51 protein-coding genes are annotated in these 56,908 nt (G+C 71.9%); 21 read left to right on the plus strand and 30 right to left on the minus strand.

The annotated features are described in order from the left end of the window. A partial coding sequence (locus ADK57_RS31450) for a winged helix DNA-binding domain-containing protein (protein WP_053753023.1) occupies window positions 1-1,013 on the minus strand: 1,013 nt, incomplete at its 3' end. A gap of 249 nt (window positions 1,014-1,262) precedes the next feature. On the opposite strand from ADK57_RS31450, the gene ADK57_RS31455 reads away from it, so the two are divergent. Then, window positions 1,263-2,630 (plus strand): DUF2252 domain-containing protein, encoded by a 1,368-nt coding sequence (locus ADK57_RS31455; RefSeq protein ID WP_053753024.1) that lies wholly within the window; start codon window positions 1,263-1,265, stop codon window positions 2,628-2,630. Between the two features lie 33 nt (window positions 2,631-2,663). Here the strand turns inward: ADK57_RS31455 and ADK57_RS31460 are convergent, their stop codons facing one another. After that, window positions 2,664-4,298, minus strand: coding sequence for an alpha/beta fold hydrolase (locus tag ADK57_RS31460; protein WP_053753025.1), 1,635 nt, complete (start codon window positions 4,296-4,298; stop codon window positions 2,664-2,666). Between the two features lie 315 nt (window positions 4,299-4,613). Between ADK57_RS31460 and ADK57_RS31465 the strand changes: the two genes are divergently transcribed. Beyond that, the gene (locus tag ADK57_RS31465; protein ID WP_053753026.1) at window positions 4,614-4,895 is read left to right on the plus strand and encodes a hypothetical protein; all 282 of its coding nucleotides are present in this window, start codon (window positions 4,614-4,616) and stop codon (window positions 4,893-4,895) included. Window positions 4,896-4,947: 52 nt separating this feature from the next. Here the strand turns inward: ADK57_RS31465 and pspAB are convergent, their stop codons facing one another. From pspAB to glnA, 5 genes are all read right to left on the minus strand, one after another. Next, the gene (gene pspAB, locus ADK57_RS31470; protein ID WP_053753027.1) at window positions 4,948-5,532 is read right to left on the minus strand and encodes a PspA-associated protein PspAB; all 585 of its coding nucleotides are present in this window, start codon (window positions 5,530-5,532) and stop codon (window positions 4,948-4,950) included. 2 nt (window positions 5,533-5,534) lie between these two features. Next, on the minus strand, window positions 5,535-6,455 hold the full coding sequence (gene htpX / locus ADK57_RS31475; RefSeq protein WP_053753028.1) for a zinc metalloprotease HtpX: 921 nt from the start codon (window positions 6,453-6,455) through the stop codon (window positions 5,535-5,537). A 99-nt stretch (window positions 6,456-6,554) separates the two neighbouring features. Then, the gene (locus tag ADK57_RS31480; RefSeq protein WP_053753029.1) at window positions 6,555-8,030 is read right to left on the minus strand and encodes a hypothetical protein; all 1,476 of its coding nucleotides are present in this window, start codon (window positions 8,028-8,030) and stop codon (window positions 6,555-6,557) included. 2 nt (window positions 8,031-8,032) lie between these two features. Continuing rightward, window positions 8,033-8,290, minus strand: coding sequence for a hypothetical protein (locus tag ADK57_RS31485; RefSeq protein ID WP_053753030.1), 258 nt, complete (start codon window positions 8,288-8,290; stop codon window positions 8,033-8,035). Window positions 8,291-8,400: 110 nt separating this feature from the next. Next, complete coding sequence (glnA, locus tag ADK57_RS31490; protein WP_053753031.1) at window positions 8,401-9,810, minus strand: type I glutamate--ammonia ligase; 1,410 nt, start codon at window positions 9,808-9,810, stop codon at window positions 8,401-8,403. Between the two features lie 197 nt (window positions 9,811-10,007). On the opposite strand from glnA, the gene ADK57_RS31495 reads away from it, so the two are divergent. Continuing rightward, on the plus strand, window positions 10,008-10,475 hold the full coding sequence (locus ADK57_RS31495; RefSeq protein ID WP_053753032.1) for an RDD family protein: 468 nt from the start codon (window positions 10,008-10,010) through the stop codon (window positions 10,473-10,475). A 79-nt stretch (window positions 10,476-10,554) separates the two neighbouring features. Here ADK57_RS31495 and ADK57_RS31500 read toward each other — a convergent pair whose 3' ends face one another. From ADK57_RS31500 to lipB, 4 genes are all read right to left on the minus strand, one after another. Next, the gene (locus ADK57_RS31500; protein ID WP_053753033.1) at window positions 10,555-11,256 is read right to left on the minus strand and encodes a DUF4191 domain-containing protein; all 702 of its coding nucleotides are present in this window, start codon (window positions 11,254-11,256) and stop codon (window positions 10,555-10,557) included. Window positions 11,257-11,324: 68 nt separating this feature from the next. Then, entirely contained in the window at window positions 11,325-11,525 is a 201-nt protein-coding gene (locus ADK57_RS31505) for a hypothetical protein (protein ID WP_053753034.1), read from the minus strand. Window positions 11,526-11,798: 273 nt separating this feature from the next. Further along, a complete protein-coding gene (lipA, locus tag ADK57_RS31510; RefSeq protein WP_053753035.1) occupies window positions 11,799-12,764 on the minus strand; it encodes a lipoyl synthase in 966 nt (321 codons plus the stop codon). A 303-nt stretch (window positions 12,765-13,067) separates the two neighbouring features. Next, window positions 13,068-13,949 (minus strand): lipoyl(octanoyl) transferase LipB, encoded by an 882-nt coding sequence (gene lipB, locus ADK57_RS31515; RefSeq protein ID WP_078973448.1) that lies wholly within the window; start codon window positions 13,947-13,949, stop codon window positions 13,068-13,070. A gap of 187 nt (window positions 13,950-14,136) precedes the next feature. On the opposite strand from lipB, the gene ADK57_RS31520 reads away from it, so the two are divergent. Continuing rightward, window positions 14,137-15,573, plus strand: coding sequence for a hypothetical protein (locus tag ADK57_RS31520; RefSeq protein WP_053753037.1), 1,437 nt, complete (start codon window positions 14,137-14,139; stop codon window positions 15,571-15,573). Here ADK57_RS31520 and ADK57_RS31525 read toward each other — a convergent pair. Next, on the minus strand, window positions 15,570-17,333 hold the full coding sequence (locus ADK57_RS31525; protein ID WP_053753038.1) for an FAD-dependent oxidoreductase: 1,764 nt from the start codon (window positions 17,331-17,333) through the stop codon (window positions 15,570-15,572). The two genes, ADK57_RS31520 and ADK57_RS31525, sit on opposite strands and share 4 nt — an antisense overlap. A gap of 158 nt (window positions 17,334-17,491) precedes the next feature. Further along, on the minus strand, window positions 17,492-18,388 hold the full coding sequence (locus ADK57_RS31530) for a TIGR01777 family oxidoreductase (protein ID WP_053753076.1): 897 nt from the start codon (window positions 18,386-18,388) through the stop codon (window positions 17,492-17,494). 72 nt (window positions 18,389-18,460) lie between these two features. On the opposite strand from ADK57_RS31530, the gene ADK57_RS31535 reads away from it, so the two are divergent. Next, window positions 18,461-18,949 carry a GNAT family N-acetyltransferase gene (locus tag ADK57_RS31535; protein WP_053753039.1) on the plus strand — a complete coding sequence of 163 codons (489 nt, stop codon included), beginning with the start codon at window positions 18,461-18,463 and terminating at the stop codon, window positions 18,947-18,949. Here ADK57_RS31535 and ADK57_RS51540 read toward each other — a convergent pair. The 3 genes from ADK57_RS51540 to ADK57_RS31550 all read right to left on the minus strand — a co-directional run bounded on the left by ADK57_RS51540 (window position 18,930) and on the right by ADK57_RS31550 (window position 21,161). Next, window positions 18,930-19,148 carry a hypothetical protein gene (locus ADK57_RS51540; RefSeq protein ID WP_053753040.1) on the minus strand — a complete coding sequence of 73 codons (219 nt, stop codon included), beginning with the start codon at window positions 19,146-19,148 and terminating at the stop codon, window positions 18,930-18,932. The genes ADK57_RS31535 and ADK57_RS51540 overlap by 20 nt on opposite strands. A 92-nt stretch (window positions 19,149-19,240) precedes the next feature. Continuing rightward, a complete protein-coding gene (locus ADK57_RS31545; RefSeq protein WP_234390470.1) occupies window positions 19,241-19,870 on the minus strand; it encodes a TetR family transcriptional regulator in 630 nt (209 codons plus the stop codon). A gap of 106 nt (window positions 19,871-19,976) precedes the next feature. After that, entirely contained in the window at window positions 19,977-21,161 is a 1,185-nt protein-coding gene (locus tag ADK57_RS31550) for a MarP family serine protease (protein ID WP_053753042.1), read from the minus strand. Between the two features lie 188 nt (window positions 21,162-21,349). Here ADK57_RS31550 and ADK57_RS31555 point away from each other — a divergent pair, with 188 nt between their 5' ends. After that, window positions 21,350-22,150: a peptidoglycan recognition protein gene (locus tag ADK57_RS31555; RefSeq protein WP_078973444.1), complete on the plus strand. Its 801-nt coding sequence runs from the start codon at window positions 21,350-21,352 to the stop codon at window positions 22,148-22,150. Window positions 22,151-22,247: 97 nt separating this feature from the next. Next, window positions 22,248-22,478, plus strand: a complete 231-nt coding sequence (locus ADK57_RS31560) for a hypothetical protein (protein WP_053753043.1) — start codon at window positions 22,248-22,250, stop codon at window positions 22,476-22,478. Between the two features lie 3 nt (window positions 22,479-22,481). On the opposite strand, the gene ADK57_RS31565 is transcribed toward ADK57_RS31560, so the two are convergent. The 4 genes from ADK57_RS31565 to ADK57_RS31580 all read right to left on the minus strand — a co-directional run bounded on the left by ADK57_RS31565 (window position 22,482) and on the right by ADK57_RS31580 (window position 27,733). After that, window positions 22,482-23,000 carry a DUF4240 domain-containing protein gene (locus tag ADK57_RS31565; RefSeq protein WP_053753044.1) on the minus strand — a complete coding sequence of 173 codons (519 nt, stop codon included), beginning with the start codon at window positions 22,998-23,000 and terminating at the stop codon, window positions 22,482-22,484. 56 nt (window positions 23,001-23,056) lie between these two features. Beyond that, a complete protein-coding gene (locus ADK57_RS31570; protein WP_053753045.1) occupies window positions 23,057-24,034 on the minus strand; it encodes a helix-turn-helix transcriptional regulator in 978 nt (325 codons plus the stop codon). A 75-nt stretch (window positions 24,035-24,109) separates the two neighbouring features. Beyond that, the gene (gene aceE / locus ADK57_RS31575; RefSeq protein ID WP_053753046.1) at window positions 24,110-26,821 is read right to left on the minus strand and encodes a pyruvate dehydrogenase (acetyl-transferring), homodimeric type; all 2,712 of its coding nucleotides are present in this window, start codon (window positions 26,819-26,821) and stop codon (window positions 24,110-24,112) included. Between the two features lie 288 nt (window positions 26,822-27,109). Further along, entirely contained in the window at window positions 27,110-27,733 is a 624-nt protein-coding gene (locus ADK57_RS31580) for a GntR family transcriptional regulator (protein ID WP_053753047.1), read from the minus strand. A 235-nt stretch (window positions 27,734-27,968) separates the two neighbouring features. Here ADK57_RS31580 and ADK57_RS31585 point away from each other — a divergent pair, with 235 nt between their 5' ends. After that, entirely contained in the window at window positions 27,969-28,649 is a 681-nt protein-coding gene (locus ADK57_RS31585) for a hypothetical protein (RefSeq protein ID WP_053753048.1), read from the plus strand. A 58-nt stretch (window positions 28,650-28,707) separates the two neighbouring features. On the opposite strand, the gene sucB is transcribed toward ADK57_RS31585, so the two are convergent. The 3 genes from sucB to ADK57_RS31600 all read right to left on the minus strand — a co-directional run bounded on the left by sucB (window position 28,708) and on the right by ADK57_RS31600 (window position 33,731). Beyond that, window positions 28,708-30,495 carry a 2-oxoglutarate dehydrogenase, E2 component, dihydrolipoamide succinyltransferase gene (gene sucB, locus ADK57_RS31590; RefSeq protein ID WP_053753049.1) on the minus strand — a complete coding sequence of 596 codons (1,788 nt, stop codon included), beginning with the start codon at window positions 30,493-30,495 and terminating at the stop codon, window positions 28,708-28,710. Window positions 30,496-30,549: 54 nt separating this feature from the next. Further along, window positions 30,550-31,938, minus strand: a complete 1,389-nt coding sequence (gene lpdA, locus ADK57_RS31595; RefSeq protein ID WP_053753050.1) for a dihydrolipoyl dehydrogenase — start codon at window positions 31,936-31,938, stop codon at window positions 30,550-30,552. 251 nt (window positions 31,939-32,189) lie between these two features. Next, entirely contained in the window at window positions 32,190-33,731 is a 1,542-nt protein-coding gene (locus ADK57_RS31600) for a leucyl aminopeptidase (protein ID WP_053753051.1), read from the minus strand. A gap of 343 nt (window positions 33,732-34,074) precedes the next feature. Between ADK57_RS31600 and ADK57_RS31605 the strand changes: the two genes are divergently transcribed. The 5 genes from ADK57_RS31605 (at window position 34,075) to ADK57_RS31625 (ending at window position 40,729) form a co-directional block, all read left to right on the plus strand. Beyond that, window positions 34,075-36,132: a hypothetical protein gene (locus ADK57_RS31605; RefSeq protein WP_053753052.1), complete on the plus strand. Its 2,058-nt coding sequence runs from the start codon at window positions 34,075-34,077 to the stop codon at window positions 36,130-36,132. A 103-nt stretch (window positions 36,133-36,235) separates the two neighbouring features. After that, on the plus strand, window positions 36,236-37,756 hold the full coding sequence (pelF, locus tag ADK57_RS31610) for a GT4 family glycosyltransferase PelF (protein WP_053753053.1): 1,521 nt from the start codon (window positions 36,236-36,238) through the stop codon (window positions 37,754-37,756). Then, on the plus strand, window positions 37,753-39,294 hold the full coding sequence (locus ADK57_RS31615) for a hypothetical protein (protein WP_053753054.1): 1,542 nt from the start codon (window positions 37,753-37,755) through the stop codon (window positions 39,292-39,294). The genes pelF and ADK57_RS31615 overlap by 4 nt, the downstream gene beginning before the upstream one ends. Further along, complete coding sequence (locus tag ADK57_RS31620) at window positions 39,291-39,941, plus strand: spherulation-specific family 4 protein (RefSeq protein WP_053753055.1); 651 nt, start codon at window positions 39,291-39,293, stop codon at window positions 39,939-39,941. Before ADK57_RS31615 ends, ADK57_RS31620 begins: the two co-directional genes overlap by 4 nt. Next, window positions 39,938-40,729, plus strand: a complete 792-nt coding sequence (locus ADK57_RS31625; protein ID WP_053753056.1) for an endo alpha-1,4 polygalactosaminidase — start codon at window positions 39,938-39,940, stop codon at window positions 40,727-40,729. Before ADK57_RS31620 ends, ADK57_RS31625 begins: the two co-directional genes overlap by 4 nt. Window positions 40,730-40,736: 7 nt before the next feature. Here ADK57_RS31625 and ADK57_RS31630 read toward each other — a convergent pair whose 3' ends face one another. Continuing rightward, window positions 40,737-41,525 (minus strand): adenosylcobinamide-GDP ribazoletransferase, encoded by a 789-nt coding sequence (locus ADK57_RS31630; RefSeq protein WP_053753057.1) that lies wholly within the window; start codon window positions 41,523-41,525, stop codon window positions 40,737-40,739. A 60-nt stretch (window positions 41,526-41,585) separates the two neighbouring features. Here ADK57_RS31630 and ADK57_RS31635 point away from each other — a divergent pair, with 60 nt between their 5' ends. Beyond that, entirely contained in the window at window positions 41,586-42,350 is a 765-nt protein-coding gene (locus ADK57_RS31635) for a hypothetical protein (protein WP_053753058.1), read from the plus strand. Here ADK57_RS31635 and ADK57_RS50135 read toward each other — a convergent pair. The 3 genes from ADK57_RS50135 to cobT form a co-directional block, all read right to left on the minus strand. Beyond that, window positions 42,290-42,988 (minus strand): hypothetical protein, encoded by a 699-nt coding sequence (locus ADK57_RS50135; protein WP_053753059.1) that lies wholly within the window; start codon window positions 42,986-42,988, stop codon window positions 42,290-42,292. The genes ADK57_RS31635 and ADK57_RS50135 overlap by 61 nt on opposite strands. Then, complete coding sequence (locus tag ADK57_RS31645; RefSeq protein ID WP_078973445.1) at window positions 42,985-44,805, minus strand: phosphatidylglycerol lysyltransferase domain-containing protein; 1,821 nt, start codon at window positions 44,803-44,805, stop codon at window positions 42,985-42,987. The genes ADK57_RS50135 and ADK57_RS31645 overlap by 4 nt, the downstream gene beginning before the upstream one ends. Before the next feature lie 103 nt (window positions 44,806-44,908). Next, window positions 44,909-46,090 (minus strand): nicotinate-nucleotide--dimethylbenzimidazole phosphoribosyltransferase, encoded by a 1,182-nt coding sequence (gene cobT, locus ADK57_RS31650; RefSeq protein WP_053753060.1) that lies wholly within the window; start codon window positions 46,088-46,090, stop codon window positions 44,909-44,911. 137 nt (window positions 46,091-46,227) lie between these two features. Here cobT and ADK57_RS31655 point away from each other — a divergent pair, with 137 nt between their 5' ends. Beyond that, complete coding sequence (locus ADK57_RS31655; protein WP_053753061.1) at window positions 46,228-46,944, plus strand: class I SAM-dependent methyltransferase; 717 nt, start codon at window positions 46,228-46,230, stop codon at window positions 46,942-46,944. On the opposite strand, the gene ADK57_RS31660 is transcribed toward ADK57_RS31655, so the two are convergent. Then, window positions 46,933-48,135 carry a bifunctional adenosylcobinamide kinase/adenosylcobinamide-phosphate guanylyltransferase gene (locus tag ADK57_RS31660; protein ID WP_053753062.1) on the minus strand — a complete coding sequence of 401 codons (1,203 nt, stop codon included), beginning with the start codon at window positions 48,133-48,135 and terminating at the stop codon, window positions 46,933-46,935. The genes ADK57_RS31655 and ADK57_RS31660 overlap by 12 nt on opposite strands. Before the next feature lie 237 nt (window positions 48,136-48,372). Here ADK57_RS31660 and ADK57_RS31665 point away from each other — a divergent pair, with 237 nt between their 5' ends. Continuing rightward, a complete protein-coding gene (locus ADK57_RS31665; RefSeq protein ID WP_053753063.1) occupies window positions 48,373-48,585 on the plus strand; it encodes a hypothetical protein in 213 nt (70 codons plus the stop codon). Window positions 48,586-48,775: 190 nt separating this feature from the next. Here ADK57_RS31665 and ADK57_RS31670 read toward each other — a convergent pair whose 3' ends face one another. Continuing rightward, window positions 48,776-49,477: a class I SAM-dependent methyltransferase gene (locus ADK57_RS31670; RefSeq protein ID WP_053753064.1), complete on the minus strand. Its 702-nt coding sequence runs from the start codon at window positions 49,475-49,477 to the stop codon at window positions 48,776-48,778. A gap of 83 nt (window positions 49,478-49,560) precedes the next feature. Next, window positions 49,561-50,190, minus strand: a complete 630-nt coding sequence (locus tag ADK57_RS31675; RefSeq protein WP_078973446.1) for a DUF3043 domain-containing protein — start codon at window positions 50,188-50,190, stop codon at window positions 49,561-49,563. 256 nt (window positions 50,191-50,446) lie between these two features. Between ADK57_RS31675 and ADK57_RS31680 the strand changes: the two genes are divergently transcribed. The 5 genes from ADK57_RS31680 (at window position 50,447) to ADK57_RS31700 (ending at window position 56,805) form a co-directional block, all read left to right on the plus strand. Then, window positions 50,447-51,217, plus strand: coding sequence for a PspA/IM30 family protein (locus ADK57_RS31680; RefSeq protein ID WP_053753079.1), 771 nt, complete (start codon window positions 50,447-50,449; stop codon window positions 51,215-51,217). Window positions 51,218-51,240: 23 nt separating this feature from the next. Next, window positions 51,241-51,519: a PspA-associated protein PspAA gene (gene pspAA, locus ADK57_RS31685; RefSeq protein WP_053753066.1), complete on the plus strand. Its 279-nt coding sequence runs from the start codon at window positions 51,241-51,243 to the stop codon at window positions 51,517-51,519. Window positions 51,520-51,607: 88 nt separating this feature from the next. Next, window positions 51,608-52,837 (plus strand): sensor histidine kinase, encoded by a 1,230-nt coding sequence (locus ADK57_RS31690; protein ID WP_053753067.1) that lies wholly within the window; start codon window positions 51,608-51,610, stop codon window positions 52,835-52,837. Continuing rightward, window positions 52,834-53,517: a response regulator gene (locus ADK57_RS31695; RefSeq protein ID WP_053753068.1), complete on the plus strand. Its 684-nt coding sequence runs from the start codon at window positions 52,834-52,836 to the stop codon at window positions 53,515-53,517. Before ADK57_RS31690 ends, ADK57_RS31695 begins: the two co-directional genes overlap by 4 nt. A gap of 162 nt (window positions 53,518-53,679) precedes the next feature. After that, a complete protein-coding gene (locus tag ADK57_RS31700; RefSeq protein ID WP_053753069.1) occupies window positions 53,680-56,805 on the plus strand; it encodes an efflux RND transporter permease subunit in 3,126 nt (1,041 codons plus the stop codon). Window positions 56,806-56,908: the final 103 nt, after the last annotated feature.

Below are 56,908 nucleotides of genomic sequence, written 5' to 3' on the forward strand. Positions count from 1 at the left end.
CACCCGCCCACCACCCGCCCGTTCCACCACACCGTCGGCCCCACGTTGCCGCTGTAGTCGAACAACGCGGCCCGCAACTCCGGCGCCAGATACCAGTCCCGCTGCTGCCAGCCCATCGCCGTCGGATCGAGCGCCGGCAGCAGCGCGGCCCACGGCTCGGCCGGCTCCGCCACCGGGCCGACGTCGTCGTCGACGACGTACCCCACACCTTCCTCCAGGGACACCGACCGCGCCCCGATCGCCGCCAACGCCCGGCGGACGTCCGTCACTTTCCACCCGGTCCACCACTTCAGGTCGGCCTCCGTGGCCGGGCCGCACGCGGCGAGCCAGCGTCCGAGCAGGGATGCCTGGGCCTGCGCCGCGTCCAGTTCGGGATGTGCGGGGGCCACCGCCCAGCGGAACTGGCTGGACGTCCAGGAGCCGAGCGGCCGGCCCCGGACGACCTTGCCCTCGACGCCCAGCACCCTCAGCAGACGGGTCGAGACGGTGTGGACGCCCTCGTAGCTCTTCCCGGCCGCGTACACGAACTGCTCCCGCAGCCGCGGCTCGTCCTCGGCGAGCTCCGCCGCCGTCGCCTGCCCCCGCCTCGCCAGCGCGGCCAGCGCCGACTCCTCGGCCTCCTTCAGCCAGGCCGGGTCCGGCGCACCGGCCTTCGCCATGTCCCTCAGCAGCGCGGCCCGCTCCCGCGCGGCGACCGTGAGGCCGGTCGAGGCGTGCACGACCGCGGTGAGGTCCGTCGGGAACACGAAGACCGTGTGCCGCATGCCGTGCATACGGACCAGCGTGCGGTCCTCGTACAGCGCCCGGCCGGTCTCCGGCACGGTCCTCGCCGGGTCCGCGAGCCGCGCGCCCACGGCCAGGTACACCGTCGCGGGGTCCGTGCCGTGCAGGGCGACCAGGGAGTCGGCGACATCCTCGGGACTCGCCGCCCGTGCCGCCCCGGCCAGCCGGTGCCGCAGCGCGAGCCGCGCCCGCCGCTCCGCCACGCCGATGTACCGCTCCTCGTCACCCATACCGGCCTCCGCCCGTCACGTCACCGTGAGGGCATCCTCCCGGAGGCCACTGACAATCGGGCGGCACGGACCGCCGGGGGACGTCACCCGTTCGCCGTACCCGGCATGCGTACGCCCCGCCCCCGGCCTTCACTGCGATCAGGAAGCGACGGAAGCCAGGGAGCCAGGAATCCAGGAATCCAGGAATCCGGGGAGCCAGGAACCCAGGAAGCCTGGGAACCAGGGAGGCGCGATGCAGAGGTCCGGCACATGACCGCCCCCGACGACCCCTCCCACCGCGCCGACCCCGCCTGCCGCACCGCCCAGGGCAAGGCCGCCCGCAAACGCGTCCCCCGCTCCGCGCACGCCCACTGGACCCCCTCCGTCGACCGCCCCGACCCGGTCGGAGTACTGGAGCGGCAGGGCCGCGACCGCCTGCCCGAGCTGCTCCCGGTCCGGTACGGCCGCATGGCCGCCTCCCCCTTCGCCTTCCTGCGCGGTGCGGCCGCCGTCATGGCCGCCGATCTGGCCGCCCAGCCGCACACCGGCCTCACCGTGCAGCTCTGCGGCGACGCCCACCTGCTCAACTTCGGCCTGTACGCCTCCCCGGAACGCGCCCTGCTCTTCGACCTCAACGACTTCGACGAGACCTTCCCCGGCCCCTTCGAATGGGACGTCAAGCGCCTGGCTGCCAGCGTCGCCGTCGCCGCCCGCGAGAACGGGCACAGCGAGGCCCGGACCCACCGCGCGGCCCTGGAGGCCACCGCCGCCTACCGCGCCGTCATGCACCGCCTGGCCCCGAAGGGCGAACTCGACGTCTGGTACGAGCGCCTCGACGCCGACAGCCTGCTGCCCCTCCTCCGCTCCGCCCGTCACCGCCGACGCGCCGAGTCCAGCCTCACCCGCGCCCGCCGCCGCACCAGCCTCCAGGCCCTCGGCAAGCTCACGGAGATCGTCGACGGACGCCGGCGCCTCATCCACGACCCGCCGCTGCTCGAACCCGCCGGGGTCCCCGACATGGCCGCCCTGCGCAAGATCTTCAGCGACTACCGTTCCACCCTCGCCGAGGAGCGCCGCCTGCTCCTGGACCGCTACCGCTTCGTCGACGCCGCCCGCAAGGTCGTCGGCGTCGGCAGCGTCGGCATGCGCTGCTTCATCGTGCTGCTCGCCGGCCGGGATGCGGACGACCCGCTGTTCCTGCAGATCAAGGAGGCGCGGAAGTCCGTACTGGAGGAGCACCTGCCGCACGGGCCGTACGACCATGCCGGGCACCGGGTCGTCGCCGGGCAGCGGCTGCTCCAGGCCGCCGGTGACATCTTCCTGGGGTGGATGAGCGGGCCGCAGGGACGGGCGTTCTACTGGCGGCAACTGCGCGACATGAAGGGCTCCGCGGACGTCGCCGGGATGAGCCCCGCCGACCTCGTGGCGTACGCCAGGCTGTGCGGCACCGCGCTGGCCCGCGCGCACGCCCGGTCCGGCGACCGCATCGCGATCGCCGGATACCTGGGCGGCGCGGACACCTTCGAACGAGCCGTCGCCGACTTCGCCCTCGCCTACGCCGACCAGACCGCCCACGACCACGCGACCCTCGGCGCGGCCGTCGCGGCCGGCGTGGTGACCGCGGACCCGGGAGTCTGAGACGCGGTCGGACATCGGACACGGGGGGCGCGGTCAGGCGTACGCCTCCAGCAGGCCGCCCACGTACGCCTCCAACCGCCCGCCCAGCACCTGAGCCGTCAGATCCGTCCGCCCCAGCTCCCGCCAGGGACCCGCGAGCTTCGCCGCGTCGGGGGAGTAGCCGAGGGCGTCCAACAGCCGCCAGTACAGATGGTCGGGCCCGTCGGCGAGGCGGCGGCCGCCGTGCGCCTCGTAGCGCGCGCGGAAGCCGAGTCCGTACTCCGGGCCGTGCAGCAGGGCCAGGGCCGTCGAGCAGTGGGCGACGTCCAGGTCGGCGGGGCCCCACGACGTCTCGACCCAGTCGACGACTCCGCTGATCCGCAGCTCGTCGCCGCTCCCGTCGAACAGCACGTTCCCCGGGTGGAAGTCGCGGTGCAGGAAACAGCCCTCGTAGGCCGGGGGTTCGCGGCGGATCACGTCCACCGCCCGCTCCCACGGCGGCCCCGGCGGGGCGGCCACCCGCTCGGCCGACGTCCACGCCTGGTACGGGCGCGGCCGTTCGTCCGGTACGACCTCGTGGATCCGGACGAGTTGCGCAGCCAGGAGGTCCAGGCGCCGCTCCAGCTCGGCGGGGTCCTCCTCGTCGACCCGCACCCGGCCCGGGAGCAGTGACATCAACAGCGAAGGGTGGTCGCAGAGTTCGGCCGACGGGTCGACGGCGACCGGTCGTGCGGCCGGGATGCCCTCCTGTCCGGCGAGGAGCGCCAGGACGGACGCCTCGCGGGTCAGCAGCCCCGGGGCATGCAAGCGGAAGAAGGGCTTCACGAAGGTCCGCAGCACCAGCCCGGTGCCGTCGTCGAGGGTCAGGCGGCGCATCTGGGAGCTCCAACCGCCGGACAGGGGGCGGACGTCGCGGACCGAACGTCCCTCCGGGAGCTGCTTGGCCAGCCACGACCGGGTCGCCGCCCACCCCCGGGCGAGCACGGCCGACACGAACTCCCGCCGGTCCTCGGCGTGATCCCGGAGCCACATCCCCAACCGGTGGTCGGCGTCGGGCAGTTCGAAGCGGGTGAACTGCGCGCGGGCGCAGAGCGCGTCCTGCACGGCCTGAGTCACCTCCGGCGGGATCACCGCGTCCGTACCCGGCACCGCGAGCACCGCGCGGCCCTCGTACGTCCGCAGTACGTCGAGCGCGGGTGACTTCAGCCAGCTCCCCGGGGCACGGATGATCGTGCTGAAGGAACCGTCGCCCGGCCCGAACGGCACGTCCCACGCCTCGCCCGCGTACACGGCGGGCGCACACAGCGCCAGCGCCGTGACCCGGTCGCCGTAGTGCGCGGCGAGGTCCGCCACCGTGTGCCCGCTCATGCTGAACCCGACCAGGATCAGCGGCCTGCCCGCCGGGACGAACGCGTCGACGACCGCCACCGCCTGCTCGAAGCGTCGGCGCAGGCTCAACTCCCGCAGTGCGCCCGTGCTCTCGCCGTGTCCGGAGAAGTCGAAGGCGAGGCCGCGACAGCCGTGCGCCACGAACTCCGCCAGCAGCGGGAGCAGCCGCTCCTTGCTGCCGTTGCCCGCTCCGTGCAGCAGAACGACGGTGGCCCGGTCCGGACCACCGTCGTCACCGCCGTACACACCACTGAGGCGTTCACCGGCGTGCTCGTGTGTGAAGGAGATCAGCTCACTCATCTCCTCATTCACTCATGGGGCCGGGGATTCACCCATGGGGCCGGGGATTCACCCATGGGGCCCGGGCCGCCGTCCGCCGCCTCGATCGCAGACCGTGGCGCAGCACGCCTCGGAAAAAGAAGATGCACACCGAGTGATCGCCTCCCTACGCTGGACAGGCGTCGAGGAGCTGCCCACCACCGCGTCCCGCAGAACAGGCATCACCCCGCGGACTCGGGGCTACTCTCTACGCACCGACGGACGGCCGCCCACCCCCGGCGCCCCGTCGGGGCACCGATCACCGCTCGGACCAACCCACGCCCACGGAGGCCCGTCATGGGCACCATCGTCATATCCGGGACCGTCGTCCTGGTCGTTCTGGGATTCGGAAACCACATCTGGTGGCTCGCCGCCGTCGCCGTGCTCTTCCTGTACGTGCAGTACGGACGAGGCACGTCCTCGCCCCCGTCCCCGACGGGGGGATCCTCGGCGGGGCCCACGCCCGCGAGCTACCGCGCGTATCGCGACCGCCGTGACAAGCAGGCCAAGTGGGAGCGCCGCTACCGCCGCGAGCGCCCCTTCGAGTCCCGCCGTCAGGCGCGCGAGAAGAGCAAGTGAGACTGCTGGTGATCCTGGTGATCCTGGTGATCCCGGTGGCCCTCGGTCGTCGTCACAGACCGGGGGCGCCCCACACCGGGAACCAGCGGCTCAGGTCGGGCTCGATCCGCAGATCGTCACCCAGGGCCGCCTTCACCCGCAGCTCCAGTGCGTTGTCGCGCCGCTGCCCCTCACCGGGCAGCGGCGCGAACGGGTAGAAGGTGCCCCGCTTGTAGAGGTAGACCATCGCCAGGGACCGGCCCTCCGGATCCCGGAACCCGGCCAGCGAGCACAGCAGTTGCGGCCCGAAGCCGTTGACCTCCATCGAACTGTTCACCGCGTGCAGGTCGTTGACCAGGAACGACAGTTGGTCGGGAGTACGCTCCGACACCAGCCACGAATACCCGTAGCCGTCCCGCCGCAGCTCCACCGGCGGTCCGTCGCGGTCGGTGTCCGCGTCGAGCAGGGCCTGCACCTCGCGGTGCGTCTGCTCGAAGGCCGCGCCCTCCACCGTGGCGAAGCACACCGCACCCCGCCCGGTCGGGGTGAAGGAGGCGGCCGCCTCCAGCGTCACCGCCGCCGACGGCAGCGCGAAGAGCTGGTCGAGATCGGGAGCGACCGGCTTCGTACGGCCGAGCAGGATGTCCAGCAGCCCCATCCTCAGCCCGCCCTCCCCGGGGTCGCCGCCTCGCCCAGCTCACCGGAGATCCGCCCCAGCTGCTCCAACCTCTGCTCCAGACTCGGGTGGGTCGAGAAGATCCGCGCCACACCGGGCTCGGCACCCAGCGCCGGGGTGAAGTAGAAGGCGTTGAACGCCTGGGCCGTGCGCAGGTCCTTGGAGGGGATCCGGGCGATGTCGCCGGTGACCTTGGTGAGCGCGGACGCCAGCGCCGAGGGCCGGCCGGTGAGCAGTGCCGCCGCCCGGTCGGCCGCCAGCTCCCGGTACCGGGACAGGGCCCTGATCAGCAGGAAGCTGATCGCGTACACGGCTGCCGACACCCCCATCACGGCGGCGAAGACGACGGCGGTGTTCTGGTCCCGGCGCCCGCCGCCGAACAGCTGCGAGTAGAAGGCGAACCGCACGATCAGCCCCGCGATCACGCCGAGGAACGACGCGATGGTGATCACGGCGACGTCCTTGTGCGCCACGTGCGACAGCTCGTGCGCCAGCACGCCCTCCAGCTCCGCGGGGTCCAGCCGCCGCAGCAGTCCGGTGGTCACGCAGACGACGGCGTTGTCGGCGTTGCGCCCGGTCGCGAACGCGTTCGGCATGTCCATCTCCGACACGGCGACCACGGGCTTGGGCATGTCCGCGAGGGCACACAGCCGGTCGACGACGGCGTGCAGCTCGGGATACTCCTCCCGCTGAACGACCCGCCCGCGCATCGCGAACAGTGCGATCCGGTCGGAGAACCAGTACTGCGCGCCGAGCATCGCCGCCGCGACGACCACGACCAGCACCCACGACTTCAACAGCACGACCAGTGCCGCGACGAAGGCCACGTACAGCAGCCCGAGTAGAAACATCGTGACCGTCATCCGTACGGTCAACCGCCGGTCGCTCCGGAAGCGGCTCTGCATCTCGCATCACACCCCGCAGTCAGGCACTCGCCCCACAACCAGTGTGCACCCGGCCTCCCCCATGAAGCGGTCGCGATCAGCCCTAGGGGCAGCAAAGGCTCAGCCCCCGATCCCGGCCTCCAACTTCCGCCTGCTCAGCACGTACTCGCTGAACAGATGCCGCCCCCGGTCGAGCAGTGCGCCCACCTCCGCCGACCCGCTCGGCACGTCCGCCGTCGGATGCCAGCCCTGTACGGACTGCCCGGCCCAGTGCCGCAGCCGGACGTCCGGATCGTCGAGCAGAGCGACCGCCGCCCGCAGCCGCACCAGACCGCCCCGCGCGTCCAGCAGCCGGAACGCGGCCACCCGCACATGCCGGGGCCGCCCCGCCGCCAGCCGCTCCATCAACCCATCGGCGTCCAGCGACCGCGCGAAGGGCAACAGCGCCAGCGTCGCCTCCCGCACGACCCGGGGCTCAGGATCGTCGAGCAACGCCCGCAGCGGCCGTACGTCCGTCACGTCCAGCGCCCGCAACCCGGCCACCGCCCGCGCCCGCACCCCGGGCGCGGTGGGGGCGCCCCTGCTCGAGCGGAGCCGAGAGCTCGGGGGGAGGTCCAGCAGCGCCCACAGCGAATCGGCGTCCGCCCGTTCCCCGCACTCAGCCAGCCCGGCGACCGCACCGGGCGGCAGCGCCGGGTCGCCCGGCACGGCACACCGGCGCCGGTACCAGATCAGCGGATCGCCCCCTGACTGCCGTACGACATACCGCGCACAGGCCCGCACCAGCCCCGACCGGTCGGCGAGAAACCTCTCCGCCAGGTCGGGCCGCCCGGCCCGCCGCAGCGCGGTCACCCCGGCCGACCGCACGCGCGGCCCGCGCGCGGTGAGCAGCGGTTCGAGCACGTCGTCGTACCCACCGTCCTCCGATACGGCGGCCAGGGCGGCCTCGGCGCACAGGTCCTGGACGACGGGGTCGGTGTCGCGGGCGGCGGCGCGGGCCAGCTCGGCGGGGGAGAGGTGCCCCTCGTCGACGGTGAGGCGGTACGCGAACCGGCGTACGGCCCGGTCGGGGTGGGTGAGGAGCGACGCGAGGCGTTCGAGGGGCGCCCGGCGCAGGACCTCGTCGAGCAGGTCGACGCCGAAGGCGCCCCGGTCGCGGCGGCCGACGAGCAGGATCAGCGGCGCGAGTGTGACGGCGGTGTCCACGTCGTCGAGGACCGCGCGCAGCACCTCGCGGGCACGCTCGCGCACGGGAGGCACCCAGTCGGTGGTGCGGACGACGACCAGCGGCCACAGGGCGGGGTGGCCGACGGCCGGTTCGAGGGCCGTCTCGCGCACCCGGCCGTCGCGGTGGCACAGGGCCAGCGCGAGCCGGGGCTCGGCGGGTGCGCCGGTGCGCCGGAGCGCGGAGAGCCGCGCGGGTCGGCCTGCGATCTCGGCGCGGGTCGGGAGCAGATCCGGCCGGAGCCAGGATCGGGTCCCGGCGTCCAGCGCGACCCAGGCCCTCGGGTCCCCGACGTCGAGCACGTCCCGCACCGACGCTCCCTCGGCGAGCCGCCCCGCCGCAACCCCGCCGCCCCGGATGTCCTCGCGCATCCCTAGTACGGCGTCCGGAAGTCGGCGTACCCCAGCAGCAGGATGATCGCCGCCACACTGCCGAGCACGATCGCCGTCGACACCCACGACGACCGGCGCGGCCCGGCCGGATCGGGGTCGGCGCGGAACGGCTGCGGCTCGGGCGGGTTCTCCTTCCAGCGGGCGGCCAGCATCCGGGCCCGCGCGGAGGGCTCCTTGTGCTCGGCGTTGTCGGCCCACTTGAGGTCGAACTCCCGCTCGGCGTCGTCCTGTTCGGGCATCCCCGTAACCCCCGTCATCACTCTCGAACAGTTGTGCCGGACACCATACGGCGACGCCCCCGCCCTGAGAAAACAGGAGCGGGGGCGCAGCCGAAGGGCCTACGGGCCGATCACACGTCGAAGTAGAGCTCGAACTCGTGCGGGTGCGGACGCAGCTGCAGCGGCGCGATCTCGTTGGCGCGCTTGAAGTCGATCCACGTCTCGATCAGGTCCGGCGTGAAGACGTCGCCCTGGAGGAGGAACTCGTGGTCGGCCTCGAGGCGGTCGAGGACGGCCGGGAGGGAGGTCGGGACCTGCGCCACGCTCGCGTGCTCCTCGGGAGCCAGCTCGTACAGGTCCTTGTCGATCGGCTCGGCCGGCTCGATCTTGTTCTTGATGCCGTCCAGGCCCGCGAGCAGCAGGGCGGAGAACGCCAGGTACGGGTTGCCGGAGGAGTCGGGCGCACGGAACTCGACGCGCTTGGCCTTCGGGTTGGAGCCCGTGATCGGGATACGCATGGCCGCGGAGCGGTTGCGCTGCGAGTACACCAGGTTGATCGGCGCCTCGAAGCCCGGCACCAGACGGTGGTACGAGTTCACCGTCGGGTTGGTGAAGGCGAGCAGCGACGGGGCGTGCTTGAGGATGCCGCCGATGTAGAAGCGGGCGGTGTCCGACAGGCCCGCGTAACCGGCCTCGTCGTAGAACAGCGGGGAGCCGTTGGTCCACAGCGACTGGTGGACGTGCATGCCCGAGCCGTTGTCGCCGAAGATCGGCTTCGGCATGAAGGTCGCGGTCTTGCCGTTGCGCCAGGCCACGTTCTTCACGATGTACTTGAAGAGCTGCAGGTCGTCGGCCGCGGCGAGCAGCGTGTTGAACTTGTAGTTGATCTCGGCCTGGCCGGCGGTGCCCACCTCGTGGTGCTGACGCTCGACCTGGAGGCCGGAGGCGGCCAGCTCCAGGGAGATCTCCGCACGCAGGTCGGCGAAGTGGTCGACCGGCGGGGTCGGGAAGTAGCCGCCCTTGTAGCGGACCTTGTAACCACGGTTGTCCTCGAGGGCGCCGGTGTTCCAGGCGCCCGCCTCGGAGTCGATGTGGTAGAAGGACTCGTTCGCGCTGGTCGCGAAGCGGACCGAGTCGAAGACGTAGAACTCGGCCTCGGGCCCGAAGTACGCGGTGTCCGCGATACCGGTCGACGCCAGGTACGCCTCGGCCTTCTTCGCCACGTTGCGCGGGTCACGGCTGTACTGCTCGCCGGTGATCGGGTCGTGGATGAAGAAGTTGATGTTCAGCGTCTTGTCGCGGCGGAAGGGGTCGACCCGGGCGGTCGACAGGTCCGCGCGCAGCGCCATGTCGGACTCGTGAATGGCCTGGAAGCCGCGGATCGACGAGCCGTCGAAGGCGAGCTCGTCGTCCGGGTCGAACGCCTCGACGGGCAGCGTGAAGTGCTGCATGACGCCCGGCAGGTCGCAGAAGCGGACGTCGACGAACTTGACGCCCTCGTCCGCGATGAACTTCTTGGCCTCGTCGGCGTTCTGGAACATCCAGCTCCTCCTACTCCCGACGGTCGTGCCGGGGTGGTAGTTCGTTCGTGCGGCCAGTGCGGTGGCACACGCTGTCGTCGACCCTAGGTACGGGTGATTTCTCGGGCGTGACCCATTTGTTTCGCACAAGTTAACCGGACATCGTGGCGCCCACCCCACCTGTCCGTATCGCGAAACGCGCACAGTACCGTGGACGGGTGGACAACAGGCATGCAATCGGATCGTGGCTTTCCGGACCGCGCGCGGCCGCGGAAGAAGCCGGTGTCGACTTCGGATACCGCGGCGAGCAGCTCGGTCTGCCGGAGGAGGGACCGGGCTCGATCGCCCGCCCCGGCCGGCGCCTCGCCGCCATCGCCGTCGACTGGGGCCTGTGCCTCTTGATCGCATACGGTCTCATCACGCACGGCTACGACCAGGCGACCAGCAACTGGGCCCTCCTCGTCTTCTTCCTGCTCGGCGCCCTCACCGTCGGCACGGTCGGCTTCACTCCCGGTAAGCGCCTCTTCGGACTGCGCGTGGTCGCCCTCGACACCGGCCGCGTCAGCCCCACCCGTGCTCTGCTCCGCACCGTCCTGCTCTGCCTCGCCGTCCCCGCCCTGATCTGGGACCGCGACGGCCGGGGCCTGCACGACAGGCTGGCCCGCACGGTCGAGGTCCGCAACTAGGTCCGCATCCAGGTCCGCACGACGAAGGGGGCGCCCGGAGTGATCCGGGCGCCCCCTTCATGTTTCGTGTTCGAGGGAGTCAGCGGGCCTTCGGCCCGCCCTTCGGGAGCTTCATGCCCTTCGGCATCGGCCCCTTCGGCAGCGGCATGTTGCTCATCAGGTCGCCCAGGGCGCGCAGCCGGTCGTTGGTGGCCGTCACCTGCGGGCCGGTCAGCACGCGCGGCAGCTTCAGCATGGTCGTGCGCAGCTTCTTCAGCTCGACCTGGCCCTCGCCCGTGCCCACCATCAGGTCGTGCACCGGCACGTCCGCGACGATGCGGTTCATCTTCTTCTTCTCGGCGGCCAGCAGGCTCTTGACCCGGTTCGGGTTGCCCTCGGCGACCAGGACGATGCCGGCCTTGCCGACGGCCCGGTGCACCACGTCCTGGCTGCGGTTCATCGCCACCGCGGGGGTGGTCGTCCAGCCCCGGCCGACATTGTCGAGTACCGCCGCGGCTGCGCCCGGCTGGCCCTCCATCTGCCCGAAGGCCGCTCGCTCGGCCCGGCGCCCGAATACGATCGCCGACGCGAGGAAGGCGAGCAGGAGGCCCAGAATGCCGAGATAGATGGGGTGACCGATCAAGAAACCGATCGCGAGGAAGGCACCGAAGGTGACGATTCCTACAGCCGCGAGTACAAGACCGATCTTCTTGTCGGCCTTGCGGGTCATCTTGTAGGTCAGAGCGATCTGCTTGAGTCGCCCGGGATTCGCAGCGTCCGCTGCCGTGTCCTTCCTCGCCATGGCACGAAGTCTACGTGTCCCCGGGAGCGCCGACGACGGCAGTGTCCGCAGGAGGGCGGGAGGAGGGGTCAGGGACGTCCGGTGAACGTCTGCTCCAGGACGCGCTGGGCCTCGACCCGGTCCTTCGCGCGGCGGCGGTCCTCCAGGACGGAGGTCCAGGCGTTGCGGCGGGCGGTGCGCTGGCCACTGCTCATGAGCAGGGATTCGACGGCGCGGAGTGCGTCGGTGAACGTCGGGATTGCTGTGGCGCGTACGGGCGCGGCCTGCATGATGGAGGTCCCCCCTCGATACCGCTGCGGGTATGGGTGTACGTGGTGTGAGTCCAGCGTCACTGATTGGTGTTACCAGGGCGTGACCGACCGGTCAAACGCCAATGAAGCCTTGATGCGGGGCTCTCAAACGCGGACGCGGCCCTGACGTATGCCCTCATCAGCGAGGACGGTCAGAACCGCGTCGTATCGGTCACTACTGGCGAGTAGCCTCTTGTGCGCGAATTCACACGCTTGCGTCACTCCGTGCCGGGCAAGGAGGGTGACGGAGTGTCAGACGGCCTGCGAGGCGATGTAGGAACCACGCTTCTCCACGGCCATCTGGTACAGCCGCCCGGCACGGTACGAGGAACGCACCAGCGGGCCGGACATCACACCGGAGAAGCCGATCTGCTCGGCCTCGTCCTTCAGCTCCACGAACTCGTGCGGCTTGACCCAGCGCTCCACGGGGTGGTGGCGCACGGACGGGCGCAGGTACTGCGTGATGGTGACCAGCTCGCAGCCCGCGTCGTGCAGCTGCTTGAGCGCCTCGCTGACCTCCTCGCGGGTCTCGCCCATGCCGAGGATCAGGTTCGACTTGGTGACCAGACCGTAGTCGCGGGCGTCGGTGATGACCTTCAGCGAGCGCTCGTAGCGGAAGCCGGGGCGGATGCGCTTGAAGATGCGGGGGACCGTCTCGACGTTGTGCGCGAAGACCTCGGGGCGGGAGGCGAAGACCTCGTCCAGGAGCTCCGGTACGGCGTTGAAGTCCGGGGCGAGGAGCTCCACCTTGGTGCGGCCGGCCTCGCGGGAGGCGGTCTGCTCGTGGATCTGGCGGACCGTCTCGGCGTAGAGCCAGGCGCCGCCGTCCTCCAGGTCGTCGCGGGCGACGCCGGTGATCGTGGCGTAGTTCAGGTCCATGGTGACCACGGACTCGCCCACGCGCCGGGGCTCGTCCCGGTCGAGCGCCTCGGGCTTGCCGGTGTCGATCTGGCAGAAGTCGCAGCGCCGGGTGCACTGGTCGCCGCCGATGAGGAAGGTGGCCTCACGGTCTTCCCAGCACTCGTAGATGTTGGGGCAGCCGGCTTCCTGGCAGACGGTGTGCAGGCCCTCGCTCTTCACGAGGTTCTGCATCTTGGTGTACTCGGGACCCATTTTCGCCCGGGTCTTGATCCACTCGGGCTTGCGCTCGATGGGGGTCTGGCTGTTGCGGACCTCCAGGCGCAGCATCTTGCGTCCGTCGGGTGCGACTGCGGACACATCGGCTCCCTGTAGCTTCGATTCTTCGGCGTACACCAGGGTACGCCCGTGCGTTTTCGGTCCCCGGGGTGGGCAACCTTGCGGAACTGTGGTGCATTCCCCGCACCCGGCGCGGGTGAGGGCGTGTGCCCTCGCCCTGTGGCGCACCTCTCGACCCACTGAGTCGGGGGTGGGTGGGCACAGGCCGGGGGTCGAGGGGGCGGAGCCCCCTGGCGGGGTCGAAGGGGCGGAGCCCCTGGGGACGGGGCGGGACGGGGCGGGAACGGGCGGCGGGGGCGAGGAAACCATGCCCCCGCCGCAGCGCTACGCCGTGGCCCGCTCGACCTCCCGCGGCTTCAACTCCGCGTTCTCCAGCACATCCAGAAGGTGCCGCTCCACCACGGGCAGCACCTCCTCGATCGTCACATCACGCCCGAGCTCGTTCGCGAGGGAGGCGACCCCCGCGTCCCGGATCCCGCACGGGATGATGCGGTCGAACCACCGGTTGTCGGGGTTCACGTTCAGGGCGAAGCCGTGCATCGTGACGCCCTTGGCCACCCGGATGCCGATCGCCGCGATCTTGCGGTCCTCGCGGCGCTGGCCGGCGTTGGAGGGGGCGTACTCCGGGCCGTTCATGCGCGGGTCGAACTCCTCGTCCTGCAGACGCGGGTCGAAGTCCAGGGACAGCCCGCCGAGCGACGGCCGCTGCTCCACCGGGTCGCCCAGCACCCACACCCCGCTGCGGCCCTCGACCCGGGACGTCTCCAGGCCGAACTCCGCGCAGGTGCGGATCAGTGCCTCTTCCAGGCGCCGTACGTGCGCCACGACGTCCACCGGACGCGGGAGCTTCTGGATCGGGTAGCCGACCAGCTGGCCCGGGCCGTGCCAGGTGATCTTGCCGCCGCGGTCGACGTCGATGACGGGAGTGCCGTCGAGCGGCCGCTCACTGTCCGTTGTGCGCCGGCCGGCCGTGTAGACCGGGGGGTGCTCCAGAAGCAGCACGGTGTCGGCGATCTCGTCGGCGAACCGCGCCGCGTGCACCCGGCGCTGCTCGTCCCACGCCTCCTGGTACTCGACGGCGTCCGCACCGAATCCCATACGGACGAACCGCAACTCACTCACGGCAAGCGCCTCCCTAGAAGCCCTGGCGGGTCGTAAGGCACAAAGCGTGCCTACGCCACTGTACGACCGAGCCTCGCGCGTCAGCCGTGCGGTCAATCCTCACACGATCGGATGAACGCGCATCGAAGTGTGCGATCACCTGCTCACTCTCCGCTACATTCGCGCCGTCCACAGAGGCCATAAGGGCTGCTCACAGGCAATCCGGGCAACGCAGGCACCGCAGGCACGAAGCGGCCTCAGCGAGGCCCGAAGGCAGGAGACCGCACCGCAGATGACGGAACGACCCGCGCAGCGCACTCCCAACCGACAGCTCGCCGCGCTCATCGCAGAAGCGGGGTTCTCCAACGCGGGTCTCGCCCGTCGAGTGGACCAGCTCGGTCTCGAACACGGGCTCGACCTGAGATACGACAAGACGTCCGTGACCCGGTGGCTGCGCGGGCAGCAGCCCCGCGGCACCACCCCCGCCCTCATCGCCGAGGTCTTCACCCGCCGCCTCGGCCGCAGGCTCACCGCCCAGGATCTCGGGCTCGACGCCTGCGCCCCCGTCTACGCGGGCCTGGAGTTCGCCGCCACCCCCGAAGAGGCCGTCGACATCATCAGCGGGCTGTGGCGCAAGGACTCCGGCAGTCACGCCGAACTCCGCAAGATCGCGTTCACCCCGGCCGGACTGGTCGTCCCCAGCCGGGACTGGCTGATCGGCCGGGCCGACGACAGGGTGGCCCGCGGCGAGGCGCCGGCCCGCGTCCCCGCGCAGGGACGTGTGGGGGTACCCAGGCAGCGCGGCCAGACCGAGCGCGGCCCCGGCCAGAAGGTCACGGGTGGCGACATCTCCGCCCTCCGCTCGGTCGGCGAGCTGTTCCGCTCCCTCGACGACATGTACGGCGGCGGCCACGCCCGTCAGGCCCTCGTGCGCTACCTGGAGCACGAGTGCGAGCCGATGCTGCGCGGCACCTACGGCGAGCAGACCGGCCGCCGCCTGTTCGCCGCCGCCGCCGACCTCACGAGGCTCGCGGGCTGGACGTCGTACGACATCGCCGCGCACGGCCTCGCCCAGCGCTACTTCGTGCAGGCGCTACGGCTCGCGCAGGCGGCCGGGGACCGGGCGTACGGCTCCTACGTGCTGGTCACGATGAGCCGACAGGCCGTCTACCTCGGGCACGGCCGCGAGGCGGTGCAGCTGGCGCGGGTGGCCCAGCAAGGAGTGGGGACCAACGCCCCGCCCGCCGTACAGGCGCTGCTGCACGCGGTCGAGGCGCGCGGGCACGGGGTGCTCGGCGAGGTGCGCGCCTGCACCGGATCGCTGGTACGGGCCGAGCGCGCCCTGGAGGCGGCCCGGCCCGGCGACGACGTCCCGCACTGGGCCCGCTTCTTCGACGAGGCGCAGCTCGCCGACGAGTTCGGGCACTGCCACCGGGACCTCCAGCAGTTCCGCTCGGCCGCCCAACACGCCGAGCGCTCCCTGCAGCTGCGCGCCCCCTCCTACGCCCGCAGCCGTCTCTTCTGCCGCGTCGTCCTCGCCTCCGCCCGCCTCGGCCTCGGCGAACTCGACCAGGCCTGCGCGCACGGTGCGGAGGCCGCCGGCCAGGCCGCGGAGATGCGGTCGGTGCGGGCCGTCGAGTACGTACGGGACTTCGAGCGCAGGCTGGAGCCGTACAAGGACGCGGCACCGGTGCGAGGGTACCGGGACAAGGTGGCGGCTCTCGGTTAGGCGGCCCGGGCCCGGGGCGTCGGCAGCGGGTCCGCCGCGTGCATCGACCCCGCCGCCCCCAGATCCGCCAGGATCGCCGCCGATGCCCGGTGGCCCGAGTGCAGTGCGCCCTGGACGGTGCTGGTGTCGCGGTGGTCGCCGCACACGTACAGGCCGGCGAGCAGCCGCACCGGGCGGCGCAGATCGTGCGGTGGGCGCATCGCGGGGACCGCCTCGGCGGTGTGGTGGACGGCGAGGGTCTCCCAGCGGCGGGTGGAGGTGCCGTAGAGGCGGGACAGGTGCATGCGTACGGCGGTGTCCAGGTCGGACGGCGGTGGGCCGAGGACCGTCGAGGAGACGAGGGTGCGGCCCGCGGGGGCACGGGACGGGTCGACGCGGCTGATCACCGCGGTGTGCGCGACCGGGCCGCCCCGGTCCGCGTCGAGCAGCAGGGCCGCGCCCGTCGCCGGCGGCTCGTCCGCCGTGTGGTGGACCACCGTCACCGGGTGGAAGTCCGGTACCCGCAGGCCGGGCAGGAGCTCGGCGGCGGCGCGGGCGTCGGTCGCGATCAGGACGGCCCGGCAGCGGATCTCGCCGTGTTCGGCGGTCGTCACCGAGGTGGTGGAGATCGAGGTGACCCGGACGCCGGTGTGCACGGTGCCCGGCGGCAGTGTCTGGGCGAGCAGCTCCGGCAGCGCCTCGGCCCCGCCCTCCGGCACGCACAGCCGCCCGCCCGCGAACGCCCGCAGCGCGAGGTCCGCGCACCGGCTGGACGTGGTCAGCTCCGGGTCGCACAGCAGGGCCGCGAGCAGTGGACGCAGGAACCCGTCGATCGTGCGGGGCGGCACCCCGCGGGCGGCGAGCGCCTGCCCGGCAGGCAGTTCGGGACGGGCCAGGAGGCGCTCCACGGGGGTGTTCGCGATCCGGGACAGGGCGGCGCCGAGCCGGGCCTGGTCGACGGCGCTGCCGAGCGGGGCGGTTCCCCAGGGGCCCCGGGGAGCGCTGCGGCCGACACCGGTGACGGACGCCGGCCGGGCCTTGGGGGCGGCGCCCGGCCGGGTACCGCCCCGGCTCTTCGCCCCGGCGCCCGGCCAGGGAACCCCTCGGCCCTTCGCCCCGGCCCTCGACCGATCACCGTCCCGGCTCTCGGCCCCCGCGCCCGGCCAGGGAACCCCTCGGCTCTTCGCGCCGGCGCCCGGCCGGGTACCGCCCCGGCCCTTCGCCCCGGTGCCCGGCCAGAGAGCCCCCCGGCCCTTCGAGGCCGCGCCCGGCGCAGCAACCCCCCTCGACCCGGCGCCCGGCCGAGGCACCCCCCGGCCCCTCGCCGTGGAGGCCGACTCCGGATCCCCCCAGTCCCCGGACGCGGAGGAGCCCTGCCGCGGAACGCCCCGGCCCTTCGGTACGGAGGCCGGCCTGGGGGCGCTTGCCAGGGCGCGCACCGCGTGGAGTGCGCCCCGTGCGCCCCCGGCGTTGGGGGGCGGCCCGGCTTGGTGGTGGCGGCCGTCGCTGTGCAGCAGGACACCCGGTGCGAAGGGCCGCAGCACGAGCCCGTCGAGCCCTGGTGACAGCCGTAGTTCGGGATACGCCGTGGACAGCAGTTGTCCGATGCGGTCGAGTCGGAAGCCGTCGACCTTCTCGGTCGTCATCCGGCCGCCCACACACGGGGCGGCCTCCAGCACCGCGGTCGTCACTCCTGCGCTGGTCAGCCGATGCGCCGCGGACAGTCCGGCGACCCCGGCTCCCACGATCACGACGTCTGCCTGGTACGCGGGCTCAAGCACGTGCCCCTCCTCGAGGTTGCGCGGCCGGTGGAGACGTCATGCCCCCAACTGGCTCCGGGGATACCCGAGTTCGGATCGAGGGTAGGGCCGTGATCGGTCAGGGGCAGTCGCGCATCGACAGGGCACGGTCGCACGACGGTCGCATACGATCGCAAGAGTCACTTCGCCGCCCGGATCGCCTCCTCGATCTCCGGGAACGCGAAGGTGAAACCTGACTCCAACAGCCGCATCGGCAACACCCGTTGGCTGCCCAGCACGTCCCCGGCCATCTCGCCGAGCACGGCCCGCAGCACGGGCGCGGGCACCGTGAACACCGTCGGCCGGTGCAGCACGCGCCCCATCGCCGCGGTGATCTCACGGTTCGTCAGCGGCTGCGGGGCGGTGATGTTGAACGGCCCCGACAGACCGTCGGTGTCCATGAGGTGCCGGATAGCGGCCACCTCGTCGTGCAGCGAGACGAACGACCAGTACTGCCGCCCGTCACCCATCCGCCCGCCGAGCCCCGCCAGGAACAGCGGGAACAGCCGCCCCCACGCCCCGCCCTTCCGGGACACCACCAGTCCCGTTCGGGTGAACACCGTTCGCACGCCCGCCGCTTGGGCCGGTGCCGCGGCTCCCTCCCACTCCACGCACAGCTCGGGCAGGAAGCCCTCCCCGGGCGGCGCGTCCTCGTCGACGGGCCGGTCTCCGGTCTCGCCGTAGATGCCCATCGCGCTGCCGTTGACGAAGACCCGCGGCGGCCGGTCCAGGGAGGCGACGGCCTCGGCGAGGGTCGCCGTGCCCAGCACCCGGCTGGAGCGGATCCGCTCCTTGTAGGCGTCCGTCCAGCGGCGCGATCCCACGTTCGCCCCGGCCAGGTTGACCACGGCGTCGCACCCGGCGAGCCCGGCCGGGTCGACGTACTTCCGCTCGGGGTCCCAGCGCACCTCGTCCCGCGCCCTGGGCGTCCGGCGCACCAGACGCACCACCTCGTGCCCGTCGGCGGTCAGGGACCGCGCCAGGGCGCCGCCGATGAGACCGGACGCGCCGGCCACCGCGATTCGCGAACGTTCCATGAGGACCATCCTTGCTCAGTGGCCGCGGAAAACCCCTGCGGGGGCCTCGGACCGGCGTCGTAGGGTGACCGGATGCCGGTTCCGTACATACGCCAAGCCACCCCCGACGACGAGGAGACGCTGGGCCGCCTCGACCGCGACACCTGGTCGCCGCTGCATGCCGTTCAGCCCCGTCCGCAGCCGCCGTACGAGCCCTTCTACAGCGAGCGGTTCGGCCCGCGGGACCATCTGGTCGCGGAGCTCGGCGGCAACGTCGTCGGCTACGTCCGGCTGGGCTATCCGACCTCGCTCGCCTGCAACACCCACGTCCGCCAGATCCAGGGCCTCGCCGTCGCCGAGGAGGCGCGCGGCGCCGGGGTCGGCCGGGCGCTGCTGCGGGCCGTACAGGACGAGGCCCGGCAGCAGGGGGCGCGCCGGATCACCCTGCGCGTGCTCGGCCACAACACGCCGGCCCGCAAGCTCTACGAGTCCGAGGGCTTCGTCGTGGAGGGTGTGCTGCCCGAGGAGTTCTTCCTGGGCGGCACATACGTCGACGACGTGCTCATGGGCCGCAGTCTCTGATCCGGTCCGCCGAGGCGGTCGTACGCCGTCTGCGCGCCACCAGATACAGCGGGACCCCCGCCAGCGCGGCCGCCGTGGCGAATCCGGCGAGCACCCAGCCCTTGCCGCCGGAGTCCGGCGCCGGAGCCGCGGCGGTGAGGGCGAACAGGGGGACGAGGGCCAGGGCGACGGGTCGGAGTACGCCGAGAGCACGTGACATGGCTCAGAGGTACGCCCGGGAGTGCTCCGGCGAAGGGCATTGATCCGTACGAGGGCGACGCGAGGGGCGTGAGCCGGGGCGTGCCGGGTCCGTCACTCCGCCGGTGACCGCATCCCGCCCACCAGTTCCCGCAGGCACCGAACGGCCAGCTCCACGGGCGACCCCGGGCCGGTCAGGCCGGCGTCCGTGGCGGCCCAGACCTCCAGCGCCACCCGGAGGGCGTCCGTGGCCGCGGCGGCGGCCAGGCGGATCCTCAGTTCATCCGCGTCCGGGCCCGCCAGCCGCGTCAGTACGGGGAGCAGCTTCTCCTCGGACTCCTGGTTCACCCGGTACCAGACGGCACGCAGGGCAGGGTCGGCGGCGGCCGCCCGCAGCAGAGCCCGCGTCTGCCGGAGACCGTCGGCCGCGTGCTCGTCCGGGACGGCCAGCGCCTCCCGCATCGCCCGCTCCAGCGACTCCGGCAGGGCCGCGCCCGGCTCGGTCGCCGCGAGCAGGGCCCGCCAGCGGTCGCCGCCGGCCGCGAGCAGGGGGCCCACCGCGTCCTGCTTGTTGCGGAAGTAGCGGTAGAAGGTGCGCAGCGCGACCCCGGAGCGCTCGGCGATGTCCTCGGCGGTCGTGCCGCCCGGGCCGCGCTGGGTGAAGAGCTCGGCGGCGGCGCGCGCGATGTCCAGCTGGGTGGCCGCCTTGCGGCGCTCGGTCAGCGAGGGTGGCTTGGAGCTCACCCGCGGAAGCGTACGCCGAGGCGCTGCGAACGGCATGTCCTGGCAGTGCGGCAAAACGTGCCACACGGGCGCCCGATGGACTGCTCGAAGCCGAGGACGCCGACGTCTAGGACGTCACCAGCTCGCCCGTGTCCACCGGTGCCGTCGCGTCCGCCGCGCGTCCGGCGTCGGCGGCGACCTCGTCCGCCGTCAGGACGTAGCCCGTCTCCGCGTCGGAGGTGGAGCGGGCGAAGACCACGCCGTAGACCTTGCCGTCGGTGGTGAGGAGGGGGCCGCCGGAGTTGCCGGGGCGGACGGTGGAGCGGATCGAGTAGATCTCGCGGGTGACGACCGCGTCGTTGTAGATGTTCTGGCCCCTCGCCTTCACCCGGTTCGCGACGGTGGCCGCCTGCAGGTTCAGGTCGCCGTCCTGCGGATAGCCCGCGACCACCGCCGAGTCGCCGCGCGAGGCGTTGTCGTCGAAACGCAGGACGGGAGCGCTCAGGTCGGGGACGTACAGCACGGCCACGTCCCGGTCCGGATCGAAGAGCACCACCCGGGACTCGTACGACCGCCCGACCCCGCCGATCCGCACGCTCGGGTCGTCGATTCCGGCCACCACATGGGCGTTGGTCATCACGTGCTGCGGCGCGTACACGAAGCCGCTGCCCTCGCGGCCCTGGGTGCCCGAGACGCCTTCGATCTTCACGGTGCTGAGCTTGGCCGCGCTGGTGGCGCTGGTGGTGACGCTGTCGCCGGTGGGCTTGGCGACCTCGGCCGTCGACTCGTTCTCGAACGGGTTGAAGACCTGTGGGAAGCCTGCCTCGGTGAGCGCGGACGTGGCCCGCGAGAACCAGGAGGGGGTCGTGTCCGGCATGGTGTTCTGCACGGCGCCGAGCAGGGCCGAGTCCCGGATCGCGGTCGTGACCAGCGGCGACGAGGACGCGCCGAGGACGCTCGCGGCCACCCAGGCCACGATCAGCACGGCCACCGAGTTGGCCACGGCGCCGCCGACCCCGTCGGCCACCCTGAGCGGCCCCTGGTCCAGCTCCCGGCGCAGCCTGAGCGCGAGCCGCCCCGCCAGCTCGTGCCCGACCACGGCCGGGACGAGCACCGTCAGCACCGCGGTCACCGTCGCCGCGGTCGTGCCCGGCGTCGCCAGATCCATCATCCAGGGCAGCACCCACACGCCGATGGCCGCACCGCCCACGAACCCGGCGAGCGAGACACAGCCGGCGACCAGCCCGCGTCGGTAGCCGGAAGCCGCGTAGGCGAGGATCACCAGCAACAGCAGGATGTCGAGCAGGTCCACTGAGCCGCCTTTCTCCAGGAACCCTTAGTACGCACGGGATGCGCCCAGTGATCAGCCACGCGCGCGTGGCGCCCGGAACCCGCCACGCGTGCGTGCATCTGGAAAAACGTCGCGGACCGGGACGATGGTTCCACCGGGTGGCACAGCACACATCGCGGGCGGACCGGATCGGTCGGACAGTGGAAACCATGCGTGTCCGACGACCGAAGGGCTCCCGGAAGACGCGCGCGGTGCGCATACCGAAGGCCGCGCTCGTGCTGCTCGGCTGTCTTCCCGGCCTGACCGCCGTCGTCGCGCTGATGCTGTGCGCGAGCGGCGTCGAGCGCACGGCCGCCGGCGCAGACCCGGTCGCGGCCCGCCCCGCAGCGGCCCACTCCGCGACCAGACCGCACATCGTGCCGCGGTCGGTCTGGGCGGCGGGCGACAGCGGCCGGACCCGGCCGCCGCCGCGCTACGACGACAAGGTCGTCGCGGTGTTCATCCACCACACCGACTCGCCCAACGCGTACGACTGCGCCGAGGTACCCCGCATCATCCGCTACCTCGCCGCGGGCATGACCGATGCCCGCGACTGGGACGACATCGGCTACAACTTCCTCGTCGACCGCTGCGGCAACATCTACGAAGGCCGCGCGGGCGGCATCGACCGCCCCGTGACCGGCGCCCACACCCAGGGCTTCAACCACCGCACCACCGGTATCGCCGCCCTCGGCACCTTCACCACCGGAGTGCCGGTCCCGAAGGTGATGACCGACGCGATCGCCCACCTCGCCGCCTGGAAGCTGGGCCTCGCCGACATCGACCCCCGGGCGACGGTCCGCCTGGTCTCCAGCAACGGCCACAGCCGCTACGCCGCCGGCACCGCCGCCGCCCTCCCCGCCCTGGCAGGCCACAAGGACGGCTACAGAACGACCTGCCCCGGCGCGGCCCTCAGCGCCCACCTCCCGGAAATCAGGGACCTGGCAGCCCGCCTGCAGGGCAGGACGTAAGGGTGTGCGGCTCACAGGTTTCTCCCAGCCGGCTCACCGATCCCCCCGAGACAGCTGCCATAGCGTCATGCACACGCACTGACCGGAGGTGGGGATCATGAACAGCAGTCACACCGACACCGCGGAGACCACAGGCGGTTGGACCAGGACCGCCCGCGGCCCCTGGGCCGTCGTCTGCGCGGTCGCGGCCGTCATCCTGGGCCCGGCCGCCGTCACCGCGTCCGCCCTCGAACAGGCCAACGCGGCACCGCTGTACCACGCGGTGAAGGCCGACAACACGCAGGCGTACATCCCGACGGACACGACGCGCCGACGTGCCGACGCGTAGGCCTCAGCCCCTGAACCTCTCCCAGAGCTTCGGGTACCGCCCCGCCAGCACCGACTCGTCCTCGAAGTCGACCGGCGTGCCCTCCGGCTCCGAGGGGGCGGGAGCGATGCCCAGGTCGGGGGCGACGGTGCCGGTGAGCTGCTCGTACGCCTCGTCCGCCGCGTAGCCGAGCTCCTCGCCGTCGCCGTCGATCTCCTCGTCGAAGTCGTCCAGGAGGTCGGCGAGCGAGTCGGGGTCGTGTACCCCGCCCTCGTACATCTCGCGGCCCTGGCCGATAAGCCAGCACCGGAAGAAGTCGAAGGCGTCGTCGCTCGCGCCGTCCAGCAGGACCCAGGCGGCGCCCCACAGGTTCCAGGTGTACGCGCGGTTGTAGCGGGCCTCGAAGTGACGGGCGAAGTCGAGGACCATGTCCGGGTCCAGCTGAAGAAGCCGGTCCACCAGCAGGTCAGCCTGCTCCTCGGGGTCGCCCTCGGCGGCCTCGCGAGTGGCGTCCACCAGCTCCCAGAACTCCGTCTCGTCCATCACGGGTCCAGCATCGGCCCTGAAAGGGTGGGGCGCACGTGGAGTGTGGCGGATTGTTATGTCCCGTACAGCGCGGCCAGTCTGGCCGCGTCGCTGATGAAACGCGCCCGCAGACTCTCCGGCGCCAGCACCTCCACCTCCGGCCCGAGCGCCGAGAGCTGCGTGTGCGCGACCTCCTCGGACTCCACCGGGAGCGTCACCGTCACCCGCCCGTCGTCGTCCGGGGCACCCGCCGCTTCCAGCGCCTCCCGGGCCGACACGGGGTCGACGGCGTACGGCAGTCTCCGCACCCCGTCCCCGGACAGCCGCACCACCACCTCGGCCCGCAGCAGCGACCGGGCGAACTGCTCGGCCCGCTCGTCCCAGAAGCCCGGCAGATCGAACTCCTCGTCCCGGACGAACCGCTCCTGGCCAGCCGTCACCTCGGTGAACCGGTCGATCCGGTACACCCGGTAGGCGCCGCTCTGTCCCGCCACCCGCGCGCACAGGTACCAGACGCCCGCCTTGAGCACGAGCCCGTACGGCTCCAGCTCGCGCTCCACCTCGGCTTCCCGCCCGCGATAGCGCGCGGTGATCCGCCGGTCGTCCCACACCGCGTCCGCGACGGCGGGCAGCAGTTCGGGGGTCTTCGGCTCGTTGAACCAGTTCGGCGCGTCCAGATGGAACCGCTGCGCCGCCGTACGGGACGCGTCGCTGAACGACGGCAGCAGGGCCGCCGACACCTTCAGCCGGGCCGCCGAGGCCGCGTCCTCCAGGCCCATCTCCCGCAGCGCCCCCGGCACCCCGGACAGGAACAGCGCCTCGGCCTCGCCGCGGGCCAGCCCGGTCAGCCGCGTGCGGTACCCGCCGATCAGCCGGTAGCCGCCGGCCCGCCCCCGGTCGGCATACACCGGCACCCCCGCCTCCGACAGCGCCTGCGCGTCCCGGGTGACGGTCCGCTCGGACACCTCCAGCTCCCGCGCCAGCTCGGCGGCGGTCATGGACGGCCGGGACTGGAGCAGCAGCACCATTTTGATCAGACGGGCAGCGCGCATACGGCCATGATGCCGGGCCCCACCGACAACGAAGGGGCACGGCGGCCGCCGTACCCCTTCACCGGACCTCAGGTCTTACAGGCCGTACTTCTCCCGGGCTTCCTTCACCGCGGTCGCCTTGACCTCGCCCCGCTTCGCGAGCTGGGCCAGGGCCGCGACGACGATCGACTCGGCGTCGACACCGAAGTGACGGCGGGCCGCCTCACGGGTGTCCGACAGACCGAAGCCGTCGGCGCCCAGCGAGGAGTAGTCCTGCTCGACCCACTGCGCGATCTGGTCGGGGACCTGGCGCATGTAGTCGGAGACCGCGAGCACCGGGCCCTCGGCGCCGTGCAGCGCCTGACGGACGTACGGCAACCGCTCCTCGCCCTGCAGGAGGGCCGCGTCGGCCTCCAGCGCGTCGCGGCGCAGCTCCGTCCAGGAGGTCGCGGACCACACGTCGGCGGCCACGCCCCACTCCTCGGCGAGCAGCTGCTGCGCCTTGATCGCCCAGTGGATGGCCGTGCCGGAGCCGAGCAGCTGGATGCGCGGCGCGTTGGCGGCGGGGGAGAGTCCCGCCGACTCCGCCGTGTTGAACCGGTACAGGCCCTTGACGATGCCCTCGTCGATGCCGGGGCCCGACGGTTTCGCGGGCTGCGGCAGCGGCTCGTTGTAGACGGTGAGGTAGTAGAAGACGTTCGGGTCCTCACCCGGGGCCGCCTCGCCGTACATCCGGCGCAGACCGTCCTTGACGATCGTCGCGACCTCGTACGCGAACGCCGGGTCGTACGTCAGCGCGGCCGGGTTGGTCGCCGCGATCACCGGCGAGTGGCCGTCGGCGTGCTGCAGGCCCTCGCCCGTCAGCGTCGTGCGGCCGGCGGTGGCGCCGACGAGGAAGCCGCGGCCGAGCTGGTCGCCGAGCTGCCACATCTGGTCGGCCGTGCGCTGCCAGCCGAACATCGAGTAGAAGATGTAGAACGGGATCATCGCTTCGCCGTGCGTGGAGTACGCGGTGGAAGCGGCGATGAAGTCGGCCATCGAACCGGCCTCGGTGATCCCCTCGTTGAGGATCTGGCCGTTCTGGGCCTCCTTGTAGTACATCAGCTGGTCGCGGTCGACCGGCTCGTACGTCTGGCCCTTGGGCGAGTAGATGCCCAGGGAGGGGAAGAGGCTCTCCATGCCGAAGGTGCGCGCCTCGTCGGGGACGATCGGCACCCAGCGCTTTCCGGACTCCTTGTCGCGGACCAGGTCCTTGATGAGCCGGACGAAGGCCATGGTGGTGGCCACGTTCTGCGTGCCGGAGCCCTTGTCGAAGGAGGCGAAGGCCTTCTCGGCGGGGGCGGGGAGGGGCGCGAGCGCGTGCGTACGGCGGGCCGGGGCCGGGCCGCCGAGGGCCGCGCGGCGTTCCTGGAGGTAGCGGACCTCGGGGGAGTCGGCGCCCGGGTGGCCGTAAGGCACGACCCCGTCGACGAACCGGCTGTCCGAGATCGGCAGGTCCAGCAGATCGCGCATCGTCTTGAACTCGTCCACCGAGAGCTTCTTCATCTGGTGGTTGGCGTTCTTCGACGCGAAGCCCTCGCCGAGGGTGTGGCCCTTGACCGTCTGGGCCAGGATGACCGTCGGGGCGCCCTTGAACTCGACGGCCGCCTTGTAGGCCGCGTACACCTTGCGCGCCTCGTGGCCACCGCGGGAGAGGTGGAAACACTCGAGGATCTTGTCGTCGCTCAGCAGCTTCGCCATCTCGGCGAGCGCCGGGTCCTTGCCGAAGAAGTCCTCGCGGATGTAGGCGGCGCCGCGGGTCTGGTACGTCTGCACCTGCGCGTCGGGTACCTCGCGCAGGCGGCGTACGAGCGCGCCCGTGGTGTCGAGCCGGAACAGCTCGTCCCAGGCCGAACCCCACAGCGACTTGATGACGTTCCAGCCGGCGCCGCGGAACTGGGCCTCCAGCTCCTGCACGATCTTGAAGTTCGCGCGGACCGGGCCGTCGAGGCGCTGCAGGTTGCAGTTGATGACGAAGGTCAGGTTGTCCAGACCCTCGCGGGAGGCCAGTGCGAGTGCCGCCGTCGACTCGGGCTCGTCCATCTCGCCGTCGCCGAGGAAGGCCCAGACGTGGGACGCGGAGACGTCCTTGATGCCGCGGTTGGTCAGATAGCGGTTGAAGCGCGCCTGGTAGATCGCGGAGAGCGGGCCGAGGCCCATCGACACCGTCGGGAACTCCCACAGCCACGGCAGGCGGCGGGGGTGCGGGTACGACGGGAGGCCGCCCCCGCCCGACTCGCGGCGGAAGTTGTCGAGGTGGTCCTCGTTCAGCCGGCCGTCGAGGAAGGCGCGGGCGTAGATGCCGGGGGAGGCGTGGCCCTGGATGTAGAGCTGGTCGCCGGAGCCGGGCGATTCCTGGGATTCCTTGCCCTTGAAGAAGTGGTTGAAGCCGGTCTCGTAGAGCCAGGCCGCGGAGGCGAAGGTGGCGATGTGGCCGCCGACGCCGTATTTGCTGCCCCGGCTGACCATCGCGGCCGCGTTCCAGCGGTTCCACGCGGTGATCCGGCGCTCCATCTCCTCGTCACCGGGCGCGGACGGCTCGGCGGCGGTCGGGATGGTGTTGACGTAGTCGGTCTCGAGAAGCTTGGGCAGCGCGATGCCGGTGCCCTCGGCCCGCTCCAGCGTGCGACGCATCAGGTACGCCGCGCGGTGCGGCCCGGCCGCCTTGGCGACCGCGTCCAGTGAGGCCTGCCATTCGGCGGTCTCCTCCGGGTCGCGGTCGGGGAGCTGGTCGAGCGCGCTCGGCTGGATGGCGTTGGGGTCGGTCATGTCGCCGCCTTCCTCAGTCGAAGGGGGTTCCCTCATCGGTAAGGGTTCGGGGGTGCCCTTGGTCTTTGGCAGGACAGGGCTGAGGCCTCGGTGGAAGCCCGTCGGCGACTCTAACTCGCTGATCGATGATCGATCAAAGGGTTGAGAGGCAAAACCTCTTGATCACGAGAAAGTAGGCACGGGGTGCCTCGGCCGGAGACACCGGGTGCCGTGCTTTCGGTGGGTTTCCGCAGGTCCGGCCACGTTTGAGCGGGGGTGTGCTCAGGGTTCGCGAGTCCTGCCCTGGGCTCATGCCTGCGGCGCGCAGCCCAGCACGTGCGCCTTCACGATCTCGGCGATCCGGGGATCCTGGCGACGGAACGCGGCCACCAGCTCCTCGTGCTCCTCCGCGTAGGACTGCTGGACCGTCCCCAGCCAGCGGATCGACAGCGCGGTGAAGACCTCGATGCCCAGGCCCTCCCAGGTGTGCAGCAGGACCGAGTTGCCCGCCGCCCGGACCAGCTCGCGGTGGAAGGCCACCGTGTGCCGCACCTGGGCCGTGCCGTCCGAAGCGCGGTCGGCCTCGTAGAGCGCCGCGACATGCGGTTCCAGGGCCGAGCAGTCCTCCGCCAGCCGCCCCGCCGCCAACTCCGCCGCGATCGCCTCCAGACCGGCCCGGACCGGGTAGCTCTCCTCCAGGTCGGCCGCGGTCAGGTTCCGCACCCGCACGCCCTTGTTGGGTGCCGACTCGATCAGCCGCAGCGACTCCAGCTCGCGCAGCGCCTCCCGCACCGGGGTCTGACTGACCTCCAGCTCGGTGGCGATACGGCGCTCCACGATCCGCTCGCCCGGCTTCCAGCGCCCGCTGACGATCCCCTCCACGATGTGCTCGCGGATCTGCTCGCGCAGCGAGTGGACGACGGGCGCGGTCATGAGGGCTCCTTAGGGAGGGGCCGCCCATCGGCCCCGGGGGCGTTTGACGTTTAGACAATAAGGCCGCGGGCCCTTGGAGGAGGGGCGCACGGGGGCGCTTTCGCGCAGGTGAGACAAGGCTTACACGCTCTCGGCTCGGCGTCTTCTGTCAAGACACGGAACCCTGGGGCCTCGATCCGTGTCGCGGTCGGCAGGGGGTCCCGCGCGGGGCGCCCTCGGCACGACGGGGGATGACATGAACATCGGGGGACGGCGGGGACCGCTGTACTGGACGGCCGTGGCGGCCGTGATCGGCGCGCTCGTGGGGGTGACGGGCTGCCGGCAGACGCCCACCCGCGCGCAGGGGGAGCCGGGCGGTACGACCACGGAGGAGCTCAGGGGCATGGCGGGTGCGGCCCGGGGCGGCGGGCCCGGCGCCGCCTGTGTCTTCGTCAAGCCGGACGGGGCGCAGCGGTTCGGGCATGTCGGCTGGGGTTTCCGGATCACCGGGACCGACCGCTGGGTCTACGGCGCCGTCGAGAACCCGAGCGGCGAGCTGTACACCCCGCCGGGCGGCGACATCGGCGCCTGGCACGCGGAGGGGAGGTACGCGCGCATGCTCGGCGAGATGTCCCGGGACGCCCACTACCCGGGCAGGTCCGAGCACCCGTACAGCCGATACCGCTGCACGCCCTCCTCGACGGGCGACGTGCCGGCGGCGCGGGCGATGATCCGTACCGTCGCCGAGCGGGGCTTCCTCGTGGGCGTCGACCCGAGGACCGGGAAGCTCACCTCACGGGACTGCCTGGACGCCACGTCCGACGTGCTCAAGGCGTACGGGACGCGGCGCTTTGTGCCCGCGCCGAAGCTGTCCGTCCCCAATGTGTGGGTGGAGTCGCCGGCGGGGTGGTCGGACAAGCGCCTGACGCCCCGGTGACAGCGCGGTGCCCCGCCCGGAACACTCCGGACGGGGCACCGACATGCACTACTGAGGCTTACAGGCCGAGCTCGACCTCGAACTCGCCCGCCTCCAGGATCGCCTTGACCGCGGTCAGGTAACGGGCCGCGTCGGCGCCGTCCACCAGACGGTGGTCGTAGGACAGGGTCAGGTACGTCATGTCGCGGACGCCGATGACCGTGCCCTCCTCCGTCTCGATGACCGCCGGACGCTTGACCGTGGCACCGATACCGAGGATCGCGACCTGGCCCGGCGGCACGATGATCGTGTCGAAGAGCGCACCGCGCGAACCGGTGTTGGAGATGGTGAAGGTCGCGCCGGACAGCTCGTCCGGAGTGATCTTGTTGGCGCGGACCTTGCCCGCGAGGTCCGCCGTGGCCTTGGCGATACCGGCGATGTTGAGGTCACCGGCGTGCTTGATGACCGGGGTCATCAGGCCCTTCTCGGAGTCCACCGCGATACCGATGTTCTCGGTGTCGAAGTAGGTGATCGTGCCCTCGGCCTCGTTGATCTTGGCGTTGACGGGCGCGTGGGCCTTCAGCGCCTGGGCCGCGGCCTTGACGAAGAACGGCATCGGGGAGAGCTTCACGCCCTCGCGGGCCGCGAACGCGTCCTTGGCCCGGCCGCGCAGCTTCATCAGACGGGTGACGTCGACCTCGACGACCGACGACAGCTGGGCCTGCTCGTGCAGGGCCTTGACCATGTTGTCGCCGATGACCTTGCGGATGCGCGGCATCTTGACGGTCTGGCCACGCAGCGGGGAGGCCTCCAGGACCGGCGCCTTCCTGGCAGCGGCGGCGGCCGGGGCGGCAGCGGCGGGAGCCGGAGCAGCGGCGGCGGCCTTCGCGGCCTCGGCGGCGGCGATGACGTCCTGCTTGCGGACACGGCCGCCGACGCCGGTGCCCTTGACGGTGGCCAGGTCGACGCCGTTCTCGGCGGCGAGCTTGCGCACCAGCGGGGTCACGTAGGCGCCGTCGTCACCGGAGGTGGCGGCGGGAGCCGGGGCGGCGGCCACGGGGGCGACCGGAGCCGGGGCGGCCGGCGCGGGGGCCGGAGCAGCCGGAGCCGGAGCGGGCGCCGGAGCCGCGGGGGCGGGGGCCGGAGCCGGAGCGGGCGCCGGAGCCGCGGGGGCGGCCGGGGCGGGGGCCTCGGCAGCCGGGGCCGGAGCCGGGGCGGCGGGGGCCGGAGCGGCGGCCGGAGCCGCGCCCGGGGCGCCGATGACGGCCAGCTTGGCGCCGACCTCGGCGGTCTCGTCCTCGCCGACCGTGATCTCGAGCAGCACACCGGAGGTGGGCGCCGGGATCTCGGTGTCGACCTTGTCCGTGGAGACCTCGAGCAGCGGCTCGTCGGCCTCGACGGAGTCGCCGACCTCCTTGAGCCACCGGGTGACGGTGCCCTCGGTGACGGACTCGCCGAGCGCGGGCAGGACGACGTCCGTGCCCTCGGCGGAGCCGCCGCCGGAGGCGGCCTCGGCGGTGGGAGCAGGGGCCGGGGCGGCCTGCTCGGTGGACGGAGTGGCCTGCGGGGCCGGCTCGGGCGTCGGCTCTGTGGCCTCAGCCACAGGCGGGGTGGCGTCAGCCGCACCCGTGCCGTCGTCGATGACGGCCAGCTCGGCGCCGACCTCAACGGTCTCGTCCTCGGCGACCTTGATGGACGCCAGGACACCGGCGGCGGGCGAGGGGATCTCGGTGTCGACCTTGTCGGTCGACACCTCGAGCAGCGGCTCGTCAGCCTCGACGCGCTCGCCCTCGGCCTTCAGCCAGCGGGTGACAGTGCCCTCGGTGACGCTCTCACCGAGCGCCGGAAGGGTTACGGAAACCGCCATGGTTTCGGTTGCTCCTTACAAGTGCGGAAGTCTGGGGGTTCGTCGACCGAGGGGTCAGTCGTGCGAGTGGAGGGGCTTGCCGGCCAGGGCCAGGTGGGCCTCGCCGAGCGCTTCGCTCTGCGTCGGGTGGGCGTGGATGAGCTGCGCGACCTCGGCGGGCAGCGCCTCCCAGTTGTAGATCAGCTGGGCTTCGCCGACCTGCTCGCCCATGCGGTCGCCGACCATGTGGACGCCGACCACGGCACCGTCCTTGACCTGGACGAGCTTGATCTCGCCCGCGGTGTTCAGGATCTTGCTCTTGCCGTTGCCCGCGAGGTTGTACTTCAGAGCGACGACCTTGTCCGCACCGTAGATCTCCTTGGCCTTGGCCTCGGTGATGCCCACGGAGGCGACCTCGGGGTGGCAGTACGTCACCCGCGGGACACCGTCGTAGTCGATCGGAACGGTCTTCAGACCGGCCAGACGCTCCGCCACCAGGATGCCCTCGGCGAAGCCGACGTGCGCGAGCTGGAGCGTGGGGACCAGGTCACCGACGGCGGAGATGGTCGGGACGTTGGTGCGCATGTACTCGTCGACCAGGACGTAGCCGCGGTCCATGGCGACGCCCTGCTCCTCGTAGCCGAGACCGGCGGAGACGGGCCCGCGGCCCACCGCGACCAGCAGGAGCTCGGCCTCGAACTCCTTGCCGTCGGCGAGGGTGACCTTGACGCCGTCGGCGGTGTACTCGGCCTTCGAGAAGAAGGTGCCCAGGTTGAACTTGATGCCGCGCTTGCGGAACGCGCGCTCAAGAAGCTTGGAGGAGTTCTCGTCCTCGAGGGGGGCGAGGTGCTTGAGGCCCTCGACGATCGTGATGTCCGACCCGAAGGACTTCCAGGCGGAGGCGAACTCGACGCCGATGACGCCGCCGCCGAGGACGATCGCCGACTTCGGCACCCGGTCCAGGACGAGGGCGTGGTCGGAGGAGATGATGCGGTTGCCGTCGATCTCCAGGCCCGGCAGCGACTTCGGCACGGAGCCGGTCGCGAGGAGCACGTGGCGGCCCTGGACGCGCTGGCCGTTCACGTCGACGGAGGTGGGGGAGGAGAGGCGGCCCTCACCCTCGATGTACGTCACCTTGCGGGAGGCGATGAGTCCCTGCAGGCCCTTGTACAGGCCGGCGATGACGCCGTCCTTGTACTTGTGGACGGCGGGTACGTCGATGCCCTCGAAGGTGGCCTTCACACCGAACTGCTCGCTCTCGCGGGCCTGGTCGGCGATCTCGCCCGCGTGCAGCAGGGCCTTGGTGGGGATGCACCCCCGGTGCAGGCAGGTACCGCCGACCTTGTCCTTCTCGATCAGGGCGACGTCCAGGCCCAGCTGTGCCCCGCGCAGGGCCGCGGCGTAACCACCGCTACCACCGCCGAGGATCACTAGGTCGAAAACGGTGCTGGCGTCGTTCGCCACGTCACGTCCTCCATGCATGTGCGCCACGCCGGTCTGCGGTGACCGGTCGGCGGCTGGTGTCCGGCCGCTCGTTCTTCGGCCCTTCGGTGGGGCCCTGTCCTGCCGAGCCCCATCTTCGCACTTGTCGTGGCAGGACGAGACGCCGGGCCGGTGTGTGAGACGTCGCACTCTTGTGTCTCACCACAAGTCCCACGGCAAGGCGACGGGGCCCCGCCCTACCCGCGCGCGGGGCCCCGTCATCGAGAACGACCTCAGCCGAGGTCCCCCGCGGCGGTCAGCTCCGCCAGCCGCACCAGCGTCCGCACGGCCGTCCCCGTACCGCCCTTCGGCGTGTATCCGAACGGCCCGCCCTCGTTGAAGGCCGGCCCCGCGATGTCCAGATGCGCCCAGGTGATCCCCTCACCCACGAACTCGCGCAGGAACAGACCGGCCACCAGTCCACCGCCCATCCGCTCACCCATGTTGGCGATGTCGGCGGTCGGGGAGTCCATGCCCTTGCGCAGGTGCTCCGGCAGCGGCATCGGCCACGCCGGCTCGCCCACCTCCTCGGCGGCCTCGTGCAGCGCGGAGCGGAACGCGTCGTCGTTCGCCATGATCCCGAACGTCCGGTTGCCCAGCGCCAGCATCATCGCGCCGGTCAGCGTCGCCACGTCCACGATCGCGTCCGGCTTCTCCTCGGAGGCCGCCCACAGCGCGTCGGCGAGGACCAGCCGGCCCTCGGCGTCGGTGTTGAGCACCTCCACGGTCTTGCCGCTGTACATGCGCAGCACGTCACCCGGCCGGGTCGCGGAGCCCGACGGCATGTTCTCGGCCAGCGCCAGCCAGCCGGTGACGTTCACTTCCAGCCCCAGACGGGCGGCGGCGACCACGGCGGCGAAGACCGCCGCCGCCCCGCTCATGTCGCACTTCATCGTCTCGTTGTGGCCGGCCGGCTTGAGCGAGATGCCGCCCGAGTCGTAGGTGATGCCCTTGCCGACGAAGGCCAGGTGCTTCTTCGCCTTCGAGGAGGTGTACGACAGCTTCACCAGCCGCGGAGCCGACGCCGAGCCGGAGCCCACGCCGAGGATGCCGCCGTAGCCGCCCTTGACCAGGGCCTTCTCGTCGAGCACCTGCACCTTGATGCCGTGCTCCTTGGCCGCGGTCTGCGCGACGGCGGCGAACGCCTCGGGGTTGAGGTCGTTCGGCGGCATGTTGATCAGGTCGCGGGCGCGGTTGAGCTCCTCGGCCACGGCGGTGGCCCGCTCGATCGCCGCCTTGTAGGCGCGGTCGCGGGGCTTGCCGCCGAGCAGCGCCGCCTCGGCGAGCGGCCCCTTGGCGTTCTTGGCCTTGGCGTCGCTCTTGCCGTTCTCCTTGTATGTGTCGAAGGAGTACGCCCCGAGCAGCACGCCCTCGGCCACCGCACCGGTGTCCGCGGCGTCCGCGAGCGGCAGCGCGAACGCGGCCTTCCTGGAGCCGGAGAGGGTGCGGGCGGCCACGCCGGCGGCCCTGCGCAGCGCCTCGGCGTCGAAGCCGGAGTCCTTTTCGGGCTCGGCGCCCAGGCCCACCGCCACCACGAGCGGCGCCTTGAAGCCGGCCGGGGCGGGCAGCTTCGTCACCTCGCCCTCGGCGCCGGTGGCACCGAGGGTCTCCAGGACGCCGGCGAGCTTGCCGTCGTACGCCTTGTCCACGGCCTCGGCGCCCGGTGCTACGACCAGGTCCCCGGACCGGGACGCAGTGCCCTTGGCAACACCGATCACGATCGCGTCGGCCCGCAGGCCGGGCGCCGCGGAGGTGCTGAGAGTGAGAGCAGTCACGGTGGTGAAATCTCGCTTCCGTTGAAGTCCGGTGTGGCCGAAGAAGGGTGGGTCGGCCGAGCCCGAAAACCGACCCTAGATCCCTCTTGCGGCCGGGTCTCTACCAGGGCAGGTAAATACCCGCCATGAGCCTACGCTCGGGCTCGCTGCCGATCATTCCCATGGCAATTCACCTTCCGGTGGCGTGATGGCCACTTCTTGATCCCCTGGGCCGGTGAGCTGAGTCACAGTCGCCTGGTTCCGGCGAGCGCACGCCTCGCCGCTTTGCATCATTTCCACAGATCCTCCTCTGATCGACCACACGGGGATCCGGCGGGGGATTCACAGGGGGAGGGGACGACCCATGGCGCATCGCGCTCACGCACACAGGTGGAGAACCACGGCCGCCGTACTGACGGCCGCCGGGCTCATGGCGCTGGGACCGGGCGCACCCGGCGCGTCGGCGGCTCAGGAGCCGCGCATCGATCTCAGGGTGCTGGTCGTGGACAACGGCGACAGCCCGGTCCGTGCCATCACCGCCCAGCTGGAGAGCACCGGCATTCCGTACACCACGGTGAACCTGAACGACGCCGACCGTGCGACCATCACGGACACGTTCCTCAGCGACACGGTGAACGGCACTCCGCGCGCCAGGTATCAGGGCGTCGTGCTGCCCAACGAGGCTCCGTTCGGGACGGGTTCGGCCGAACAGACCGCGCTGGAGACCTACGAGCAGACCTACGGCATCCCGCAGGTCGACGCCTACACCTGGGCGCACCCGGGAGTCGGCCTCGACTACACGAGCCAGGGCGGCTGGGCCGGCACCCTCGACGGACGTGAGGCGGCCGTCACCACGGCCGGCAAGGCGGGGTATTTCGGCTATCTCGACGGCGCCTTCACCTTCGAGGACAACGACTCCTCGGTACAGGAGAGCTACGGCTTCGTCGCCAAACCCCGTGCGGGCTTCACCAGTTACGTGGACATCCCGGTACCCGCCGGGGCGGGCAGCGGCAGCCTGATCGGCGAATTCGCGCACGACGGACGCCGTGAACTCGTCGTCACGTTCGCCTACAACGAGTACCAGGAGCAGTTCCGGGTCCTTGCCCGTGGCATTGTCGAATGGCTGACCGAGGGCGTACACCTCGGGCAGAGCAGGAACTACTTTGCGGTCCATGTCGACGACGTCTTCGCGTCCGACAGCCGCTGGGACACCGAACGCAACTGCACGCCCGGCGACTTCGACTGCGTGGGCGGTGACGGCGAGGGAACCACGCCGATCCGTATGACCGCGGACGACGCGCAGTACGCGGCGCAGTGGCAGCAGGAGCACGGCTTCACGCTCGACATGGTCTACAACGCCGGCTCCGGCGAGGAGTGGAAGAGCGAGAACGGCGGCAGTGACGCGCTCACTGACCAGCTGCTCGCCGACAAGGCCGAGTACCGCTGGATCAACCACACCTACACGCACCAGTACCTGGGCTGTGTCCAGGACACCACGACCGTGCCGTGGAGCTGCGCCCAGAACGCCGACGGCTCGACGCAGTACATGAGCCGCGCCGACATCTCGGCGGAGATCTCGGACAACTACGACTGGGGGCTCGCACACGGCCTCCCGCTCGACCGCTCCGAGCTGGTCACCGGCGAGCACTCGGGCCTGAGGACCCTGCCGCAGCAGCCCGACGACAACCCGAACCTGGCCGGCGCCCTCGCCGACAACGGCATCGGGTGGACCGCCTCGGACAACTCCCGCGAACCCGGGCAGCGTTCGGTCGGCAGCGGCGCGCTGACCGTGCCGCGCTACCCGATGAACGTGTACTACAACGTGGGCACCGACGCGGAGATGGCCGACGAGTACAACTGGATCTACGCCTCGGCGGCCGACGGCGGCAGCGGAGTCTGCGAGAACAACCCCACGTCCACCTGCCTCGACGAGCCGCTGGACACCGCCACCGGCTACGACGAGTACATCGTCCCGCTGGAGGCCCGCACCGCCCTCGGACACGTCGTGAACAACGACCCGCGCCCGCACTACGCCCACCAGTCCAACCTGGCCGAGGACCGGACGCTCTACCCGGTCATGGACAAGGTGCTGGCCGGCTACGCGGCCCTCTTCGCCGACAACACCCCGGTGCAGAACCTTGCGCAGAGCGCCATCGGCACCGAGCTGCAACGCCGCGCCGCCTGGCAGACCGCTGTCGCGGGCGGCCAGGTCACCGCGTACCGCATCGGCGGGAAAGTCACCGTCACCGCACCGTCCGGGACCAGTGTTCCGGTGACCGCACCAGAGGGGACCACCAAGCAACTGCCGCTCGGCACCACGGCGTTCGGGACGCCGTACGCGGGGCAGCGCTCGGCCTGGACCACGCCGGAGCTGCTGCAGACCGCGGTCACGCTGAATCTGCCTCAGACGAGCGCCCCATAGGGGCGCGGGGAACTGCGCGACCAGCCACGACGAGCCCGCAGCCGGGGCCCCGGGCCGCAGTTCCCCGAACGTCATCCGCTCTACAAGGGGGAACCGCGTAGCGATGCGCACCGGTCGTCATGTCACCATGCTCACCGAAGGCACCTATCCGCATGTCCACGGCGGGGTCAGCACCTGGTGCGACCAGCTGGTCAAGGGCATGCCGGAGGTCGACTTCCACATCCTGTCGCTGACCGGCAGCGGCCGCGAACCCGTGACCTGGGAGCTGCCGCCCAACGTCTACCGGCACACCTCCGTTCCGACCTGGGGCCCGCGGCCCGGCCGCGCCCGCGCGCCGCTCGGCCGGGCCCGCCGGCGCCTCCTCGAGTCCTACGAGCGTTTCCTGCTCTCCTTCCTCGCCCCCGAGGCCCGCTGCGACTTCGGCGAGGCGCTGTACGAGCTCGCCGAACTCGCCCGCGACGGACGCCTGTCGGCGGCGCTGCGCACCGAGTCCGCGCTGCGTTGCCTGATGAGGACATGGACGAGGCCGCACCTGCCGACGGCCGCCGCCCGCCCGACCGTCCACGACGCCCTGACCGCGACCGACCTGCTCGAACACGCCCTCAGGCCGCTCGGCGTCCGCATCCCCGAGGACTCCGTCGCCCACGCCGTCAGCAGCGGCCTGGCCACCCTGCCGGCGCTCGCCGCCCACAAGCTGGACGGCGTGCCCTTCCTGCTCACCGAGCACGGCATCTACCTGCGCGAGCGCTACCTCGGCTACCGCAGCGGCGAACAGCGCTGGCCGGTCAAGGCGTTCATGCTCGGCTTCTACCGCGAGCTGAACTCGCTCGGCTACCGCTCCGCCGACCTGATCACCCCGTGCAACCAGTACAACCGCCGTTGGGAGGAGCGCGGCGGCGCCGACTCCGACAAGATCCGCACGGTCTACAACGGCGTCGACCCGGCCGCCTTCCCGCACGCGGGGCCCGAGCCCGAGGTGCCCACGCTCACCTGGTGCGGCCGCCTCGACCCGATCAAGGACCTCGAAACGCTTCTCCGCGCGTATGCCCTCGTCCGCGCCGAGATCCCCGAGACCCGGCTCAGGCTGTTCGGCCCCGTTCCGGCAGGCGGCGAGGCGTACCACACCAAGCTGGAGAAGCTCGCGGCCGAGCTGGGCGTGACCGACGGACTGACCTTCGAGGGCCGCATCGGCGAGGTCTGGCGGGCCTACGCGGCCGGGCACGTGGTCATGCTGTCGTCGATCTCCGAGGGCTTCCCGTTCTCCATCATCGAGGCCATGTCCTGCGGCCGTACGACGGTCTCGACGGACGTCGGCGGAGTGCGCGAGGCCGTCGGCGACACGGGTCTCGTGGTCCCCCCGCGCGAGCCGGAGAAGATGGCCGCCGCCGCGCTCACCCTCCTCCGGGACGACGAACGCCGCCTGAAGCTGGGCGAACTGTCCCGTCAGCGGGTCATCGACCGCTTCACGCTCCGCCGCAGCGTGGACGCCTTTAGGACGATCTACCAGGAACTCGCGGGCCTGCCCGAGGTCTACGAGCCCACGCTGGAGACCGTCGCCGACTGGACCCTCGAACTGCGGGATCCCTGGTACGCCGCGGTCGCGACGGACGGAACCGGCTGGTGAGCGGAAGCATCTGGATGCCCCCGGGCGCCCGCCCGGAGACCCTCCCGTACATCCCCCGCCAGCGCGCCCCCAGCTGGGCGCAGCCCGACCCCGTCGACGAACTCGCCGAGCGGCTCGACGACTTCATAGCCGCGGCCGTCCACCCGGACGAGATAGCCGCCCTGCTGGAGTCCGACGGCCTCTCGGACGACCAGATACGCGAGCGGTACGGCGTGAAGAACTCCTTCGCGCTCGCCGAGGAGCTCTACGAGCGCGTCGAACGCCGTTACCCCGAGCCGGACGGCCCGGTCCACGACCCGTGGCAGGTCGGCCTCCTGGGCTGCCTGCTCCGCGGGGTCGTCTTCGCCCTGCCCGGCTTCGGCTATGTCCTCGGAGCACCCCTGCTCGCCGGTCCGAAGGGCGACCTCGGGCTTCCGGCGGGCACGGTCCCGCTGCTGGCCGGCGCCCTGTGCGGCTGGACCTGGAACCAGGCCCTCGCCCATTGGGCCTACTCCTGGCTCGGGCTGGGCGACCGCTCCGCCGCCCGGCGCTCCCTGTTCCTGGGAGCGCCGGCGGGTGCGCTGCTCGGCGCCCTGGTCGCCCTCGCGTTCGCGGGTACGGCCCACCCGGCGGCGATCGCCTTCGCCGCAGGCCAGTCCGGCTACCTGGGCGCGGCCACCGTCCTGTTGGTGATGGGCCGCGAACGTGCCCTGCTGATCGCCCTGTTGCCGATGGCGGCGGGCGCGGCCGTGACCGTGGTCCATCCCGTGCCGGACGCGGCGAGACTCGCCCTGCTGCTCGGCTCCCTGGCCGTGGTGGCGGTCCTCGGTCTGCTCGAAGCGGCGCCCGCCATAAGGGACTTGGGTGGCGGCGACCGGACCGCCCAACTGGCCGCCCAACTGGCCGCCCAACTGACCGCACTGCTGCGCTTCGGCGCGCTCGGACCGGCCCCCGAGAAGCAGCACACCGCGGCCCCCCGGCTCGCCGCCTCGCTGCCGTACGCCCTGTTCGGGCTCGGCAGTGGGGTCCTCGTCGTCTACGGGGCGCTCGGCGACGTCCTGGCCGGCGAGGAGCAGAGCGCGATCGCCGCGCCCGCCGCCGTGGCACTCACCCTCAGCATGGGCCCGGCCGAATGGCTGCTGTACCGCTTCCGCAGCGGCGGCCTGGCCGGGCTGCGCTCCAGCGACACCGCGAAGGCGTTCTGGCGCACGACGGCACGCACCGTCGTCCGGTGTCTGTCCGGCTACCTGGCCACCTTGCTGGCCCTCGGCCTCGCCACCTCGGCCCTGTGGCCACACGCCCAGGGCCTCGCAGGCATCCGCCTGGCCGGACTGCTCCTGCTCGGCGTGGTCCTGTGGACCGGCCTGCTGCTCCAGTCCTTCGGCGCGGTCACCAGCGCCGCCGCTGTGTGCTGCGCGGCGGCCCTCGCCCAGACCGTCGCCCTCGTCACGCACACGGGCGGCCCGCACCAGGTCGGCCTGATCGTGTACGGCACGGCAGCGGCCACCCAGGCGGCCCTGGTCTGCGCCCTGTTGGGGAGGGCGACCGCCCACCGATGAGCTCCCTGCTGGTTCCCTACTACGAGCACCCGTCCGTCCGCCCCGCCGAATGGGACGCGATCGTGCAGGCGGCCCCCCGCCTCCACGGCGTCGTCCTCAACCCGGCCAGCGGCCCCGGCGAACAACCCGACCCGGCCTTCGCCCGGACCGCCGCCCGGCTGCGGGCGGCGGGTGTCCGGGTGCTCGGCTACACCGACACCGGCTACGGCCGCAGACCCCACAGCGACGTCGTCCGCGACCTCACCCGGCACCGGGACTGGTACGGCACCGACGGCGCCTTCCTCGACCAGGTCGCCGCGGGCCCCGAGGAGTTCACGCACTATCAGAGGCTCGCGGTGGCCGCCTGGGACCTCGGCTGCACCACCCTGGTCCTCAACCACGGCACCCCGCCGGACCCCTCGTACGCCAGGATCGCCGACGTCCTCGTCACCTTCGAGGGCACCTGGGAGTCGTACCGCCGACTCCGACCACAACCCCGGCCCGGCACCACCGACGTACGGCTGTGCCACCTGGTGTACGGCGTCCCGGCCGGGGTCGACCTGGCGGAACTGGCCCGCGCGAGGGGCGCCTCGGTGCACTGTGCGGTTCCGGGCGCGGGAGATCATCCTTGGGGTACGTTGCCGCACACCCTGGAGCCCACCCGGTGAGACGCCCCATCCTGCTCGCAGCCCTCCTTCTGCTGCCGGCGGCCTGCACGACGCATCCCGGCGACGACGCCGCCGACGAGCCGAGCGGCGATCACTGGCAGCCGCGCCCCGGCGTGGCCTGGCAGTGGCAGCTGAGCGGCCGCCTCGACACGAGCGTCGACGTTCCCGTCTACGACATCGACGGCTTCGACCAGTCGAAGTCGACGGTCGCCGCGCTGCACCGCGAGGACCGCAAGGTGATCTGCTACCTCTCGACGGGCGCCTGGGAGGACTGGCGCCCCGACGCGAAGAAGTTCCCCGAGTCGGTCCTGGGCCGCGGCAACGGCTGGGAGGGCGAGCGCTGGCTCGACATCCGCCGCACCGACGTCCTGGAGCCCCTGATGGCGGCCCGTCTCGACATGTGCCGTGACAAGGGCTTCGACGCGGTCGAGCCCGACAACATGGACGGCTACCGCAATCGCACCGGCTTCCCCTTGAAGGCCTCCGACCAGCTCCGCTACAACCGCCTGATCGCGAAACTCGCCCACGACCGCGGATTGGCCGTGGGCCTGAAGAACGACCTGGACCAAATCCCGCAGCTGGTGGGCGACTTCGACTTCGCGGTCAACGAACAGTGCGCCCAGTACGGCGAATGCGCCGACCTGAAGCCCTTCATCGCGGCGGGCAAGGCCGTCTTCCACGTCGAGTACGAACTGCCGACCCGCCGCTTCTGCCCCGACTCCCGCAGCCTGAAGCTGAGTTCGATGCTGAAGAAGTACGAACTGGGGGTGTGGCGCCGAGCCTGCTAGGCAGGCCCTACCGCCCCAGGGTCAGTGCGACGAGCGCCACGGTGGCCGCCGTCTCCGCGAGCCCCCCGAACACGTCCCCCGTCACCCCGCCGAAGCGCCGTACGCAGTGGCGCAGCAGGAGTTCGGCGACGGCGAGGGCGGCGAGGACCGCGAGGGCGGTGCGGACGGCGTCGTACGGTCCGAAGAGCGCCCCCGCGACCGCGGCCGCCAGGGTGACGGCGACGGCGGCGATCATCGCACCCCGCACCGGCACTACCCCCGCCACCGCGGCCCCCAGCCCCTCCGGCCGGGCGGCCGGCACCCCGGTGCGGGCGGCGAGGGTGAGGGCCAGGCGGGCGGCGGTCGCCGAGACGACCGCGGCCACGGCACCCCGGGCCCACGAGTCGCCGTAGAGCTGCGACACCGCGGCCACCTGGGCGAACAGGACGAAGACGAGGGTGATGACCCCGAACGGCCCGATGTCCGACTGCTTCATGATCCGCAGCGCGTCCTCGGCGGGCTTGCCGCTGCCCAGACCGTCCGCGGTGTCCGCGAGCCCGTCGAGGTGCAGTCCGCGGGTGAGCGCGGCGGGTACGGCGGTGGAGGCGACGGCGGCGAGCAGCGGGCCCGCACCCAGGAACAGCAGGAACACGCCGAGTGCGGCCGACCCCGCGCCGACCACCAGCCCGGCCGCCGGGGCGCACAGCATGCCGCCGCGGGCGGCCTCCCGGTCCCAGCGGGTCACCTTGACCGGGAGCACGGTGAGGGTGCCGAAGGCGAAGCGGAGGCCGTCCGGCCAGGAGGGGGTCTTGGACACCGGCGCAGGTTACCCGGCGGTCCGGAGAGCGGGTGCGGCGGCCGTGGATAAAGTGCTCATATGGGACATTGGCTGGAGCGGAACATCATCGAGCCGGGCAAGCTGCCCCTCCTCGTCGCCCTCACCGCGTTCGTACTGACGTTTCTGATCACCCGGGTCGTCACTCGTATGATCCGGGCGGGCAAGGGACCCTTCGGCAACGTCAGCGCCGGGGGAGTGCACATCCACCATGTGGTCCCCGGTGTCGCCCTCACCGTCCTCGGCGGCTTCGGCGCGGTCGCCAGCACCCGGCACGGCGTCGGCTCGGCGGCGTTCGCGGTCGTCTTCGGCATCGGCGCGGGACTGGTCCTGGACGAGTTCGCGCTGATCCTGCACCTCGACGACGTCTACTGGACCGAGGCCGGCCGCAAGAGCGTCGAGGTCGTGGTGCTCACGGCGGCCCTGGTCGGACTGGTCCTGTGCGGATTCGTGCCCTTCGGCGTCAACGACCTCAGCGAGGACGAACTCCAGGACCGCGGCTCCGTCATCGTGAGCGTGGCCGTGAGCTTCCTCTTCTCCCTCATGGCTCTGGCCAAGGGCAAGGCCCGCACCGCGATCTTCGGTGTGATCGTCCCCCTCATCGCCGTCATCGGTGCCATCCGGCTGGCCCGCCCCGGCTCCCCCTGGGCCAAGCGCTTCTACGGCCGCCGCCCACGCGCCCGCGCCAGAGCCAGACTGCGCGCCTACCGTCACGACCGCCGCTGGGCGGGCCCCAGCCGCATCCTTCAGGACTGGATCGGCGGCAGACCGGACGACGAGCCCGCCCGCGCCCTCGAACGCCGGTGACGCAGCGCCGACACCCCGCACAGCACCAGCACCACCGCGATCGCCGCCAGATGCTCCTTGCCGGCCAGGTTCTCCTTCAGCACCACCTCGACCACCATCGCCGCGATCACACCGCCCGCGGTGACGTACGCGCTGTAGCGCCAGCCGAGGAACACGGCGAGACCCACCACGGCCGCCGACGGCCCCGTGTCCACGACATGCGCGTCGGAGCCGGGCAGGCCCAGCGGGCTGTCGGGACCCAGCCAGATACCCGCGCGCGCGTACAGCGTGCCGGCGAGCGTCGCTGCGTACGCGAGGGCGAGCGTCCGCCACCGGCCCAGACAGATCTCCGCGATCCCGAACACCAGCAGGATCTGCACCAGGGCACCCCAGACGGGCAGGTCCAGGGCGGGCACGAACAGGGACAGGGGAGTGCGCAGGAGAGCGAGCCGGAGCGGGTCCTCGGCGCGCACGGCCCCGAGGTTCTGCACGAGCTGATAGCCCCAGGACTGGTTGTGCACGAAGTGCAGGACCGCCGTCAGGCAGACGGCCCCGAGGGCCATGGGGGCCGCCCGCCACCCGCGTTCGAGCAGCGGCTCGCGCACGGCGACGTACAGCAGTCCCCATTCGGCGCGGGCCCAGCGGGTGAGCGTGTTCATTCGGCGGTCCTCGTCCCCGTCTCGGCGGTCTTCGTCCCCGTGGGCCGCGGCAGCCCCGGCGCCTGCAGGAACCCCTCGGCGCGCGCCGACGCGAGGCCGATGCGCGGCAGGTCCGCGCTCTTCTCGAAGAGCAGGAACCGGGGCTCCCAGATGGGCCGGTACTTGGCGTTGGCGCGGTACAGCGACTCGATCTGCCACCAGCGCGAGAAGAAGCCGAGCAGCGAGCGCCACAGCCTCAGCACCGGCCCGGCGCCGAGGCGTGCACCACGTTCGAAGACCGACCGGAACATGGCGAAGTTGAGCGAGACCTGAGTGATCTCGATCTCGTGCGCCCGGCGCAGCAGCTCGATGACCATGAACTCCATCAGGCCGTTGTCGGAGCCCCGGTCGCGCCGCATGAGGTCGAGGGACAGCCCGTGCGGCCCCCAGGGCACGAAGGACAGCAACGCCCTCAACTCGCCCTCGGCGTCGGTGCATTCGAGCATCACGCACCGCCCGTCGCCCGCATCCCCGAGCCGTCCCAGCGCCATGCTGAACCCGCGCTCGGTGGCCCCGTCGCGCCAGTCGTCGGCCCTTTTCAGGAGGTACGCCATCTCGGCGGCGGGAATGTCCTCGTGCCGTCGGACGCGCACCGCGTACCCCGCCCGCTTCACCCGGTTGCGGGCCTGGCGCACGGTCCGCATGGCCCGCCCCTCCAGCGTGAACTCGGCCACCTCGACGATGGCCTCGTCCCCGAGTTCCAGCGCGTCGAGCCCGTGCCGGGCGTACACCGTCCCCGCCTCCTCGCCCGCGCCCATCACCGCCGGGATCCAGCCGTGCGCCCGCGCCTCGGCGAGCCAGGGCCCGATGGCGCCGGGCCACGCCTCCGGGTCGCCCAGCGGATCCCCGGAGGCCAGCGACACTCCGCCGATCACGCGGTAGGCGACGGCCGCCTTGCCGGTCGGCGACCAGATGAGGCTCTTCTCCCTCCGCAGCGCGAAGTACCCGAGCGAGTCCCGGTCGCCGTGCCGCTCCAGCAGCGCCCGCAGGCGTCTCTCGTCGTCCTCGCTGAGCGGGTCGACGGCGCGCCGGGAGCGGAAGGCGGCGTAGAGGACGGCGAGGAGCAAGGCCGTGCTGAGCACGTTGACGGCGACGTTCACCCAGTTCGGCGTCGTGATCCCCGGGAGCTGGGAGCCGTCGGCGGCGACCGAGACCAGCCGCAGGGTGCCGTACCGCCACCGGTCCGGGAAGGTCGAGGAGCCGTGCGCCTGGTTGGTGACGGTCACGAGGAACGCCGCGAGCAGCGAGGACACCAGCAGGCCGCCGACGGCGACGGCCGCGGCGAGCTTCGGGTTGGACCGGTCGCCCTTCGCGTAGAACTCCCGCCGCCCGACCAGGAGCGCGGCGACGAAGACGGCGGTGAGTGCGAGGGAGACCCAGTTCTGGGCGTATCGCCGGACCTCGGGGAAGACCGTCGCGAAGGCGAACAGTACGAGGAAGGGCCCGGCGAGCGCGAGGTTCAGGATCCAGGCGGCCCGCTTCCGCCGCCGCATGGTGATCGCCAGGAACGCCGTGAACACACCGGACGCGAAGCCGGCGGTCAGCAGATACGGCGTGAAGAAGTCCTCCTGGTTGTGCCGCCGCACGTCCTGCCCGAGGGAGACCCACACGGCGCTGAGGAAGTTGACGAACGCGACGGCTCGCAGATACCAGACGGCGAGTCCGGCGGCCCGCCGAGAGGCGGCGGTCGACCGCGGGACCACCGCGGCCTGCCGGTCCGCCGTGCCCGGACGGGCCGGGGTCCGGACAGGTTCCGCGGCAATTCGGGCATATCCCATGACGCGGGATCATATGGGCGCCATTGCCCGTTTTCCTTCCACCGCAACGGCGCTCAGCCCCTACGGCGCAGTCCGGCCGTGCCGGACCGACCGCCCCCGACGCCTACTCCTTCTCGGGCTCCTTCTCGGGCTCCGACTCCGGCTCCGGCTCCGGCTCCACATGAGCTTCGGGCTCCACAAGGGCTTCGGGTTCCACAGGAGCCTCGGACTTCTCGAGGGCTTCGGGCTTCTCGGGAACTTCCGGCTTCTCGGGGAGCTCGGCAGCCAGCGCCGCCGCGGCCTGCACCAGAGGCAATGCCAGCAACGCCCCCGCCCCCTCGCCGACCGTCACCCCATGGTCGAGCAGCGGCTCCAGCGCCATCCGGTCCAACGCCTTCGTCTGCCCCGGCTCCCCGCTGTTCTGCCCGGCCAGCCACCAGTCCGGCGCCCGGAACGCGATCCGCTGGCCCACCAGCGCGCAGGCGGCCACCACGACGCCGTCCAGGACCACCGGCATCTTCCGCACCGCGCTCTGCAGCAGGAACCCGGTCAGCGCGGCGAGGTCGGCCCCGCCCACCGTCGCCAGCAGCTGCAACTGGTCCCCGAGCACTGGCCGGGCCCGTCGCAGCGCGTCCCGGATCGCCGCGCACTTGCGCATCCACGCCAGGTCGTCGATGGCCTGCCCGCCGCGCCCGGTCACGACGGACGCGTCGGTCCCGCACAGCGCGGCGATCAGCGTGCCCGCCGCCGTGGTCCCGCCCACGCTCACATCGCCGAGCACGACCAGATCCGTACCGGAGTCGGCCTCCTCGTCGGCGACGGCGACCCCGGCGAGGAACGCGGCCTCCGCTTCCTGGGGCGTCAGCGCGTCCTCGATGTCGATACGCCCGCTGCCGCGCCGCACCCGGTGTCCTGAGACATCGCCGGGCAGCGTCTGAGGGTCGCAGTCCAGTGACATGTCGACCACTCGCACCGGCACGCCGAGCCGCCGGGCGAGCACCGACACGGGCCGGCCGCCCTCCAGGACGTCCCGCACCAACTCGGCGGCGCTGCCCGCGGGCCGTCCCGAGACGCCCAGTTCGGCGACGCCGTGGTCACCGGCGAACAGGACGACCCGCGGCCGTTCGATCGGCCGCACCGGCACGGCGGACTGCGCCGCGGCCAGCCACTCACCCAGTTCGTCCAGCCGTCCCAGCGCTCCGGGCGGCACGATCTGACGCTCCCGGCGCGCCTCGGCGTCGCGGCGTACCCCGCCGTCGGGGCGCTCGATCAGATCGGTGAAGTCGTCGAGATTAAGCGAGCTCATTCGCCGAACAGTACCGGCCCTGATCGAACACGGCGGCGCCACGTCGCCACGACGACCGCGCGACGTCGTTGCGCTCAAGATCGCCATCCCATACGTTCCGTTTTGCAGTGGATTGTCGTACGTCTCCGGGAGCCGCCATGTCAGCATCCCCCGCGCCCTCCGTACGGCGCCTTCGCTCCACCGCCCGGTCGATGCTGCCGTTCCCCGAACCGGAGAGCTGGCTGGACGTGGGCACGGGCGACGCCCGCTTCCCCGAGACGGCCAGGGAGGTCTTCCCCTACACCGCCTTCGACGGCCTCGACCGCACCCCCCGAGTCGAGCAGGCCCGCCGGGCCGAACGCGTCGAGGAGGCCCACATGGGCCGGCTGACGGACCCGCAGATCACCGCCCGCCTCCGCGCCCGCTACGACGTGGTCAGCCTGCTCCACCACCTGCCGCACACCCCGGACCCCCGCGCGGAACTCCGTGCCGCCCTGGCCGTGCTCCGCCCCGGCGGCCACCTCCTCATCGACGTCACGGACCCGCACTGCGCGTTCGCGAGGCTTCTGGGCAAGCGGTGGCACGCCCACCCCCGGCCCGGGGACCCTCCTCCGACGCCCCTGGACGACCTCTGCGCGGAACTGGAGTCCCAGGGCTGCACGATCATCAGGACGGACCGCCGCGCAGCGCACGTCCCCCACGACCTGTCGTCTGCGCTGTCCCTGGTTCTGCCCGAGTCCCTGCCGTCCTGGCTGACCGGAGCACTGCTGGCCGCGGCCGGGGCGACGGACCACACCCTGGCCCCCCTCCTCCGCCGCACCCGCTTCTCGAACACGTACCGCGTGATCGCCCGCAAGGACGCGTCAGCCCCGTAGCACCAGCGCCTGCCCCGCCACCACCAGCAGCACCTGCTCGCACTCGCCCGCGAACGCCGCGTTGAGGCGCCCGAGCTCGTCCCGGTAGCGCCGTCCGGACGCCGTGGCCGGGACGATGCCCGACCCCACCTCGTTCGACACGGCGACGACGGTCCGTCGCGTGGCCCGCACCGCCTCCGCCAGGTCCCGCACCCGCGCCCGCAGCGCCCGTTCCCCGCCGTCGGCCCACTCCGCGTCGTCCCACGCCCCGACGGCGTCCATCGCGTCCGTCAGCCACAGGGACAGACAGTCGACGAGCAGCGGCGGCCCGTCGTCCTTCAGCAGCGGCACCAGGTCGCACGTCTCGGCCGTACGCCATGACCCCGGCCGCCGCTCCCGGTGCGCGCCGACCCGCGCGGCCCACTCGCCGTCCCCGCTCCGCGTGCCGCCCGTAGCGACGTACAGCACGTCGGGGAACGCCTCGAGGCGCCGCTCGGCCTCCACCGACTTCCCGGACCGCGCACCGCCGAGCACCAGCGTCCGCCGCGGCACGTCCGGTACGTCCTCGTAGGCGCCGACCGCCAGCGTCGTCCCGTCCGGCACGGCCCGCGCCCCCGCCGCGGTGAGCCGCCGCCGCACCTCGGCCCCCGGCGGCACGTCGTGGTCGAGATGCACGGCGACGACGTCCGTCGTCGGCCCGACCGCCCCCGCCGAACGCAGCTTGGCGAGCGTGTCCGGCCGCGCCACGACGTCGGCGAGCACCATGTCGTACGTCTCGGCGAACCCGTTCTCCAGCCCGGCGGGCGCACCCCCGGGCGGCAGATACAGCAGCCGCTGACCGTCCGGCCCGGTCACCGCGTACCCGGTCCCCGGCGCGTCCATCGCCACGGCCCGCACCCGATGCCCCGTCAGCAGCGCCAACTCCCGGCCGTCCGGCACCCGCCCGGGCTGCGGCAGCCCTGCCGGCACCTCGACCGCCGGTCCGTCGTGCGGATGCGACAACAGCACCTGGCGTACGCCGCCCAGCGAACACCCCGCCCGCGCCGCCGCGAACGCCGCCCCGGGCGTCAGATCGAGCAGCAGCGCCCCGTCCACGAGCAACGAGGTCGCCGCGCGGGCATCCGTCCCGAGCGCGGCCGCACAGGCAGCACAGGGACAGTCGGGGCGGGGGAGCCCCGCGGGGGCGCCGGTGCCGAGCAAAGTAACTTCCACAGCCCCGATTCTCGCCGGTCACCGCTGGACCTGCGCGCCCGGGAGGCGCCTCGGGGGCGCGGCGCTGTGACAGGTGCGGCTCCGCCGAGCGGGCGCGGCAGGCCCCCGGGGGCTGTCGGACGGCCGATCACTCGCTGTCTTTTAACGGCGTACCCAGAGGAGCGAATAGGCTGCGGGCAGGAGCCGGACCAAGATCCGGCTCCCGCTGTGCAATGTGCTCACATCAGGGAGGCGTACATGGCGGCATGGACGTGGCGGTTCGAGAAGTCCGACGGCACCGAGGTCGATCCCGCGGTGGTGCCGGAGGAGTTCACCACGCAGGGGGACGCCGAGTCCTGGATCGGGGAGTACTGGAAGGACCTTCTCGAAGGCGGTGCGGACCAGGTCCACCTGTTCGAGGACGGTACGAAGATCTACGGTCCTATGAGCCTGCACGCCCAGGAGGCGTAGCCGGACGGGGCGGCCGGACACCGGCCGCCCCTCCTCATGTCACTGACTCGCTGACTCACTGCCTCATTGCCTCACCGCTGACCCAGCGTCACTTTCACGGTCTTCTCGCTGCCGTCGCGTGTGAACGTCACCGGTGTCCTGTCACCCGGCTTGTCCGCCGCCAGGGCCTCGGCTCCGCAGTCCCTCGGGCTCAGCCCCGCACCCCGCACAGGTGCAGCAACGCCGCGACCCCCCGGTACGGATCCGTCCGCCCGGCCCGCTCCTCGACCGTCAGCAGCATCTCGACGTCGGCCGGCAACTCCGCCCCGTCCACCGCGGTGTCCGTGAAGACCCGCACGCCGTACCAGGCCTGCAGCGGCGCCCCGATGCCCGCGAGGGTCGCGGTCAGCGTCGCCAGGCGGTCGGCGCGCACGTCGAGGCCGAGCCGGTTCGTGTACGCGGTGGTGTCGAAGGCGGTCAGAGACCCGGCCCAGTCGCCCGACAGCCCCGGCCGCATGGCCAGCGCGTCCGCGTTGCGCACGAGCAGCGACAGCAGCCCGCCCTGGGCGAGCATCCGGGCCAGCCCCGCCAGCAGCGGATCCGGCTCCTCGACGTACATGAGCACGCCGTGGCACAGCACCACGTCGAAGCTGCCCGGCAGGAAGTGCACCCCGGTGTCCCGGCCGTCGCTCTGGACGAGCCGCACCCGCTCCCGGATCCCCTCGGGCTCGGCGGCGAGGGCCTCCCGGGCGGCGGAGATCATCTTCGGGTCCTGCTCGACGCCGGTGACCTGATGCCCGGCCCGGGCCAGCCGCAGCGCCTGAGTGCCCTGGCCCATCCCCACGTCGAGCACCCGCAGGCGCTGTCCCACCGGGAACCGCCCGACTATCTGCTCGTCGAGCTGCCGGGCCACCAGCTCCTGTCGTACGACATCCCGCAGCCCGCCCAGCTTGTTCAGCCAGGCATCCGCCGCGCCCCCGGTGAACGGCGTAGTGCTCAGGGCCGCTCTCCGCGCTTGACCTGCGGCTTCGGCAGCCGGAGCCGACGCATCTGGAGGGAGCGCATCAGCGCGTAGGCGACGGCGCCGCGCCGGTTGTGGTCCGGGAAGCGCTCGGCCAGCCGCTTCTTCAGGCGGAAGCCGCTGAGGGCCGAGTCGAGCACGATCAGCACGATCACGACCAGCCACAGCAGCAGCGCGATGCTCTGCAGCGCACCGACGCGCACCATGCTCAGCACGAGGATGACCACGGCCATCGGCAGGAAGAACTCCGCGATGTTGAACCGCGAGTCGATGGAGTCGCGCGCGAACTTGCGCACCGGCCCCTTGTCACGCGCGGGCAGGTACCGCTCGTCACCGCCGGCGAGCGCCTGGCGCTGCTTCTCCAGCTGCGCACGGCGTTCGTCGCGCTGACGCTTCGAGGCCTCCTTGCGCGACGTCGGCGTATTGGCGACGCTGCGGCGCTGGGACTGGGCCTCACTGCGCTTGGGCGTGGGCCTGCCCTTCTTGGCCTGCGGGTCACGGGTCTGCTTGGAGTCGGTCAGCGGCGCCTTGTCGGCGGCCGGGGCCTTCTCATCCTTGGCACGGCTTCGGAACACAAAACCCAAGGGTACGGGGTGCGGGGGCATGGACCCCAGCCCGGTGGGGAACGATCCGGCAACACCGGTCGTCTGTAGTGGGGAGAGAGGGACCCTGAAGGTCACCTACTCCTTACGCCGGAGCAGGGCCCTGGTCAGTCGTCCTTGGGGATGAGCGCATCAGTCCCCGAACAGTGCGGTAATGGATGCAGGGCCCGTACTGTGGGTTCTGTCGCAGAGCTGGAGCTGGAAGTCCGTCAGAAGGGGGCGCGCGAAGCCCATGAGCGGTGTCATGAAGCGTATGGGGATGATCTTCCGCGCGAAGGCGAACAAGGCCCTTGACCGGGCCGAGGACCCGCGCGAAACCCTCGACTACTCGTACCAGAAGCAGCTGGAGCTGCTGCAGAAGGTGCGCCGAGGCGTGGCCGACGTGGCCACGTCCCGCAAGCGCCTGGAACTCCAGCTGAACCAACTGCAGTCCCAGTCGTCCAAGCTGGAGGACCAGGGCCGCAAGGCGCTCGCGCTGGGCCGTGAGGACCTGGCCCGCGAGGCGCTCTCCCGCCGCGCCGCACTCCAGCAGCAGGTGACGGACCTCGAGACACAGCACTCGACCCTCCAGGGCGAGGAGGAGAAGCTCACCCTGGCGGCCCAGCGACTCCAGGCCAAGGTCGATGCCTTCCGCACCAAGAAGGAGACGATCAAGGCCACGTACACCGCGGCCCAGGCGCAGACCCGTATCGGCGAGGCGTTCTCCGGCATCTCCGAGGAGATGGGCGACGTCGGCCTGGCGATCCAGCGCGCCGAGGACAAGACGGCGCAGCTCCAGGCGAGGGCCGGAGCCATCGACGAACTGCTCGCCTCCGGCGCCCTGGACGACCAGTCCGGCATGCACAAGGACGACATCCAGGCCGAGCTGGACCGCCTCTCCGGTGGTACGGATGTAGAGCTGGAGCTGCAGCGCATGAAGGCGGAGCTGGCCGGCGGTTCGTCGTCGTCCCAGCAGGCCATCGAGGGCGGCACGGGCCAGGCGCAGTCCCAGCAGCAGCCGCAGGACACCCCGCGCTTCGACAAGCAGTAGGGCCCACGCCTGAGGAGGGCGACATGATCGTACGGATCATGGGGGAGGGGCAGGTGAGGCTGGCCGACAGCCACCTCACCGAGCTGAACAAGCTGGACGACGAACTCCTGAGGGAGATGGAGAACGGCGACGGGCCCGGTTTCCGCGACACCCTGGCCGCCCTGCTGTCCAAGGTCCGCGAGCTGGGCGAGCCGTTGCCGGACGACTCCCTGGAACCGTCGGAACTCATCCTGCCGTCGCCGGACGCGACGCTGGAGGAGGTACGGGAGCTGCTGAGCGACGACGGGCTGATCCCGGGCTGATTTCAGGGTGATCCCGGGGTGAGCTGACAGGGAACGTACAGGTGGCCCCCGTTCCGCCCCCGCCGACGCCCCCGTACCGTTGGCAGACGTGAGCACCCTCCAGCGCGCCCGGCGTCACCTCAAAGCGCACCCCATGGCGCTGGACGCGGCCCTCGCGGTCGGCGTACTCGCCTGCATGGTGGCCGGCTCGTTCGTGGACCCGCACGGGGAACGCGGCGTCAGCTGGGGCTTCCGCACCCCCGACCCCCTCAGCCTGGTCCTCATCGCCCTCGGCGCCGCCGCACTGGTGTTCCGCCGCCGCGCCCCCATGACGGTCCTGGCACTCACCGGCACCGTCTCCCTCGCGGAGGCCGTGACCGGCGACCCCCGTGCCCCCGTCGCCATGTCCGCGGTCATCGCCCTGTACACCGTCGCCTCCACCACCGACCGCCCCACCACCTGGCGCGTCGGCCTGCTCACCATGACCGTCCTCACCGGCGCCTCCATGTTCGCCGGCCCCCTCCCGTGGTACGCCCAGGAGAACCTCGCGATCTTCGCCTGGACCGGCATCGGCGCCACCGCGGGCGACGCCGTCCGCAGCCGCCGCGCCTTCATCCACGCCATCAGGGAGCGCGCCGAGCGGGCCGAGCGCACCCGTGAGGAGGAGGCTCGCCGCCGGGTCGCCGAGGAACGCCTGCGCATCGCCCGCGACCTGCACGACGTCGTCGCCCACCACATCGCCCTGGTCAACGTCCAGGCCGGAGTCGCCGCCCATGTCATGGACAAGCGGCCCGACCAGGCCAAGGAGGCCCTGGCCCACGTACGGGACGCCAGCCGCTCGGCGCTGAACGAGCTGCGCGCCACGGTCGGCCTGCTGCGCCAGTCCGGCGACCCGGAGGCCCCGACCGAGCCCGCGCCCGGCCTGGTCCGGCTCGACGAACTCGTCGGCACCTTCCGCAGCGCGGGCCTGCACGTGGAGGTGGCCCGCGCGGACAACGGGACCACCCTGCCCGCCGCCGTCGACCTGGCCGCCTACCGCGTCATCCAGGAAGCCCTCACCAACGTGCAGAAGCACGCCGGGACGGAGGTCAAGGCCGAGGTCAGCGTCGTGCGCGTGGGACCGAACATCGAGATCACCGTCCTCGACAACGGCGCCGGCGAGGACCACGACCCGGAGACCGTCGGCGGCCACGGCCTGCTCGGCATGCGCGAGCGCGTCACCGCCCTGCGCGGCACCCTCACCACCGGCCCCCGCTACGGAGGCGGCTTCCGCGTCCATGCGATCCTGCCGATCAAGACCCGCACAGCCGTCACCGGAAAGCCGGGGGAATCCGTATGACCATCCGTGTCCTGCTCGCCGACGACCAGGCACTGCTGCGCAGCGCCTTCCGTGTGCTCGTCGACTCGGAGCCCGACATGGAGGTCGTGGGTGAGGCGTCCGACGGTGCGGAGGCGGTGCGGCTGACCAAGGAGGAGCAGGCCGACGTCGTCCTGATGGACATCCGGATGCCGGGCACCGACGGCCTCGCGGCCACCCGCATGATCAGCGCCGACCCCTCGCTCGCGCATGTCCGCGTGGTCATCCTGACGACGTTCGAGGTCGACGACTACGTGGTGCAGTCGCTGCGCGCGGGCGCTTCCGGCTTCCTCGGCAAGGGGTCCGAGCCCGAGGAACTCCTCAGCGCGATCCGGGTCGCGGCCGGCGGCGAGGCGCTGCTGTCCCCGGCGGCGACGAAGGGGCTCATCGCCCGCTTCCTCGCCCAGGGCGACGCGGGCGACGACGACCGTGACCCCGCTCGCGCGCAGCGCCTCGCGGCGCTGACCGTGCGGGAGCGCGAGGTCCTGGTCCAGGTCGCGGGCGGCCACTCCAACGACGAGATCGCCGAGCGGCTCGAAGTCAGCCCGCTCACGGTGAAGACGCACGTCAACCGGGCTATGGCCAAGCTGGGCGCCCGGGACCGGGCACAGCTCGTGGTGATCGCGTACGAGTCGGGTCTGGTACGTCCAAGGGTGGACTGACCCCAGCCCTCCCGTACTGCGGCCGGAGTATGAGCCGCATAAGGAAATGGACCTGGGGCCTACGGATCACCGGTCATTGATGGCTCAGGGTGTAGGGGCGGGCGCTCACATGTGCGGCCGTTCCTGAACTTCTGCCGCTCACAGAAGAGAGATCCCTGACCCATGTCCTGGCTGTCGAGATTCAGCCTCGCGCAACGGGCCCTGATAGGCCTGATGTCCATCATCGCGCTCGCGTTCGGCGCGATCGCGATCCCGCAGCTGAAGCAGCAACTCCTGCCCACCATCGAACTGCCGGTCGTGTCGGTGGTCGCGCCCTACCAGGGTGCTTCCCCCGACGTCGTCGAGAAGCAGGTCGTCGAGCCCATCGAGGACAGCCTGGAGGCCGTGGACGCCATCAGCGGCGTCACCTCCACTGCCGGCGAGGGCAACGCCGTGATCATGGCGTCCTTCGACTACGGCAACGACACCCAGCAGCTCGTCGCCGACGTCCAGCAGGCCGTCAACCGCGCCCGCGTCCAGCTCCCGGACGACGTGGACCCGCAGGTCGTCGCCGGGTCGACGGACGACATCCCGACCGTCGTCCTCGCCGTCACCTCCGACCAGGACCAGCAGGCCCTGGCCGACCGGCTCGACCGGACCGTCGTACCGGACCTGAAGGACATCGACGGCGTCGGCCAGGTGACGGTCGACGGTGTACGGGACCTCCAGGTCACCGTCACCCCCGACGACGCGAAGCTCGCGAAGGCGGGCCTGGGCACCGAGGCCCTGACGCAGGCGCTCCAGGCGGGCGGCGCGACCGTCCCGGCCGGCTCCTTCGACGAGGACGGCAGCAACCGCACCGTCCAGGTCGGCGGCGGCTTCACCTCGCTCCAGCAGATCCAGGACCTGATGGTCACCGGCGAGGGCGCCAAGAAGCCCGTACGCCTCGGTGACGTGGCCACCGTCCGGGAGCAGCAGGCCACCGCCGACTCCCTCACCCGTACGGACGGCAAGCCGAGCCTCGCCGTCATGGTCACCATGGACCACGACGGCAGCGCGGTCGCCATCTCGAACGCGGTCGAGGACAAGCTGTCCCAGATGCGCAAGGACCTCGGGGCGGGCACGTCCGTCACTGTCGTCAGCGACCAGGGCCCGGCGGTCTCCAAGGCCATCGAGGGCCTGACCACCGAGGGCGCCCTGGGCCTGCTCTTCGCGGTTCTCGTCATCCTGGTCTTCCTGGCGTCGATCCGCTCGACGCTGGTCACGGCGGTCAGCATCCCGCTCTCCGTGGTGCTCGCCCTGATCGTGCTGTGGACGCGCGACCTGTCCCTGAACATGCTCACGCTCGGCGCGCTGACCATCGCCATCGGCCGGGTCGTCGACGACTCGATCGTGGTCCTGGAGAACATCAAGCGGCACCTCGGCTACGGCGAGGAGCGCCAGGACGCCATCCTCAAGGCGGTCCGCGAGGTGGCCGGCGCGGTCACCTCCTCGACCCTCACCACGGTGGCCGTGTTCCTGCCGATCGGCCTGGTCGGCGGCATGGTGGGCGAGCTGTTCGGCTCGTTCAGCCTGACCGTGACGGCGGCCCTGCTGGCCTCGCTGCTGGTGTCGCTGACGGTCGTGCCGGTCCTGTCGTACTGGTTCCTGCGCGCCCCGAAGGGCACCCCCGACGACGCCGAGGAAGCCCGCCGCAAGGCGGAGGAGAAGGAGGCGAAGAGCAGGCTCCAGCGCCTCTACGTCCCCGTCCTGCGGTTCGCCACCCGTCGCCGTCTGACGAGCGTGGCGCTCGCGGCCGTGGTCCTCATCGGCACGTTCGGCATGGCCCCGCTGCTGAAGACCAACTTCTTCGACCAGGGCGAGCAGGAAGTCCTCACCGTCAAGCAGGAGTTGAAGCCCGGCACCAGCCTGGCGGCGACCGACGTACAGGCGAAGAAGGTCGAGGGGCTCCTCGCCGACACCAAGGGCGTCAAGGACTACCAGGTCACCATCGGCTCCTCCGGCTTCCTGGCGGCCTTCGGCGGCGGCACGGACTCCAACCAGGCGTCCTACCAGGTGATGCTGGACGACTCGGCGTCGTACGAGGACGTCCAGGACAGCATCGAGGACGGCCTGCACAAGCTGTCCGGCATCGGCACCACCACCGTCGCCGCCGGTGACGGCTTCGGCAACCAGGACCTGAGCGTGGTCGTGAAGGCCGCCGACGGCGATGTGCTGCGCGAGGCCTCGGAGGAGGTGCGGAAGACCGTCGCCGGTCTCGACGACGTCACGGACGTCACCAGCGACCTGGCGCAGAGCGTGCCGCGCATCTCGGTCAAGGCCGACTCCGAGGCGGCGGCCGCCGGTTTCAACGACCAGACCCTCGGCGCGGCCGTCGCCCAGGCCGTACGCGGCACCACCGCCGCCAAGGCGGTCCTGGACGACACCGAGCGGGACGTCGTCATCAAGTCGGCGAAGCCGGCCGACACGCTGGACGAGCTGAAGAACCTCCGGCTGGGCCCGGTGAAGCTCGGCGACATCGCCACCGTGCAACTGGTCGACGGACCGGTCTCGATGACCCGTATCGACGGTCAGCGCGCGGCCACCATCACCGCGAAGCCGACCGGTGACAACACGGGTGCGGTGAGCGCGGACCTGACGACGAAGCTGGACGCCCTGAAGCTCCCGGCGGGTGCCACGGCCGAGATCGGCGGGGTCTCCCAGAACCAGGACGACGCGTTCGAGAACCTGGCCCTGGCGATGCTCGCGGCGATCGCGATCGTCTTCATGCTGCTGGTCGCGACCTTCCGCTCGCTGGCCCAGCCGCTGATCCTGCTCGTCTCCGTCCCGTTCGCGGCGACCGGCGCGATCGGCCTGCTGGTGGCCACGGACACCCCGATGGGCGTCCCCGCGATGATCGGCATGCTGATGCTGATCGGCATCGTGGTGACCAACGCGATCGTGCTGATCGACCTCATCAACCAGTACAGGAAGCAGGGTCACGGCGTCGTCGAGGCCGTGATCGAAGGCGGCCGGCACCGTCTCCGCCCGATCCTGATGACGGCGCTGGCGACCATCTTCGCCCTGCTCCCGATGGCCCTGGGCGTCACCGGCGAGGGCGGCTTCATCGCCCAGCCGCTCGCGGTGGTCGTGATCGGCGGCCTGGTCACGTCGACTCTGCTGACCCTGCTGCTCGTTCCCACGCTGTACGCGATGCTGGAGCTCCGCAAGGAGCGCCGGGCGAAGAAGCGTGAGACGAAGCGGGCGAAGAAGGCCGGGGCGCCCTCCCCGCAGGTGTCGTCGGACGAGCCGGAACCCGCGTCCGTCTGACCGCCCCGCCCACGGAGGCCGGGTGCCGAACCCCAACGGTTCGGTGCCCGGCCTCCGTCGCTGTGCCGTTACGTATCCTGTGCCCTCGAACGGCTTTACGGGG

Origin of the sequence: Streptomyces sp. MMG1533 (genome assembly GCF_001279775.1) — a bacterium.
Taxonomy (GTDB): Bacteria; Actinomycetota; Actinomycetes; order Streptomycetales; family Streptomycetaceae; genus Streptomyces.

Bases quoted from the DNA above. Each gene is read 5' to 3' on its own strand.
- ADK57_RS31455 (WP_053753024.1), top strand. From the start codon at position 1,263: ATGACCGCCCCCGACGACCCCTCCCACCGCGCCGACCCCGCCTGCCGC.
- ADK57_RS31460 (WP_053753025.1), bottom strand. From the start codon at position 4,298: ATGAGTGAGCTGATCTCCTTCACACACGAGCACGCCGGTGAACGCCTC.
- ADK57_RS31465 (WP_053753026.1), top strand. From the start codon at position 4,614: ATGGGCACCATCGTCATATCCGGGACCGTCGTCCTGGTCGTTCTGGGA.
- pspAB (WP_053753027.1), bottom strand. From the start codon at position 5,532: ATGGGGCTGCTGGACATCCTGCTCGGCCGTACGAAGCCGGTCGCTCCC.
- htpX (WP_053753028.1), bottom strand. From the start codon at position 6,455: ATGCAGAGCCGCTTCCGGAGCGACCGGCGGTTGACCGTACGGATGACG.
- ADK57_RS31480 (WP_053753029.1), bottom strand. From the start codon at position 8,030: ATGCGCGAGGACATCCGGGGCGGCGGGGTTGCGGCGGGGCGGCTCGCC.
- ADK57_RS31485 (WP_053753030.1), bottom strand. From the start codon at position 8,290: ATGCCCGAACAGGACGACGCCGAGCGGGAGTTCGACCTCAAGTGGGCC.
- glnA (WP_053753031.1), bottom strand. From the start codon at position 9,810: ATGTTCCAGAACGCCGACGAGGCCAAGAAGTTCATCGCGGACGAGGGC.
- ADK57_RS31500 (WP_053753033.1), bottom strand. From the start codon at position 11,256: ATGGCGAGGAAGGACACGGCAGCGGACGCTGCGAATCCCGGGCGACTC.
- ADK57_RS31505 (WP_053753034.1), bottom strand. From the start codon at position 11,525: ATGCAGGCCGCGCCCGTACGCGCCACAGCAATCCCGACGTTCACCGAC.
- ADK57_RS31520 (WP_053753037.1), top strand. From the start codon at position 14,137: ATGACGGAACGACCCGCGCAGCGCACTCCCAACCGACAGCTCGCCGCG.
- ADK57_RS31530 (WP_053753076.1), bottom strand. From the start codon at position 18,388: ATGGAACGTTCGCGAATCGCGGTGGCCGGCGCGTCCGGTCTCATCGGC.
- ADK57_RS31535 (WP_053753039.1), top strand. From the start codon at position 18,461: ATGCCGGTTCCGTACATACGCCAAGCCACCCCCGACGACGAGGAGACG.
- ADK57_RS51540 (WP_053753040.1), bottom strand. From the start codon at position 19,148: ATGTCACGTGCTCTCGGCGTACTCCGACCCGTCGCCCTGGCCCTCGTC.
- ADK57_RS31555 (WP_078973444.1), top strand. From the start codon at position 21,350: ATGCGTGTCCGACGACCGAAGGGCTCCCGGAAGACGCGCGCGGTGCGC.
- ADK57_RS31560 (WP_053753043.1), top strand. From the start codon at position 22,248: ATGAACAGCAGTCACACCGACACCGCGGAGACCACAGGCGGTTGGACC.
- ADK57_RS31565 (WP_053753044.1), bottom strand. From the start codon at position 23,000: ATGGACGAGACGGAGTTCTGGGAGCTGGTGGACGCCACTCGCGAGGCC.
- ADK57_RS31570 (WP_053753045.1), bottom strand. From the start codon at position 24,034: ATGCGCGCTGCCCGTCTGATCAAAATGGTGCTGCTGCTCCAGTCCCGG.
- aceE (WP_053753046.1), bottom strand. From the start codon at position 26,821: ATGACCGACCCCAACGCCATCCAGCCGAGCGCGCTCGACCAGCTCCCC.
- ADK57_RS31580 (WP_053753047.1), bottom strand. From the start codon at position 27,733: ATGACCGCGCCCGTCGTCCACTCGCTGCGCGAGCAGATCCGCGAGCAC.
- ADK57_RS31585 (WP_053753048.1), top strand. From the start codon at position 27,969: ATGAACATCGGGGGACGGCGGGGACCGCTGTACTGGACGGCCGTGGCG.
- sucB (WP_053753049.1), bottom strand. From the start codon at position 30,495: ATGGCGGTTTCCGTAACCCTTCCGGCGCTCGGTGAGAGCGTCACCGAG.
- ADK57_RS31605 (WP_053753052.1), top strand. From the start codon at position 34,075: ATGGCGCATCGCGCTCACGCACACAGGTGGAGAACCACGGCCGCCGTA.
- pelF (WP_053753053.1), top strand. From the start codon at position 36,236: ATGCGCACCGGTCGTCATGTCACCATGCTCACCGAAGGCACCTATCCG.
- ADK57_RS31620 (WP_053753055.1), top strand. From the start codon at position 39,291: ATGAGCTCCCTGCTGGTTCCCTACTACGAGCACCCGTCCGTCCGCCCC.
- ADK57_RS31635 (WP_053753058.1), top strand. From the start codon at position 41,586: ATGGGACATTGGCTGGAGCGGAACATCATCGAGCCGGGCAAGCTGCCC.
- ADK57_RS50135 (WP_053753059.1), bottom strand. From the start codon at position 42,988: ATGAACACGCTCACCCGCTGGGCCCGCGCCGAATGGGGACTGCTGTAC.
- ADK57_RS31645 (WP_078973445.1), bottom strand. From the start codon at position 44,805: ATGGGATATGCCCGAATTGCCGCGGAACCTGTCCGGACCCCGGCCCGT.
- cobT (WP_053753060.1), bottom strand. From the start codon at position 46,090: ATGAGCTCGCTTAATCTCGACGACTTCACCGATCTGATCGAGCGCCCC.
- ADK57_RS31655 (WP_053753061.1), top strand. From the start codon at position 46,228: ATGTCAGCATCCCCCGCGCCCTCCGTACGGCGCCTTCGCTCCACCGCC.
- ADK57_RS31665 (WP_053753063.1), top strand. From the start codon at position 48,373: ATGGCGGCATGGACGTGGCGGTTCGAGAAGTCCGACGGCACCGAGGTC.
- ADK57_RS31675 (WP_078973446.1), bottom strand. From the start codon at position 50,190: ATGCCCCCGCACCCCGTACCCTTGGGTTTTGTGTTCCGAAGCCGTGCC.
- ADK57_RS31680 (WP_053753079.1), top strand. From the start codon at position 50,447: ATGATCTTCCGCGCGAAGGCGAACAAGGCCCTTGACCGGGCCGAGGAC.
- pspAA (WP_053753066.1), top strand. From the start codon at position 51,241: ATGATCGTACGGATCATGGGGGAGGGGCAGGTGAGGCTGGCCGACAGC.
- ADK57_RS31695 (WP_053753068.1), top strand. From the start codon at position 52,834: ATGACCATCCGTGTCCTGCTCGCCGACGACCAGGCACTGCTGCGCAGC.
- ADK57_RS31700 (WP_053753069.1), top strand. From the start codon at position 53,680: ATGTCCTGGCTGTCGAGATTCAGCCTCGCGCAACGGGCCCTGATAGGC.